This window comes from Achromobacter marplatensis (assembly GCF_002209535.1).
GTDB lineage: Bacteria > Pseudomonadota > Gammaproteobacteria > Burkholderiales > Burkholderiaceae_B > Achromobacter > Achromobacter marplatensis.
This window is the reverse complement of sequence record NZ_NJIG01000015.1, coordinates 55,089-112,759: the sequence shown is the minus strand read 5'-3', so window position 1 is coordinate 112,759 and position 57,671 is coordinate 55,089. Positions and strand designations below refer to the sequence as shown.

Below are 57,671 nucleotides of genomic sequence, written 5' to 3'. Positions count from 1 at the left end.
TCCTGCACCGCTTCGAACAGTTCATCCCATTCCGACAGCACACTGGCCAACGCATAACGATGGCGCACCGCCGTCGCGCCGCGTTCGCCCAACTGCCGGCGCAAGGACAAGTCGACCATCACGCGCTGCAAGGCGTCGCGCAACGCATCGCGGTCGCCTGCCGGCACCAGCAAGGCGTCCTGGCCGTCGCGCGTCATCTCGCGCGGGCCGCTGGGGCAATCGAAGGCCACGCAAGGCAGGCCCAGCGACATGGCTTCCAGGAGAACATTGGGAAAGCCCTCGACCAGCGAACTCAACACGAAGGCTTGCCCGCGCGCCAGCTCGTCCCACGGTGTTTCCGTGCGGCCCGGCAGACTGATCCGCGATTCCAGGCCCAGCCGGGCGATCTGTGCTTCCAGCGCGGCGCGCTCGGGGCCTTCGCCCCAGATCCGCAGGTTCCAATCCGGATTCGACGGCGCCAATTGCGCGAAGACATCGATCAGCAGATCGAATTGCTTGTCAGAGACCAGGCGGCCCATCGCCAACAGTTCACGCGGACCGTCGTCTTCGCGTTGCAACACGCGGGGCGCATCCAGCAAGGGCGCAGGTAAGGGATTCGGGATGACGGCCAAACGCTTGATGCCCGGCACCTGACGCGAAAACGGGCCGGCGGTGTCTTCCGCCTGCACGGTCACCATGTCAGCGCGCGGGTACAGCAGGCGGCGCAGCTTGCGCCACACCGTGCCCGTCGTCGTCTCGGCGACCGGATTCGTGCGCTCGCAAACGATGAGCGGCACGCGCAAGCCTCGCGTGGCGAGGATGGCGGCCACATTGACGTTGGTCAGGAAGGACACCACCACATCGGGTTTGGTGTCGCGGATGTGCTTGCGCAAGGCCATCAAGCGCTTGAACGCGGCCATTGCCCCCGACTCCCGCGTGCCGGCGATATCCGCCAGCCATGCAAGCTCAACCTTGTCAGATAAGGGATAAAAGCACGTGCCCTTGGACGAATAGGTGGGCGTCAAGGTGACGGCGTCCCCGCGTTCGGCCCATGCGCTAACCAGCGTGGCAGCCACCCGTTCGGCGCCGCCCGCATGCATGGAACTGACCAGCATCAATATTCTCATTCGTCAAAGACTCCCAATAGATCCCCCTTGATCCGGTCCTGCGCGATAACGGTCCAGCCAGGCCTGCATCATCAGGACGCCCCACAAATGGCTGTCCCAATTGCGGTGGCCCGACGTGTGTTCACGCCACTTGCGCAGGATGGGTTCCGGTTCGAACCAGCCTTCCTGACGCAGGCGCGTGGGGTCCAGCAATGCGTCCGCCCATTCCCGCAGCGGGCCGCGCAGCCAGGCGGCCAGCGGCACGGCAAAACCGCGCTTGGGGCGGTCTACCAGGGCCTGCGGCACATGGCGATGCAGCACCTGGCGCAACAGCCACTTGCCCGTGTTGCCGCGCACCTTGTACTGGTGCGGCAGACTCCAGGCGAATTCATAGACGCGGTGGTCGATCAGCGGCACCCGCGTTTCCAGGCTGACCGCCATCGCGGCGCGGTCCACCTTGACCAGGATGTCGTCCGGCAGATAGGTGATCGTATCCAGCTTCATCATGGATTCGAAGGTGGAGCCCTGCATGGTCCGCGCAAATTCCGAGACCGGTTCCACGCCGCCCTTGACCACCTTGGTGGGGTCGGCCCAGTACGACACGAAGTGGCGATAGAAATCGCCGCGCGAGTCGGTGCGCAGCAGCTCGCCCAGCTTGCCGACCTTGCCGCGCCAGGCGCCGCGCCCCGGAAGATGGGTGGATGCGGAAAGCAGCGCGCCCGCCGGCTTGCGCAGCAGCGAAGGAAAGCGCTCGCATTGCTGCCACCAGTTGTTCACGCGGAAATAGCGTGAATAGCCGCCGAAGAGTTCGTCGCCGCCATCGCCGGACAGCGCGACGGTAACGTGCTGCCGCGCCATTTTCGTGACGAGCGAGGTCGGGATCTGCGACGAATCGGCAAACGGTTCGTCGTACATGTCCGCCAGCGACGGCACCACGGCCAACGCGTCCTCGGCGGTCACGTAGAGCTCGGTATGGTCCGTGCCCAGGTGCGTGGCCACGGCTTTCGCGTGCTGCGCCTCGTCATAGCCCTTTTCGTGGAAGCCGATCGCGAAGGTGCGCACGGGCTTGGCGCTCTGCGCCTGCATCAGGGCCACGATAGTGGACGAATCGATGCCGCCCGACAGGAAGGCGCCCAGGCTCACATCGGCCAGCATCTGGCCGCCGACCGCCTTGGACAACACCCCTTCCAGCGCTTCGGTGGCCTGCGCGTCGGACTCGAACGTCAGCCGCGACTTGGCGGCGGCGTCCGCGGCGTCGCGCGCCGACCAGTACACGCGAGGCTCCGGCATGCGTCGGCTGCGGGTGTCGTCGGCGGTGAATTCGACCCAGGTCCCCGGCGGCAGCTTGGCAATGCCTTGATAGATGGACTGGGGCGCCGGGATGTAGTTGTGCCGCATGAACGACGCCAACGCATTGCGGTTCAGGTCGCGGCCGAAGCCCGGAATGGGCATGAGGCCCTTCAACTCGGAAGCGAACACCAGTTCGGCGCCGGAGTAGCCGTAGTACAGCGGCTTTTCGCCCATGCGGTCGCGCGCCAGCATCAGCTTGCGCGACGCGCGATCCCACAGCGCGATCGCGAACATGCCGACTGCGGCCTGCAAGGTCGCCTCGATGCCCAGCGCGGTGAAGCCCGCCAGCAGGGTTTCGGTGTCGGAGTGCCCGCGCCAGGACGGCGCCAGCGCGGATTGCTCCAGCTGCTTGCGGATGTCCAGGTGGTTGTAGATCTCGCCGTTAAACACCATGACATAGCGGCCGCAGGCGGACGTCATGGGCTGGTGGCCGGCTTCGGTCAAGTCCAGGATCGCCAGGCGGACGTGCGCCAAGGCCAGTTCAGCTTCGGGGTCTTCCCAGAAACCGTTGCTGTCCGGCCCGCGGTGGCGGATGCGGCGGCAGCTTTCGGCCAGCACGCGCTCCTTGTTTCCGACAGGGCCCCAAATTCCGACTATTCCACACATGATGAAGTTCTCGTGGTCACCGTAGCAACGGCGTGCCGCGCGGGCCTAACGGCCCGATCCGCGCACGCCGTCAAAAAGTTCTTGCCATTGTTGCAGCACGCGCGTGGCCGAAAACCGGTCGCGCACGTCCGTCGCCGCCTGCGCCATGCGCTGGCGCGCGGCGTCATTGCCCATCACGTCGGCCAGCGCCTTGCATAGCGCGGGCACGTCGCCATTGGGGCGGACCAGCACGCCGTCGATACCTTCGCGCACGATCTCGCGCGGGCCGGTATCGCAATCGAACGACACGGCGGCCAAGCCGCTGGCCATCGATTCAAGCAGAGTGTTGGACAGCCCTTCAAAGCGCGACGTCAAGACGTATAGATCGGCACTGTCGTACCAATCGCCCACGTTGCCGGCGCGTCCGGGCATCGAGATGCGCGACGCCAGCCCGGCGTTGCCGACTTGCGCTTCGAGGGCGGCGCGCTCATCGCCTTCGCCCAGAATAACCAGATCCCAGTCCGGATGCGACGGCGCCAGCGTGGCGAACGCCTGGATCAGCAGATCGAACCCCTTGTCCGCATGCAGCCGGCCGACCGCCAGCAAGCGCTTGCGCCCGTCGCCCGACACCGGGGTCAGCAACGGTTCGGCGCGCGGCAAAGGCCAGTGCACGGGGTTGGGAATGACGGCCAGCCGGGAGCCGGGCACGTGCTGTTCGATCCAGTCGGCGGTGCCGCGCGTCAATGCGACGACGCGCTCGGCGCGCGGGTAGGTCAGCCGGCGCAAGCGCAGCCACAGGCCCGACAGGGTCTGCGACGGCGGATGCGTATGTTCGGTCGCGATCACGCGGCAACCCAGGCCGGAACTCGCCAGCACGGACAGCACGGACGCCGTGGTCATCATGCCCAGCACGATGTCGGGGCGGAACGCCTTGATCACCCGGCGCAACGCGCGCACGCGCTGCACATTGCTCCAGATGCCGCGCAAGCCCCCGCCCTCACCTGCCGTGTGCAGGACTTCGCGGCGGACGTTCGGGTGCAGGGCATAGACATCGCCGTCTGCGCTGGCCTGGGTCACCACCATCACCTCGCGCCCCATCTGCGCCCAGTGGGCGCTCAGGTCGGCGGCAACGCGTTCAGCGCCGCCCCCATGCAGCGAGTGGATGAACAGCAGGACGCGCAATGCACGGCCGGATTCGGCTTGGGACATTCAATCGGCCTCCTTGGGTTCGGCCTTGCGCATCGCCACCACCAGGTAGCAGGCGAAGGACAGCACATACATGAGGCTGGTTGCCAGCATGATGCCGGCCGCGCCCATCTTGGGCGCCAGCACGGTATTCAACGCGGCCTTCAGCGCAAAATTGGCTACCGCGATGGCGGCCATGATGCGATAGCGGTTCTGGCTGGCCAGCAGTTGCACCAGGATCAGCACGCCGAAGTAGAACGGCAATTGCAGCAGGCCCCAGCGCAGCACATGCGCGACGGCTTCGGTATTTTCCGCGGTAAAGGCGCCGCGCTGGAACAGCACGGACACGCCCCACGGCGCCAGAACCCAACCGATCGCGACCGCCACGGCGCCCGCCCCCACCATCAGCACCGACCATTTCAGCGCCATGCTGCGTGCGCGGGCGGTATCGCCCCGGGCCTGCACGTCGGCCAGCACCGGCAGCGCGGCGCGGCCCACCGACACGGCGCCGATGCCCAGCAAGAGGGACAGCAGCCGGCTGGCGTAGCCCAGCGTCGCGTTCGCATTGGCGCCCAGGTTGGCGGCGGCGTATTGGTCCATCGGGCCGACGAAGCTCATCGCCACCTGGCCGATCAGCATCACGCCGGCGGCGCCCATCAGTTCGGGCCAATGCGGCGAACGCAGCGTCAGGCGCGGCGCGCCCCAGAACCCGCCGTCCGCCCGCGCCGCCAGCCAGGCCAGCCAGACGGTCTGGATGGCATAGCCCACCAAGGTGCCCCACAGCAGCGGCCCGACGCCATCGGCGCTGACGGCCAGCATCACCCAGGCCAGCGTCGCCACGGCGGGTACGCTATCGAGCAACGTATTGACGTGGCGTTCATGCGCGCGCAGCCGCGCGGCGCTGATGCCGGCGATCAACAGCAAGGCCGACACCGGCGCGAAGGCGATCAGCAGGTCGCCCGTCATGCCGCGTACGCGTTCGGGCAATCCCTTGCCCAGCGCGTCCACCACATACGGCCAGGCGAACCAGGTGGCGATGGCCAGCGCAATGCCCGCCGCAGCCACCCAGCCTTGAAGTTCTTTGATGAATTGGTCGCGCTCGGCGTCTTCCGCGCGGCGCAGCCGCACCAGGACAGGAATCAAGACCACCGACAGCACGCCCACGATCGTGACCGGCAGCCAGGTGGCCATGGTCATCGTGAATTGGTAGGCGTCCACGGCGTCGCTGACGCCGTACCGGTAGGCCACCGCCATCTCTTTGATGGCGCCGGCAGCCTTGCCCAGCAGCAGGAACACGGCCACCCGGAACGCGCCTTTGAAGATGCGCTGATGGTCCGGGTGGATGTTGCCGAGTTTGCGGATGAGTGCTTTCAAATCAACGCAGGAATTGCGTGTACCAGGGCATGGCCACTTCCAGGCCTTGCAGCACCGTGTGCGACGGCGCGTAGCCCAGCAGGCGGCCGGCCTTGCTGACGTCGGCCTGCGAGTGGCGCACGTCGCCCGGGCGGAAGTCGGCGTATACGGGCTTTTTGCCGTAGGCCACGTTCTGGTTGCCCAGGGCCTTGACCAGGAAACCGAACAGGTCGTTCAACGTGCTGCGGCCGCTGACGGCCACGTTGTAGACCTGGTTGCGGCCTTCTGCCGGCGCCATCGCGGCCAGCAGGTTGGCCTGCACCGCGTTTTCCACAAAGCAGAAGTCGCGGCTGGTCTCGCCGTCGCCATTGATGATGACGTCGTCGCCCTTGATCATCGCGGCGGTCCACTTCGGGATCACGGCGGCGTAGGCGCCGTTCGGATCCTGGCGCTTGCCGAACACGTTGAAGTAGCGCAGGCCCACCGTTTCGAACCCGTACGAGCGTGCGAACACGTCCGCATACAGTTCGTTCACGAACTTGGTCACGGCGTACGGCGACAAGGGCTTGCCGATATTCTCTTCCACCTTGGGCAAGGCCGGATGGTCGCCGTACGTGGAACTGGACGCCGCATAGACGAACGACTTCACTTGCGCATCGCGGGCGGCGACCAGCATGTTCAGGAAGCCGCCGATGTTCACCTCGTTGGTGGTGATCGGATCTTTCAGCGAACGCGGCACGGAGCCCAGCGCGGCTTGATGCAGCACGAAGTCCACGCCGTCAACGGCGCGGCGGCAAGCATCCAGGTCGCGGATATCGCCTTCCACGAAGGTAAAGCGCGCCCATTGCTCGGCCGAAACCGAAGCGCGCACTTCATCCAGGTTGCGCTGGTGACCGGTTGCGAAGTTGTCCAGGCCGGTGACGGTCTGATTCAGCTTCAGCAGGGTTTCCAGCAGGTTCGACCCGATGAAGCCGGCGCAGCCGGTCACCAGCCACTTGCGCGGCGCGGCGGTCAATTCCTGCTTGATGGTCTCAAAGCGTGTTGCCATGGCTGAATCCTTACAGGCGCAGATCGGATTCGGCGGGCGACAGCACGTACTTCAAGTCGTACAGCACGTGTTGCTCCTTGCCCAGCTTGCGGATGCCTTCGGCGCCCAAGGCCTTGAACTGGTTGTGCGCCACCGCCAGGATCACGGCGTCGTACTTGCCCTCTTCCAGCTTGGCGACCGGCGTCAGGCCGTACTCGTGCACGGCTTCCTCGGCGTCGACCCACGGGTCGTAGACGTCGACGTCTACGTTGTAGTCGCGCAGTTCATGCACGATGTCCACGATGCGCGTATTGCGCAGGTCGGGGCAGTTTTCCTTGAAGGCCAGGCCCATGACGAGCACGCGCGCGCCTTGCACATGGATGCGCTGCTTGGTCATCGCCTTGACCAGTTGCGACACCACGTAGCCGCCCATCGAGTCGTTCAGGCGGCGGCCCGCCAGGATGATCTCGGGGTGGTAGCCGATCGATTGCGCCTTGTGCGTCAGGTAGTACGGGTCCACGCCGATGCAATGGCCGCCCACCAGGCCCGGACGGAACGGCAGGAAGTTCCACTTGGTGCCGGCGGCTTGCAGCACGGCCTCGGTGTCGATGCCCATCTTGTTGAAGATCAGGGCCAGTTCGTTGATCAGCGCGATGTTCACGTCGCGCTGCGTGTTTTCGATCACCTTGGCGGCTTCCGCCACGCGGATGCTGGACGCCTTGTGCGTGCCGGCGGTGATGATCTGCTTGTACAGCTGATCGACCAGTTCGGCGACTTCAGGGGTGGAACCCGAGGTGACCTTCTTGATGGTGCTGACACGGTGTTCCTTGTCGCCCGGGTTGATGCGCTCGGGGCTGTAGCCCGCATAGAAGTCCACATTGAACTTCAAGCCGGACACGCGCTCCAGCACCGGCACGCAATCTTCTTCCGTGGCGCCCGGATAGACCGTGGATTCATAAATGACGATGTCGCCGCGCTTGAGCACGGCGCCGATGGTTTCGCTGGCCTTGACCAGCGGAGTCAGGTCGGGCTGCTTGTATTCGTCGATGGGGGTCGGCACGGTCACGATGAACACGTTGGCCTCGCCCAGCTCGGCGCGGTCGGCGGTGTAGGTCAATTGAGCGGCTTCGGCCAGCTCTGCATCGCTCACTTCCAGCGTGTGGTCGTGGCCGGCCTTCAGTGCGTCGATGCGGCGCGTATTGATATCGAACCCGATGACCGAGCGCTTCTTGCCGAACTCCACCGCCAGGGGCAGACCGACGTAGCCCAGGCCGACGACAGCAAGTTTCACATCCTGAATTCGCAACATAACTCTCCCTTCACCGTAGAACGATTACGGCATTTTAAATATGGTCGGGTGATAGATAACCGAGCCCCCGACGGCAATCGCCGGGGCACTCAAAACTAATCCGTAGTCTTCAAAACAGATGGCAGCAGCAGCCACCCCGGGCGACGCCAGGACACCAGCCGCGCATACAGCCAGATATAGACGCTGGCGAACACCACGAGGCTGGCGCTAAGCGCCCACGCGTTGTCCCACCAGATCGTGGCCGGCACCAGGCCGATCAGCGCCAGCACCCACATGTAGGGCGACGCCATCGCATTGCACAGCGCCGGCACGGCGTGGCGACGGCCCCGGCTGAACGTCACGCGAACCAGGCGGCGGAACACCAGCTGGTGCAGGTGCAAGGCATCCGGCTGGTCGACCGGCACGCCGCGCTTGAAGCGCCGCCGCCAGATCGAGAAACCGGTTTCGAATACGGGGTAGAACAGCACGGCCAGCGCGTAGAACGGCGACACCGACGGATTACGCACGACCAGCAGCACCGCCAGTTCGGCCAGCATGAAGCCCAGGAAATAGGCCCCGCCGTCGCCCAGGAATACGCGCCCGAATGGGAAGTTCCAGACCAGGAAGCCCAAGGTCGCCGACGCCAAGGCGGCGGAGATCAGGAAGATCGGCACGTCGCCCACTTGCATCGCCACCAGGCTGATCGACACCGACATCAGCGTGGCAACCATGCCGGCCAGGCCGTTCATGCCGTCCACGATGTTCAGCGCATGCGTACAGCCGCCCACCGCAATCATGGTGAACAAGAGCGACACCGGCCAGAACGACAGCACGTAGTCCACCGGCGCCATGCCGACACGGCTGACGCCGCCCAGCAGCCACCAGGCGATCGCCGCCGACAGGAATGCCGCCAGCAAACGCTTGCTGGCGCCGATATCTTTAGTGATGTCTTCCAGCAGGCCAGCAACGAACACCGGCAGCGCGGCGACAAACAGCGCGGGCCACAGCCACGTCAGCGTCATGTTGGCGGGCCCCAGCACCAGCAGGCCCAGCAACGTGCCGGCAAGCACGGCCAAGCCGCCGACACGGGGGGTCGCGCGGGAATGGTTCGCTTGCGGCTTGTTCAGATCGCTGTCGCCGGTAAACCGGCCATGCCAGCGTTCCGACCACACGATGAGCCCGCCCACCATGAACGCGACCACGCAGATATACAGCCAGGTCACAGAATCACCTCTGGTTGGTCTATCGAGACAGGCCCGCCATTATGGGAGGCAGGTGTAACGCCCATATATGGCAGGGATAAGGAAGTGCAATTCAGGGGCACGAAACGTAACACCCGGGACAGGGCCGTTCGTCCGCCGCCAGGCCGCTGGATGGAGGGGGCTGATGCAACAAAACCGCGGACGCGCGGAGATACGGATTTCATGCGCTGATTGTAGAGCTTTCCGCTGGGGAACACGCGAAATATCCCAGGGAAAACGCGGATGCCGCCATAGGGAGGATATGCCGTCGACTAGCCAGGTCGGGCGAACCTCGCCAAAAAATAGGGACGCATTAATTCGGCATAAAAAAAAGCCCGAGATCGTAAGATCTCGGGCTAAATCCACCAAAGGAGGAGGGTGGAGGAGACAACCGTGGCATGTTGGGAGCTTGCCTTCTGCTCGCTACGCGTTCGGGGTTTTGCACCGCGCCGACTGCGTTTCAACATCCGATGAGTGAATAGTACCGAGGTTTTTTGTGCGATGCAAGAATTTTTTTAATCTCTTTTGAAGGCCGGTTTTCGCGTTGCGTTTTCGCCGCAAAATTCCCTTGCGCCCCCTGGAGACCCGCATCAACACATGGCTTGGCCAAAAAAAGGGTTTTTGCCGAACGGGTAAACCCATTGCGGACTAACCCTAGACGACACCGGGTAATCCCACCCTGTAATTTGCACTGAAATGGTGCGTCCTGCACCAGCATGCGGCCGAATTTGCGCACTGCAACATTTCAGCCGCAAGCGGTTCTCAGACCCAATAAGCCGTCGTCGTCATGACCTTGGACATTGCCCGCATCGCCGCTTTTACCGGGCCAGGAAGGGGTACGCCCCCAGCCCGCTCGGCGCTGGCGCGATGCTCGGCTTCGTCGTCCTTCATCTTGCGGACAATCTCGCGCGAGCGCTCATCCTGCACCGGCAAGGTGCGTAGATGCTCTTCCAGATGTGCCTCCACCTGCCGCTCGGTCTCGGCCATGAAACCAAGGTTGCGTGGCACTCCCGCATAACTGGCCAGCACGCCCAATGCGAACGATCCGGCGTACCAGACCGGGTTCAAGAGGCTGGGCCGGCTGCCCAGTTCGGTCAGGCGCTCATTGCACCAGACCAGGTGATCGACTTCTTCTGAAGCCGCATTCAGCAGCAGCGCGCGGGGCGCGGGTTCGCGGCAGACCGACGCCTGCCCCCGGTACAACGCCTGCGCGCAGACCTCGCCCACATGGTTCACGCGCATCAGGCCCGCCGCGTGCCGTTTTTCCTGCGCGGACATCGCATTTGGCGCCTCTTCGGACTTGGCCGGATAGGGACGGCCGGCGGTCGCGCTGTTGGACAGCACCCGCAATGCGCGGTCCGCTTCAGCCAGCAACGCATCCAGCGGACTGGTGCGGCGCAGGAAGGAAAGGGGGCCGGATTGTGACAGGGCGGTGGACATGGACAACTCCTTGGCAAAACTGGCGCACACACCCCTGATGCGGGGCGGGGCTCTCGTGCCTGGAATTGTACGCAACAGGTATCATCAACCATTGACTGCGCTCAAAGCTCAAGGACACACGACATGGAATGCACGATCGACTGGGGCGGCCCCAACGGCATGCTCTTTACCGCCAGCACCGGCAGCGGCCACGTGGCCGTGATGGACGGCGCCGTGGACGGCGGCGGCCACAATCTGGCGCCGCGCCCGATGGAAATGCTGCTGGCCGGCACGGGTGGCTGCACCGCCTATGACGTGGTGCTGATTCTGAAGCGCGGCCGCCACGCGGTCACCGGTTGCAGCGTCAAGCTCCATGCCGACCGCGCGGATGCCGACCCGAAGGTCTTCACCCGCATCCATTTCGCCTTCACGGTCACAGGTCGCAACCTGCCGCAAGCCGCGGTGGAGCGCGCCGTGCAGCTATCGCACGAAAAGTACTGCTCGGCCTCGGCCATGCTGGAGAAGACCGCGGCGCTGACGTTTTCGGTCGAAATCGTCGACACGCAGGAAGCGCCGGCCGCCGCCTGAGGCACGCCCGCGTGGTGTAATTCGCCCTATCCCTTCTTCCCTATCTAGATCAAGCGCCGCCGCGTCGCACGCGGCGGCCAATTTGCGTCACCCGCGGGGCGGGCGAACACAAGGACCGCCATGAAACAATACCTGGACCTCGTTCAATCCATCCTGGACACCGGCGCGTGGCAGGAGAACCGGACGGGCATACGCACGCTCAGCATGCCGGGCGCGTCGTTGCGGTTCGACCTGCAAAAGGGCTTTCCCGCCGTCACCACCAAGAAGCTGGCGTTCAAGTCCGCCATCGGCGAAATGGTGGGTTTCATGCGCGCCTCGCGCAGCGCCGCGGAGTTCCGCGAACTGGGCTGCAAGGTCTGGGACCAGAACGCCAACGAAAACAGCCAGTGGCTGGCCAACCCGTACCGCGAAGGCCCGGATGACCTGGGCCCCGTCTACGGCGTCCAATGGCGCCAGTGGCCGGCCTACAAGGTGCTGGACGCCAACCGAACCGCGCAGGTCGAAGACGCGCTGGCCCGTGGCTACGCCAAGGTGGCCGATCTGGAAGAAGCCGGCGTGCCGAAAGTCCTGCTGTACAAGGCGGTGGACCAATTGCGCCAATGCCTGGACACCATCCACGAGCGCCCGGGCGATCGCCGCATCCTGTTCCACGGCTGGAACTGGGCTCAGATCGAAGAGATGGCCCTGCCGCCCTGCCATCTGCTCTACCAGTTCCTGCCCAACGCAACCACCCGCGAAATCTCGCTCTGCTTGTATATCCGGTCCAACGACGTCGGCCTGGGCACGCCCTTCAATCTGACGGAAGGCGCCGCGCTGCTGCACCTGGTGGGCCGCCTGACCGGCTACACCCCGCGCTGGTTCACGTATTTCATCGGCGACGCGCATATCTACGAAAACCACCTGCCGATGCTGCGCGAGCAACTCGCCCGCGAGCCCTACGAATCGCCCAAGCTGATCCTGTCCGACCGCATCCCCGATTTCGCCGTGACAGGCCGCTATGAACCGGAATGGCTGGAAAAGGTGGAACCGGGCGATTTTTCGCTGTCCGGCTACACCCATCACGCGCCGCTCACCGCGCCCATGGCCGTGTAAGATCGCGCCCGGCACGCCGAGTCCGGCGGCCCCGGGAAGCACGCGGGCAGCCGCCGTGGGCGCTTGCCCTCGGGCTGGCAAACCGCGCCTGGCAGCATAAGTGAAGATTGGTGAGCTTCTGGAAGCGCGATTTCGGTATAACCCATCCCTTAGCCTCGGGCGTGCATCCAGAATGCGCTGCGCGCCACGGCTTCCGCAGGCGCTTGCCGCTCCGCGCGTATCGCTTGTCGCGAGACTGCGCTGCCCCATCCGGCAGCGCCGACCGCAGGCAGCGCCCTCCGCATCCCCCTTCCCTACAAGAGAGTATGTAAATCGCCAGCGTCGACAGCCGGAATTGTCTTGCGACCCAATTGCAACTGTTGACTACTAATTGATTTGATTTGAGGCCGGCGCGATCGCAGTAAGCGCTCAGGACAGGACCCCACAAATGCTCGTTGGAACTTATAACCCTTCGCTCGTCCTCGTATCCCTAGGGGTCGCCATCCTGGCGTCATATACGGCGTTGGGCATGGCCAATCGCGTACGGGCCTCGAACGGGCTGCCAGCCGCGCGCTACTGGCTGGCGGGCGGTGCGCTCGCCATGGGCATCGGCATCTGGTCCATGCACTTTGTCGGCATGCTGGCCTTCAACCTGCCCATTCCCATGGGCTACGACCTGCCCCTGACCGTCCTGTCGCTGGGCATCGCCATCGGCTGCTCGGCATTCGCCCTGTGGATCGTGTGCAAGGACGAGCTGCCCTGGCGCAGGCTGATTGCCGGTGCCCTGCTGATGGGCGCAGGCATCGCCGCCATGCACTATCTGGGCATGGCCGCGATGCGCATGGCGCCCGGCATCGTCTACGACACCAAATGGTTTGCGCTATCCATCGTGATCGCCGTGGCCGCCTCCGGCGCCGCGCTATGGATCACCTATCGGTTGCGCCACGACGGGCCGCGCGTGGCCCTGTCCCGACCGCTGGCGTCGGTCGTCATGGGCATCGCCATCGTCGGCATGCACTATTCCGGCATGGAAGCCGCGGGGTTTCCGGCAGGCAGCATCTGCATGGCCGCCGACGGCGGCATTTCGGCCGGCTGGCTGGCCATCGCGGTGACGGCGGTCACGCTCAGCGTGCTGGCCATCGCCCTGGTGGTCGCCGTGCTGGACAACCGGCTTGAGGCGCGCACGTCCGCGCTGGCCTCATCGCTGGCCGAGGCCAACGAAGAGCTGGTGCAGCTGGCGCTGCACGACACGCTCACCAAATTGCCCAACCGCATCCTGCTGGAAGACCGGATGGAGCAGGCCATCGAAAGCGCCAGCCGCCGCAAGGGCTACTTCGCCGTGCTGTTCTTCGACCTGGACGGCTTCAAGGCGGTCAACGACGCCTACGGCCACCACACCGGCGACGCCTTGCTGATCGATCTGGCCCAGCGCATCCGGCAGACCCTGCGCACGCAGGACACGGTGGCGCGCCTGGGCGGCGACGAATTCATCGTGCTGAGCGAAGTGATCGAACCGACCGATGCCGCCAACGTGGCGGACCGGCTGATTGAAGCGATCGCCCGCCCCGTCATGGTCTATGGGCACGAGGTGCTGGTGACGTCCAGCGTGGGCATCGCGATCTACCCGAATGATGGCGAAGACACCCACAGTCTGCTGACCAACGCCGACGCCGCCATGTACCACGCCAAGCGCCTGGGCGGCACCGGCTACAGCTTCTTCGAGCCGTCCATGAACGCGGACGCGCACGAACAGATCGAACTGCTGCACGACCTGCGCCTGGCGCAGGAGCGCGACCAGTTTGTGCTGCACTACCAGCCCAAATATGAAGCGCCCGCAGGCCCCATCATGGGCGCCGAAGCGCTGCTGCGCTGGAACCACCCGACACGCGGCCTGGTCGGTCCGGACCAGTTCATCCCCATCGCCGAAAAGACCGGCCTGATCCTGTCCATCGGAGAATGGGTCATCAACGAGGCCTGCCGCCAGATGCGGGAATGGATCAACGCCGGCCAAGGCCACTGGACCATCGCCGTCAACATTTCGGCCTTGCAGTTCGCGCACGCCAGCCTGGTTGAAACCGTGCGTGCGGCGCTGGCGCGGCACGACGTGCCGCCCGCGTGCCTGACGCTGGAAGTGACGGAATCCACCGCCATGCGCGACGCCGAGGCCAGCCTGGCCGTGCTCAAGCGCCTGTCCGGGCTGGGCGTGACCATCTCCATCGACGACTTCGGCACCGGCTATTCCAGCCTGCTGTATCTGAAGCGCCTGCCCGCGACCGAGTTGAAGATCGACCGGGGCTTTGTGAACCAGCTGGAAAACGACAACGAAGACGCCGCCATTGTGTCGGCCATCGTCGCGCTGGCGCAGCAGCTGAACCTGCGAATCGTCGCCGAAGGCGTCGAAACGGCAGCCCAGCAGAAATTCCTGACCGGCCTGGGCTGCGATTCCTTGCAGGGCTTCCTGCTAGGCCGCCCGATGCCCGCGACGGAGTTCCTGGAACACGCGACCGGTTAGGTGCGGCCGGCTAGGCGCGGCCGGCTGGCCCCAGCGGAATTTGCTACGCTTACGCCGTCTGATCGGCCGACTCCCGGCCGTCCCCACCATTGCCCGCCCGCATGCCCGCCAGCCTTACCCTGATCGTTGCCTATTCCGACAACCGCGTCATCGGACGCGACAACACCCTGCCCTGGAAGCTGCCGGGAGATCTGGCGCACTTCAAACGCAGCACGCTGGGCCATCCCATCATCATGGGCCGCAAGACCTGGGATTCGCTGGGCCGGCCGCTGCCCGGCCGCGCCAACATCGTGATCAGCCGCAATCCCGATTTCGCCGCCCCCGGGGCCACCGTCGTGCCCACGCTGGAAGCCGCTATCGCCGCCTGCGGCGAGGTGGAACAGGCTTTCGTGATCGGCGGCGCTCAGATCTACGCGCAGGCGCTGCCGCAGGCGCAACGCGTGCTGGCCACCGAAGTCCACGCCCAGGTCGACGGCGACGCCTTCTTCCCGCTGCTGCCCGCCTTCCAATGGAAGGAAACCGCGCGCGAAACCCAGCCCGCCGAAAACGGCTACGAGTACGACTTCGTTACCTACGAACGCTGAATTTTTGAAAAGCGCGACGGACGCGTGACGAGTTGCGCGCGTTGAATGGAGCGTTTCCCCATCGTAGGATGGGTGAAGCGCGAGATTTCCGCGGCAAGCCTCCGATCAGCCCAGCGCGCGCAACCCATCAAGCCGCCCCCGCATTCCTCATGAACCGCCACAACGCCGGCGCCTCTGAATACGCCACGTTGAATCGCACCCACGGCGTATCCGCCTCATCCACTTCAAAGTAAGACCCCGGCGCCAGCCAAATGCCGTCTTTCAGCGCCAGTTCCGCCAAACCGTTGGCGCCCCGTTCGCGCCACTGCCCGGCCACCTTGGCCCACAGGAACAGACCGCCCTGCGGCCGTCCATGGATTTCGAACCCGTGCTGTTGCATCTGGCCGGCCACCGCGGTGTGCGCCTCGGCCAGCCGCTCGCGGGTGCGGGCGATGTGCGCGCGGTAGCGCCCCTCGCGGATGACCTGGTGCACGATGCGCTCCATGATTTCCGGCGAAGTCAGGCCCACCGCCATCTTGGTGCGCGCGATGTCGCGGGCCAGGTCGCGATGCGCCACCACATAGCCCACCCGCACCGACGGGCTGATGACCTTGGAGTAGCCGCCCAGGTAGATCACCCGCCGCGCCCCGTCCAGCGCGGCCAGCATCGGCGTCACGCCGGGCGCCAGGTCGCGGGAGATGTCGTCCTCGATCACCCACAGGCCGTGCCGTTCGGCCACCTGCAAGATGCGGAAGGCATTGGCCATCCCGATGCTGGCGCCTGACGGATTCTGCAGCGCCGTATTGATGTACAGCGCGCGCGGCTGGTGCTGGGCCACCACGCGCTCTAGCGCCTCGCAGTCCAGCCCGTCGGCCGTGCGCGGCACCGCCACCACCCGCAGGCCCACCAAGCGCAGCAGCTGCAACAAGTTGGCATAGGCGGGCTGCTCCACCACGACGGTGTCGCCCGGCCGCAGCAGCGTGCGGGTCACCATGTCCAGGCCGTGCGACACGCCCTGGGTCAGCAGCACCTGGGACACTTCCACTTCCATGCCCTGGGCGCTGAGGCTGGCCGCGATGGTTTCGCGCAGCGGCGCATAGCCATAGGGGTGCCCGTAATTGGCGATGCGCATCGCCGGCACGCGCCCCATGTGGCGCAGCGCCAGATGCATGCCCTCTTCGTTCAGCCATTCCCCCGGCAGCCAGCCGCATCCCGATTTGATCGGGATGGAATGGTCGGCAAAGATGTCCGACAGTAGCCAGCCCGCGTTCAGGCGCGGCGGCTCCCAGGACAGGGGTTCGCCCCGCCGCGCAGGCGCGTCCGGCGAGGCTACCCGGTAGCCCGCCCCGGGCCGCGCGGCCAGCCAGCCCTGCGACACCAGCCGGCTGTAGGCGCTGGCCACCGTGAACGTACTGACACCGTACTGGCGGGCGAACTCGCGCACCGAGGGTAGGGACATACCCGGACGCAGTGTCTGTTCTTCAATGGCGCGCAAGATGGCCGCCACCAGTTGTTCGACCAGGGTCGGCGCAAGTCCACGGGCGCGGTTGGGCTGGAAATCGATCACGGAGAAAACTGTACAGTTAGACCACCTGCAACTATACAGTTAGCGGCATTTGCGCAGATCGTATATTTTCATTCCCCGCGGGACGTACCAGAATCATTCGAATCCCGGCTGCGCCCTTTTCTTGCAGGCCCGCCGGTTGTCCTTCCCCTGGAGCCGCCATGAACGCCCCCGCCGAGTTGCCCGACCTGTCCCATCTCTGGATGCCCTTCACTGCCAACAAGCAGTTCAAGGCGCACCCGCGCATGCTGGCAACGGCCAAAGGCATGTACTACACCTCGGCCGACGGCCGCCAGATCCTGGACGGCACCGCCGGCCTGTGGTGCGTCAACGCCGGCCACGGCCGCCAGGAAATCGTCGACGCGATTTCCCGCCAGGCCGGCATCATGGATTACGCGCCCGGCTTCCAGCTGGGCCACCCGCTGGCCTTCGAAGCAGCCACGGCTGTCGCCGGCTTCATGCCCCAGGGCCTGGACCGCGTCTTCTTCACGAACTCCGGCTCCGAGTCCGTCGATACGTCCCTGAAAATTGCCCTGGCTTACCACCGCGCCCGCGGCGAAGGCCAGCGCACCCGCCTGATCGGCCGCGAACGCGGCTATCACGGCGTGGGTTTCGGCGGCATCTCGGTCGGCGGCATCTCAACCAACCGCAAGACGTTCTCCGGCGCCCTGCTGCCCGCCGTGGACCACTTGCCGCATACCCATAACCTGGAAAAGAACGCCTACTCCAAGGGCCAGCCCGCCTGGGGCGCCAACCTGGCCGACGAGCTGGAACGCATCGTCGCGCTGCATGACGCCTCCACCATCGCCGCCGTCATCGTCGAACCGATGGCCGGCTCCACGGGCGTGCTGATCCCGCCCAAGGGCTACCTGGAAAAACTGCGCGAGATCACGTCCAAGCACGGCATCCTGCTGATTTTCGACGAAGTCATCACCGCCTACGGCCGCCTGGGCGCCGCCACGGCCTCCGAATTCTTCGGCGTGACGCCGGACATCATTGCCATGGCCAAGGGCGTGAGCAACGCCGCGGTGCCGGCCGGTGCGGTCGCGGTCAAACGCGAAGTGCACGACGCCATCGTCAACGGCCCGGCAGGCGGCATCGAGTTCTTCCACGGATACACCTATTCGGCGCACCCGCTGGCGGCCGCGGCCATCCTGGCGACGCTGGACATCTACCGCCGCGACGACCTGTTCGCCCGCGCCCGCAAGCTTTCCGGCGCTTTCGAGGAAGCCGTGCACAGCCTGAAGGGCGCGCCGCACGTCATCGACGTGCGCAACCTGGGTCTGGTCGCCGGCATTGAACTCTCGCCGCGCGCCGGCGCGCCGGGCGCCCGCGCCGCCGAAGTCTTCCAGAAGTGCTTCGACAGCGGCCTGATGGTGCGCTACACGGGCGACATCATCGCCATCTCGCCTCCGCTGATCATCGAAGAGGCTCAGATCGGCCAGATCTTCGAACAGATCGGCAAGGTCCTGAAAGAGATCGCTTGAGGAACATGGCGAGCCCCCTGCCGCGGCGCCGCCGCGCAACCTGACCCTGTCCCGCGGGCGGCCGATGGCCGCCCTCGGACGTTTTTACGAATCCCGATTTCCGGTCCCACACCATGAAGAAGATCTCCCATTTCATCAACGGCCAGCACTATGACGGCCGCAGCAGCCGCTACGCCGACGGCTTCAACCCCGCCACCGGCGAGATCTGCTCGTCGGTTCCGCTGGCCTCCACTGAAGACGTCGCGACGGCTGTGGCCGCCGCCAAGGCCGCCTTCCCCGCCTGGTCCGAGACGCCGGCGCTCAAGCGCGCCCGCATCCTGTTCAACTTCAAGGCGCTGCTGGACAAGCACCAGGACGAACTGGCCGAACTGATCACCCGCGAACATGGCAAGGTCTTCTCCGACGCCAAGGGCGAGGTCATGCGCGGCATCGAAATCGTCGAATTCGCCTGCGGCATCCCGCAACTGCTCAAGGGCCAGTATTCCGACCAGATCGGCGGCGGCATCGACAACTGGAGCATGCGCCAGCCCCTGGGCGTGGTGGCCGGCGTCACGCCGTTCAACTTCCCCATGATGGTGCCGTGCTGGATGTTCCCGGTGGCCATCGCCTGCGGCAACACCTTCGTGCTCAAGCCGTCGGAACGCGATCCGTCGGCCTCGCTGCGCCTGGCTGAATTGCTGACCGAAGCCGGCCTGCCCGGTGGCGTCTTCAACGTCGTGCATGGCGACAAGCAGGCCGTGGACGCGCTGATCGCGCATCCCGACGTCGAAGCGCTGTCCTTCGTCGGGTCGACGCCGATCGCCGAATACATCTATTCCGAAGGCACCAAGCGCGGCAAGCGCGTACAAGCCCTGGGCGGCGCCAAGAACCACCTGGTGGTCATGCCCGACGCCGACCTGGACCAGGTCACCGACGCGCTGATGGGCGCGGCCTATGGCTCGGCCGGCGAACGCTGCATGGCGATCTCGGTCGCCGTCGTCGTCGGCGACGTGGCCGACAAGGTCGTCGAACGCCTGATCCCGCGCGTCAAGGCGCTGATCGTCAAGGACGGCATGCAGGCGGATGCAGAAATGGGCCCGCTGGTCACCGCGCAGCATCGCAACAAGGTTATCGGCTACATCGAAGACGGCATCGCGTCTGGCGCCGACATGGTCGTGGACGGACGCGGCCTGACCGTGGCCGGCAACGAGCGCGGCTTCTTCCTGGGCGGCACGCTGTTCGACAACGTCAAGCCCGCCATGAACATCTACCGCGAAGAGATCTTCGGCCCCGTGCTGTGCATCGTGCGCGTGCCCGACTTCGCCAGCGCGGTCGAACTGATCAACGCGCATGAATTCGGCAACGGCGTGGCGTGCTTCACGTCCGACGGCGGCGTGGCCCGCGCCTTTGCACGCCAGATCAAGGTGGGCATGGTCGGCATCAATGTGCCGATTCCCGTGCCCATGGCGTGGCATTCGTTCGGCGGATGGAAGCGTTCGCTGTTCGGCGACCATCACGCTTACGGCGAAGAAGGCATCCGCTTCTATTCCCGCTACAAGAGCGTGATGCAGCGCTGGCCGGACAGCATCGCCAAGGGCGCGGAATTCACCATGCCCGTGGCGAAGTGAACCCACCCCCGAGGCGCTGCGCGCTCCCCCCTGAGGCGGGCCCCCTCAAGGGGGCGCCATGGGAGTACTGACTTAGGCGTGGCGTCGTTCCCGCGCCTTCCGAACATCAAGACGACAAGGGGATGCCAGATGCGCATCGGGATTGGCGGTTTTCAGCACGAGACCAATACGTTCGCGCCCTCGCGCGCCACGTGGGAAGACTTTGCCGAGAAGGGCGGAGGCTGGCCCCGCCTTGTCAGCGGGCCCGCGATGTTCGCCGCCGTCGCCGGCGCGAACATTCCTGTGGCGGGCTTCATCGAAGCCATGGGGCAGCACACGCTGGTGCCCACCACCTGGGCCGCCGCCAGCCCGTCGGGGCCGGTCACCCGGGACGCGTTCGAACGCATCAGCGCGATGATCCTTCAAGGCTTGTCGGCGGCGATGCCGCTGGACGGCGTATACCTGGACCTGCACGGCGCCATGGTCACCGAACACCTGGACGACGGCGAAGGCGAACTGCTCAAGCGCGTGCGGGAACTCGTCGGGCCCCACGTGCCTGTGGTCGCCAGCCTGGACCTGCACGCCAACGTGACCCGCGCCATGGTGCGCCACGCCGACGCGCTGGTCTGCTACCGCACCTATCCCCACATCGACATGGCCGAGACTGGGCAGCGCGCGGCAGCGCTGCTGTCATTGCGGCTGGCCGGCGTGCCGCGGCCCTATGCATCGCTGCGCACCCTGCCCTACCTGATTTCGCTGTGCTGGCAGTCCACCGATATCGAACCCTCGCGCAGCCTGTACGAACTGGTGGGCGAGATCGAATCGCGCGGCGCGACGAGCCTGTCGTTCGCCACGGGCTTTCCCGCCGCAGACTTCCCCGAATGCGCGCCGACGGTATGGGCCTACGGCACTACGCAGGCCGACGCCGACGCGGCAGCCGCGGAAATGGCGCGCGCCGTGCTGAACGCCGAACGCGACTTCGGCGGCAGGCTCTACACCCCCGACGAAGCCGTGCAGGAAGCCATGCGGCTGGCGCAAGACGCCCGCAAGCCCGTCGTTATCGCCGACGCGCAGGACAACCCCGGCGCGGGCGGCAGTTCCGACACCACCGGCGTGCTGCGCGCGCTGATCCGGCACGATGCGCGCGATGCTTCCATCGGTCTGATCGTGGACCCGGCCGCCGCGCTCGCCGCGCACCGCGCGGGCGTCGGCAATAAAGTCCGGATTGCACTGGGTGGACACTCGGGTATTCCCGACGACGAACCGCTGGACAGCGAATTCATTGTCGAGAAAACTTCAGACGGGCGCTTCGATACGCACGGCGCGTTCTACCGCGGATTCCACATGGACCTGGGCCCCAGCGCCTGCCTGCGTGTGGGCGGGGTGCGCATCATCGTCGCCTCAAACAAGGTGCAGATGGCGGACCAGGAGATGTTCCGGTTCGCGGGCGTCGAACCCTCGCGCGCCGCGATTCTGGTGGTGAAGAGTTCGGCGCACTTCCGTGCGGATTTCACGTCCATCGCGCAGACGATCCTGGTGTGCGCCGCCCCCGGCTCCATGCTGATGGATGCGGCAAAACAACCATGGACACGGTTGCGTCCCGGCATCAGAATGGCGCCTTGCGGACCGGTGTTTTCGGGCCGGCCCGCGACAGCCTGACCCTCGCACGCCGCCATCGCGCGGCGCGTTAACGACGTAGCGGCCGACAGTGCCGCTCACTACGCTTCAAGGGGAATCTCCATGCTCAAGTTTGTCCGAGCGGCCGCGCTGGCCGGTGCAACGCTGATGATGGCTCACGGCGCTTACGCCGAAACCGTCATCAAGTCCGTCATGCACTCGCCATTGCGGTTGACCGATCCGCACGCCACTACCGCGTACATCACGACGTGGCACGGCTACATGATCTACGACACCTTGCTGGCCACCGACGCCGACAACAAGATCCAGCCCCAGATGCTGGAAAAGTGGGAGGTCTCGCCCGACGGCAAGACCTACACGATGACGTTGCGCGCGGGCCAGAAATGGCATGACGGCAAGCCCGTGACCTCCGAAGACTGCGTGGCGTCGATCAAGCGCTGGGCGGCGGGCGACGGCATGGGCCGCACGCTGCTGAAGTTCACCGACAAGATCGAAGTCATTGACGACAATAGCTTTCGCATCGTCATGAAGGAACCCACGGACCTGGCGCTGCGCGCCCTGTCCAAGCCCACCGGCACCGCGCCGTTCATGATGCCCAAGCGCATCGCCGAACAGGCCATCGGCCAGCCGATCACCGACATGACCGGTTCGGGCCCGTTCAAGGTCATCGAATTCAAGCCGGGCGTGAAGACCGTCTACGCCAAGTACGCCGACTACGTGCCGCGCAAAGAGCCCGCAAGCGGCCTGGCGGGCGGCAAGGTCGTGAACGTGGACAAGGTCGAATGGGACGTCATGCCTGACGCCCTGACCACCGCCAACGCGCTGTTGGGCGGCGAAATCGATTTCGTCGAGCAATTCCCTTACGACCTGCTGCCGATGATCGAAGGCAACAAGGACCTGAAGGAAGAGTCGCTCAGCCCGGTCGGCTACTTCACGATGTACCGCTTCAATTTCAAGTACCCGCCCTTCAACAACAAGAAGATCCGCCAGGCCGCGATGTACGCCATCGGCCAGGAAGACGTGATGAAGGCGCTGGTCGGCAATCCGAAATACTGGAAGACGTGCGCCTCGCTGTGGGGTTGCGGCACGCCGATGGAATCCGATATCGGCAAGGACGTGGTCGTCCCGTCGAACATCGAAAAGGCCAAGGCGCTGCTGAAGGAAGCGGGCTACGACAACACGCCCATCCTCGTCATGCACGCAACCGACGTGGGCACGCTGTCCGCCCAGCCGGTGGTGATGGCCCAGGCGCTGCGCAAGGCCGGCTTCAACGTCAACCTGGCCGCGATGGACTGGCAAAGTGTGGCCACCCGCCGTGCGTCCAAGGCCGCACCGGCTGAAGGCGGCTGGAACATCCACAACACCAACTGGTATGCCACCGACGTGATGGACCCGGTCCGCTCCGCGCCCGCCGCCGCCAACGGCGACAACGCGTGGTTTGGCTGGCCCGACTTCCCGCAGGTGGAAGAACTGCGCACCAAGTTCGCCCTGACGTCCGACCCTGCCGAGCAGAAGAAGATCGCCGACGAACTGCAGCGCATCGGCATCGACGAAGGCCTGTACGTGCCGCTGGGCCAGATGTCCGTGCCGACCGTCTACTCGACCAAGCTCTCCGGCCTGGTGCATGCACCGGTCTTCGCGTTCTGGAACGTCAAAAAAGCCCCTTAAAGGGCAAGTAGTTCAGGGGGAAATACATGCTGGCATTCGTCTCACGCCGGCTCCTCGCGACCATCCCCGTTCTGGTGATGGTCGCGGTGGTGGTCTTCGCGATATTGCGTTTCAGCCCGGGAGATCCGGCCATCATCATGGCGGGCGACGGCGCCACGCCTGAACGTATCGCTCAGATACAACAGACGATGGGCCTGGACCAACCGGTCATCAAGCAGTTCTTCATCTGGGGCGGCAAGCTCCTGCAAGGCGACTTGGGCACTTCGCTCATGTCCGGCGTACCGGTCACCAAACTGATCGCGCAACGCCTCGAACCCTCGCTGAGCCTGGCGGTGCTGACCCTGCTGTTCACCCTCGTCGTCGCCATTCCGCTGGGCATCCTGGCGGCGTGGCGGCAGGGCAAGCTGCTGGACCGCGCCGTGATGGGCTTTTCGGTGCTGGGCTTCTCGGTGCCGGTGTTCGTCACGGGCTACCTGCTGATATGGCTCTTCGCCATCAAGCTGGGCTGGTTCAACGTGCAGGGCTACGTGCCGCTGGAAAAGGGCTTCTGGCTCTATCTGCACCGGCTCATCCTGCCGTCGCTCGCCCTGTCCACGGTCTACGTGGCGCTGATCGCGCGCATCACGCGCACCAGCGTCATCGAGGTCATGGGCGAAGACTTCATCCGCACCGCCCGCTCCAAGGGCCTGGGTGAAACCGGCGTGCTGCTTGGCCACGCGTTGCGTAACGCCGCCGTGCCCATCGCCACGGTGGTGGGCCTGGGCATCGCGCTTCTGATCAGCGGCGTGGTGGTGACCGAATCGGTATTCAACATCCCCGGCCTGGGTCGGCTGGTGGTGGAAGCCGTGCTGGCACGCGACTATCCCGTCATTCAGGGGCTGACGCTGTTCTTCGCGTTCGTCTACGTGTTCATCAATCTGGTTGTCGATTGCGCCTACACGGTGTTCGACCCGCGTATCCGATACTGAGGCCGCCCCATGCAAACGCCAACCGACGCCGCCGTGCAAGCGGCCGCCGACCTTCCCGGAGGCGGCAACCCTCAAGTCACCGCCTGGCGGCAAATCCGCCAGGGCTTAAAGAGCTGGCCGGTCATGCTGGCGCTGGTGGTGCTGGTCACCATCGTCGCCATCGCGCTGTTCGCCCCGCTCCTGGGCACGGTGGACCCCACCTTCATCAACCCGGGCGCGCGGCTCAAGCAGCCCTTCACCGACTATCTGCTTGGCACCGACGCCTTCGGCCGCGACGTCTGGTCGCGCGTGGCCTACGGCGCCCGCATCTCGCTGATCGCGGGCCTGGGCGCCGCCGTCGTCAGCGTCGCCATCGGACTGGTCATCGGTGTGATCGCCGGCTGGTTCCGGACGCTGGACGGGTTCATCATGCGCACGATGGACGCCATCATGGCGATCCCCGGCATCCTGCTGGCGATCGCCCTGGTCTCGGTCACCGGCGCCAGCATCACCACCGTGCTGGTCGCCATCACCATCCCCGAGATCCCGCGGGTAGTGCGGTTGGTGCGCGGCCAGATCCTGACGGTGCGCGGCGAACCCTATGTCGAAGCCGCGCTGGCGCTGGGCACGCCGCTGCCGCTGCTGCTGTGGCGCCACATGGTGCCCAGCACCATCGCGCCGCTGACCGTGCAGGGCACCTACGTGTTCGCCTCCGCCATGCTGACCGAAGCCATCCTGAGCTTCCTGGGCGCGGGCATTCCGCCTGAAATCGCCTCCTGGGGCAACATCATGTCCGAAGGCCGCATGTACTTCCGCATGCTGCCCGGCCTGATTCTCTTTCCCGGACTGTTCCTGTCGCTGACGGTGCTTAGCGTGAACATCCTGGGCGACGCCCTGCGCGATGCGCTGGACCCCAAAATGGTGCGCAGGATCTGATGCCGATGACTTATTCCCCCACTCCCCCCGCGGGCGATACCTCGTCCGCCATCCTGGCCATCCGCAACCTGTCGGTGGAAGTCGGCGGCGCGGGCAACCGCGTCGTTCGCAACCTGAGCCTGGACGTGCATGCCGGCGAAACCGTGTGCGTGGTCGGCGAGTCCGGTTCGGGCAAGTCCGTCACGTCGCTGGCCGTGATGGGCCTGCTGCCCCCGGGCATCCTGTCCATCAGCGCCGGATCCATCCGCGTCGAAGGCGAAGACGTGGCCACGGCCTCGCAACGCCGGCTGCGCGAAATGCGCGCCACCCGCATGGCGATGGTGTTCCAGGAACCCATGACCGCGCTGAACCCCGTGCATACGGTGGGCAAGCAGGTCGATGAAGTGCTGCGCCTGCACCGCAAGAACATGAGTGCGGCCGAGCGCCGCGCCAAGGTGCTGGACATGTTCCGATCGGTGCACCTGCCGGACGTCGAACGCATCTTTGACGCCTATCCCCACCAGTTGTCCGGCGGCCAGCGCCAACGCATCGTGATCGCAATGGCGCTGATCCTGGAACCCAAGCTGCTGATCGCCGACGAACCCACGACCGCCCTGGACGTGACGACGCAAAAGCAGATCCTGGCGCTGATCAAGGAACTGCAGGTCAAGCACCAGACCGCCGTGCTGTTCATCACGCACGACTTCGGTGTGGTCGCCGAGATCGCGGACCGCATCGTGGTGATGAACCGCGGGGACCTGATCGAAAGCGGCACCCGCAACGAGATTCTGGCCGAACCCAAGCAGTCCTATACCCGGCGCCTGGTGTCGTCCGTGCCCAGCCTGGTGCCCACTCGCCGCGACGCGCCCGATGGGCAACTGGTCCTGCACGTCAAAGGACTGGGCCGCACCTACGCCGGCAAGCATTCCCTGTTTTCCCGCAAGGCGGCGCAAAACGTCATCGCCGCCACCGATGTGAACCTGACGCTGCGCAAAGGCGAGATCCTGGGCATCGTCGGAGAATCCGGCTCGGGCAAGTCCACGGTGGCGCGCTGCATCGTGCGCCTGATCGAACCCACCGCCGGCCACATGATGATGGGCGGCGAAGACCTGAGCACGCTGTCGGGGTCGGCGCTGCGCCCCGTGCGCCGCCGCATCCAGATCGTGTTCCAGGACCCCTACCGCTCGCTCAACCCGCGCCGCACGGTAGGCGAATCCATCATCGAAGGCCTGCTCAACTTCGGCATGCCGCGCGAACAGGCGCTCAAGCGCGCGGGCGAAACGCTGACCGTCGTGGGCCTGAGCCCGGACGCGATGCAGCGCTATCCGCACCAGTTCTCCGGCGGCCAGCGCCAGCGCATCTGCATCGCGCGCGCGCTTGTCATGGACCCGGAGATCCTGGTGGCCGACGAAGCCGTATCGGCGCTGGACGTATCGGTGCAGGCGCAGGTGCTGGAACTGCTGGAGCAAGTACGCCAGCGCACCGGCGTCGGCGTGCTGTTCATCACGCACGACCTGCGCGTAGCCGCGCAGATCTGCGACACCATCATGGTCATGCAGCGCGGCAAGGTGGTCGAGACCGGCTCCGCCGAAACCGTGCTGACCGAGCCGCGCCACGAATACACCCGCGCCCTGATCGACGCGGCGCCCGGACGCGACTGGGACTTCCGCAATTTCCGGCCCGTCGCGGCCACCCTGGCGCACGCGCCTGCGCCCTGATGCCCTGACTGCTTTCCTCCGCACACTGGAACCGAGATGCCACAACCGCATGAATTGTCTGCCCAGGAACTGCTGCACGCCTACCGCAACAAGACGCTGTCGCCCGTTGAAGCCACGCGCTCCGTGCTGGAGCATATCGAACGCTGGGAACCGCACCTGAAGGCTACCTACGCACTGGACCCGGAAGGCGCGCTGGCGATGGCCCGGGCGTCCGAAGCCCGCTGGATGAAAGGCGAACCGCAATCCGCAGGCGGCTACACGCTGGACGGCGTGCCCGCCACCATCAAAGAGAACATCGCCACACGCGGCACGCCCATTCCGCTGGGCACAGCTGCGACCGACCTGACCCCGGCTACCGCCGACGCGCCCCCGGCCGCCCGCATGCGCGAAGCCGGCGCGGTGCTGCTGGGCAAGACCACCATGCCCGACTACGGCATGCTGTCCTCGGGTCTGTCCAGCTTCCATGAATTGACGCGCAACCCCTGGGACCTGTCCAAGAACCCCGGCGGCTCCAGCGCGGGAGCCGGCGCCGCTGCCGCCGCCGGCTATGGCCCGCTGCACATCGGCACCGACATCGGGGGCTCGGTCCGCCTGCCGGCCGCCTGGTGCGGCATCGCCACGCTCAAGCCCAGCCTGGGCCGCATCCCGATCGATCCGCCGTTCATGGGCCGCTGCGCGGGCCCCATGACCCGCACCATTACGGATACCGCGCTGATGATGGGCGTGCTGTCGCAACCTGACGCGCGCGACCACATGAGCCTGCCATTCCAGGACTTCGACTGGCTGAACCTGGCGCAGGACGTGCGCGGCCTGCGCATCGGCCTCTTGATGGACGCCGGCTGCGGCCTGCCGTTAGACCCGGAAGTGCGCGACGCGGTGCAAGCCGCCGCGCACGCCTTCGAGGCCGCCGGCGCCATCGTCACCCCCATGCTGCCGTGGATGACGCCCGACATGCTGGACGGCGTGGACCGCTTCTGGCGCACGCGCTCGGCGATTGACCTGGCCGCGCTGCCCGAGGCGCGCCGCGCGAAGATCCTGCCGTTCATCCGGGCCTGGGCGGAAAGCGGCGGCGGCCAGTCCGGCGAAGCCGTGTTCCGCAGCTACTACGAAACGCTGAACGTGCGCGCCAAGACGGTCGCGGCCTGCGCCCCGTTCGACTACGTGCTGTCGCCCGTCGCGCCCGTGGTGGCCTACAACGCCGAATGGCCGTCGCCCACCAATGAAGTCGCCACCACCATGCACCACATCGGCTTCACGCTGCCCTTCAACATGAGCGAACAGCCCGCCGCGTCGGTCAATTGCGGCTACACGCGGGCCGGCCTGCCCATCGGGCTGCAGATCGCCGGCACGCGATTCGACGACCTGGGCGTGCTGCGCGTGGCGCGCGCCTGGGAACAGATGCGCCCCGCGCAGCACCCGTGGCCCCAGCCGCCCCAAGCAAACTGACTTTCCACAGCAACCCACAGGAATTCCCATGCGTTGGCTTTTGGCAATGATCAAGCACGAGACGAATACGTATTCGCCCGTGCCGACCCCGCTTGAACGCTTTTTTCGCGGCAACCCCGAAATCCTGGAGGGCGAGCGCGCCATCAAGGCTTACGAGAACACCGACAGCGGATTGGGCGGCTATATCGAAGTGGCCCGCCGCGAAGGCGCCGAAATCGTCGTGCCCGTGGCGGCCGAGTCCTGGCCCAGCGGCCCCGCCAGCGCCGACACGCATGAACGGCTGTGCAAGCTGGTCCTGGACCAGGTCAAGCTGGGCGGCTTCGACGCAATCCTGCTGGACCTGCACGGCGCCATGGTCGCCGAGGGCGTGGAAGACGCCGAAGGCGACCTGCTGCGCCGCCTGCGCGAGATCGATCCCAAGACGCCGGTGGCCGTCACGCTGGACATGCATGCCAACATCTATGACGACATCGTCGACAACGCCACCGTCATCAGCGGCTTCCACACCTATCCGCACGTGGATATCCGCGAGGCCGGCGTCCGCGCTGCCAACGTGATCGTGCGCACGCTCAAGGGCGAGATCAACCCCGTCATGAGCTGGGCCAACAAGCCGATGCTGCCGCACATCATGTGCCAGGGCACCCATGCCGCGCCCAACAAGCCCCTGCAGGAACGCTGCAAGGAACTGGAGGCCAACGGCGTGCTGGCGGCGTCCGTCTTCGTGGGGTTCCCGCATGCCGACATCCGCGAAGCCGGCCTGAGCGCCGTCGTCTGTACGGACGGCAAGCCCGACGAAGCGCGGCAGTACCGCGACGAACTGCTGGAACGCGCTTGGGCCGGCCGCGCGGACTGGGTGTTCCACCCCGAACCGCTCTCGCCCACCATCGCGCGCGCAAAATCGATTGAACAGGGCCCCGTTGTCTTGCTGGACCACTTCGACAACACCGGCTCCGGCGGCACCATGGACACCACCGCGGTGCTGGCCGAGGTGTTGCGCCAGGAACTGGACAACGTCGTCTTCTACGCCATCTGCGACCCGGAGGCCGCGCAACAGGCCGCGGCTGCCGGCGTGGGCAACACCATCACGCTGAAACTGGGCGGCAAACTGCCCATGCCCGCCATCAAGGAAGCCAGTGAACCGCTGCTGGTGACTGGCCGGGTGAAACTGGTGTTCGATGGCGTCTACCTGAACCGCGGCCCCATGTACCGTGGCGTGCGCAACGACACCGGGCTGACCGTCGTCATCGACACGGGCCGCGTCGAGATCGTGGTGGTGTCGCGCCACCAGGAGCCCTTCGACATCAATTGCCTGCTGTCGGCCGGCATCGACCCGCTGCAAAAGCGCTATGTCGTGCTCAAGAGCCGCGTGCACTGGCGCGCGGGCTTCTCGGACATGGCGACGGAAGTGATCGAATGCACGGGCGTCGGCGTGACTACGTCTGACTACAGCCAGCTGGATTTCAAGCACGTGCGGCGACCGATTTATCCGTTGGACCCGCTGTAATCCCTCTCGCCCAATAGTTGTCGACAAAACGGCCGGAGCCCGAGCTCCGGCCCTTTCATTTTGAAATCTTCAGTAACTGCGCGCACGGTTACATGACGGTGCGCCTCGGTATACTCGCCGCCGGGCCCTTACAGGCCGATGAATACGTGTATGCCGGCAGCAGCCCCCTGGCCGCCAGAGCGCGATGGCCACAAGCGCCTCGCCTGCCGGATATGACTCGATAATCAACGAAAAAAGCAGAACGATGAAAAAGAGCGTAGCGATCACCCTCGGTGTGGTCATAGTGGGAGCGGGAAGCTGGGTAGGCGCCACGTGGTACACCGGCAAGCGCATCGAGGAAAGCTCGCAGCGCCATCTGGCCGAAGCGAACGAAAAACTGGCCAAGCTGACGCCGCTGTTCGGCCTGCGCATCGACCAGCTGAAGTACGAACGCGGCCTGTTCTCGACCCAGGCGCGCTATGGCCTGTCGCTCGTCAAGAACGACAAGAGCCCGGAAGCCATGCCCGCCGGCATGATCGAATTCGACGCGGTCGTGGAACACGGCCCCTTCCCCAAGAGCGCACTCGCGCGCGGCGCCATTGCGCCCAAGCTGGCGTACGTCCATGCCGAAATGGCCAAGACGGACAACATCAAGGAAGTGTTCGAACTGACCAAGGGTGTATCGCCCCTGATCAGCGACGCCACCATCAGCTACAGCGGCACCACCAGCTCCACGTCCAAGATCGCCCCGGTCAAGATCACGCACGAAGGCAACGTCGTTGACTTCAGCGGCATGACCGTGACCGGCGAGTTCGACCGCGCCCTGCAAGGCCTGACCGCGCACGGCGTGATGGACATGCTGTCCATCGACGGCATGAAGAGCAACGACCCCGTCAAGGTCGCCATCGCCGGCCTGACCATCGACGCCAACAGCCGCGTGGGCAAGTTCGGCCTGTCGATGGGCGACTCCGACCTGAAGATCAAGCGCATCGACGCCACCCGCCCCGGCGACGACTTGAAGGTGTCGCTGGACAACTTCGGCTACGGCGTGAAGCTGTCGGAAGACGACAAGTCGATCAACGTGCAGGCCGCCTACCAGACTGGCGACATCACCGTGAACGACGTGGCGCTGGGCAACGGCCAGGCCGTGATCAAGCTGGCCAAGCTTGACGGCCAGGCCGTCAAGCAGTTGTCGGACACCTACAACCAATTGATGCGCCAGTACATGGCGAACGCCGAAGACGAAGGCCTGAAGGACGAGCAGGTCCAGGTGCTGCTGGATAACGCCGGCAAGCTGCTGGCGGGCAACCCGTCGTTCAGCATCGATCCGCTCAGCTGGAAGACCGGCAAGGGCGAAAGCAAGCTGACCTTCACGCTGGATCTGGCCAACCCGCCCGACGTCAAGAACCTGACGCCCCAGGAAATCGCCGTCCAGGCCATCAAGCGCATCGACGCCACGCTGATCATCTCCAAGCCGATGGTCCAGGACCTGATGACGCAATACGCCGTCAAGAAGGACGGCATGGCCGCCGACAAGGCTGCTGAGGAAGCCGAACAGAACGTGCGCCAGATGTCCGGCATGGCCGAGATGTTCAACGTGGGCAAGAATGAAGGCGACAACATCGTCGGCAAGTTCACCTTCGCTGAAGGCATGGGCGATCTGAACGGCAAGAAAATCCCGGCCGACGAACTCTTCTCCGGCCTGCTGGGCGCAGCCGGCATGGGTTCCATGGACGACGAAGACGAAGAAGAGCAGATGCCCGGCATGAGCCAGGAAGAACCGGCCGTGTCCGACACGCCGGTGGCCGGCCTGATGCAGGACTTCAGCCTGGATACGGTCAGCAGCATGCTGGACGACATGGGCTACACGGTGAAGAAGAGCGACGGTGACGAAGGCCCCGTGCTGGTGCTGGATACCGGCACCACGGGCGCCAGCGACCTGCGCCTGGAATTCCTGTGCAACGACTTCACCGAGAAGTGCCTGGACCTGGTCGTGACGGCCACGTACAAGACCAAGAAGCCGATGTCCCTGAAGGCCATCAACACGTGGAACCAGGAATACCGCTGGACCCGCGCCTACCTGGACGACAAGAACCAGGCCGTGCTGCAGATGGACATGAACGCGGAAGGCGGCATCGGCAAGGAAAACCTGCAGATCCTGCTGAACACCTTCATCAGCATCGCCGAAGACTTCGGCACCCTGAGCAAGGGCGCGGCCACCAAGTAAGCCGCTGCCACGAAGGCCCAAAGAAAAACCCCCATCGAAAGATGGGGGTTTTTTATTGCCGGATCGGGGTCAACCCGATCTCGTGCCCGGCTCGCGCCGGGCACGTTGCTCACGCCATCAGGCGTACGCTTCGATCGGCAGGCACGCGCACACCAGGTTGCGGTCGCCGTAGGCGTTGTCCACACGGCCCACCGGCGGCCAGTACTTGGCCTCGCGCAGCGACGCCACCGGATAGGCGGCCTGCTGGCGCGGGTAGTCGTGCAGCCATTCTTCGGCCAGCAGCATCTGCGCGGTATGCGGCGCGTTCTTCAGGACGTTGTCTTCGCGGTCGCGTTCGCCGCGCTCGACCTGGGCGATTTCCTCGCGGATCGAGATCATCGCGTCGATGAAGCGGTCCAGCTCGGCCACGCCTTCGGATTCCGTCGGCTCGACCATCAGCGTGCCGGCCACCGGGAAGCTCATGGTCGGCGCATGGAAACCGTAGTCCATCAGGCGCTTGGCGATGTCTTCGGCGCTGATGCCGCTGACTTCCTTCAGCGGACGCACGTCCAGGATGCATTCATGCGCCACGCGGCCGTTGCGGCCCGCGTACAGGACCGGGTAGTGGTCGCGCAGGCGGGTGGCGATGTAGTTGGCGTTCAGGATGGCCACTTCGGTAGCGCGGCGCAGGCCGTCGGCGCCCATCAGCGAGATGTACACGAACGGAATCGGCAGGATGCCGGCGGAACCGAACGGCGCAGCCGACACGGGGCCGACCTTCGCGTCGCCGGGCAGCTTGCCCTGCTCGTTCACCACGCCCGGCAGGTACGGCGCCAGATGGGCGCGCACCGCCACGGGACCCACGCCGGGGCCGCCGCCGCCGTGCGGAATGCAGAACGTCTTGTGCAGGTTGAGGTGGGACACGTCCGAACCGAACTTGCCCGGCTGGGCCACGCCGACCATCGCGTTCATGTTGGCACCGTCCAGGTAGACCTGGCCGCCCGCCTGGTGGACCAGATCGCAGATCTCGGTCACGGCTTCTTCGAACACGCCGTGCGTGGACGGGTAGGTGATCATCAGCGCGGCCAGCTTGTCGCCGACCTGTTCGATCTTGGCGCGCAGGTCACCCAAGTCGACGTTGCCGTTGGAGTCGGAGGCCACCACTACCACGTCCATGCCGGCCAACTGCGCCGAGGCGGGGTTGGTGCCGTGCGCCGACGACGGGATCAGGCAGACGTTGCGCTGATGCTGGCCGTTGGCCTGGTGGTAGCCGCGGATCGCCAGCAGGCCGGCGTATTCGCCCTGCGCGCCCGAGTTGGGCTGCAGGCTGATGTTGTCGTAGCCGGTGATCTCGCACAGCGCGGCCGACAGGCGATCGATCAGCTCGTTGTAGCCCTGGCTTTGCGAAGCGGGTGCGAACGGGTGGATCAGCGCGAACTCGGGCCAAGTGATCGGGATCATCTCGGCGGTGGCGTTCAGCTTCATGGTGCACGAGCCCAGCGGGATCATCGTGCGGTCCAGGGCCAGATCCTTGTCGGCCAGGCGGCGCAGGTAGCGCAGCATGTCGGTTTCGGACTGCACGCTGGAGAAGACCGGGTGCGTCAGGATGGCGCTTTCGCGGGCCACCGAAGCGGGGATGCCGCCCGCGGCTGCGGCGTCCAGCGCGTCGATGTCCAGTTCGACATCATCGCGCTCCAGGCCGGCGGCAAACACGTTGACCAGCGCTTGCAGGTCGGCCGTGGTGACGGTCTCGTCCAGCGACACCGCCAGGCGGGCGCCGTCGACGCGGCGCAGGTTGATGTGCTCGCACTCGGCTGCCGTCAGGATGGCCGGGGTCGCGGGGCCGGTTTCCAGCAACAGCGTGTCGAAGAACGTGTCGTTCACGACCTTCACACCCAGCTTCACGAGTTCGGCGCGCAGGATGGCGGTGCTGCGCTGCACACGGCAAGCGATGCGACGGATGCCAACCGGGCCGTGCCACACGGCGTACATGCCGGCCATCACGGCCAGCAGCACCTGCGCGGTGCAGATGTTTGACGTCGCCTTTTCGCGGCGGATGTGCTGTTCGCGCGTTTGCAGCGCAAGACGCATCGCCGGATTGCCTTGCGAGTCCTTGGACACGCCGACCAGGCGGCCAGCCATGTTGCGCTTGAACGAATCCTTGCAGGCCATGAAGCCGGCGTGCGGGCCGCCGAAGCCGAACGGCACGCCGAAGCGTTGCGCCGAACCGATGGCGATGTCCGCGCCCCACTCGCCCGGGGCGGCCAGCACGGCCAGCGCCAGCAGGTCGGTGGCGCACGCCACCACGGCGCCTTGCGCGTGGGCGGTTTCGGTCAGCTTGCGGTAGTCGGCGACGGAGCCGGTGCTGTGCGGGTACTGCAGCAGTACGCCGAAGCACTCGGGCAGGCCTTCGGCCTCGTCGCCCACCGCGATTTCAAGTCCCAGGCCTTCGGCGCGCGTGCGCACGACTTCAATGGTCTGGGGATGCACATGGCGCGAGATGAAGAACACCGGGCTTTGCGACTTGGCGCCGCGGCGGGCCAGCGTCATGGCTTCGGCGGCAGCGGTGCTTTCATCCAGCAGCGAGGCGTTGGAAATGTCCAGCCCGGTCAGGTCCGCGACCATGGTCTGGTAGTTCAGCAGGGCTTCAAGACGGCCCTGCGAGATCTCCGGCTGGTAAGGCGTGTAGGCCGTGTACCAGGCGGGGTTCTCAAGAATATTGCGCAGCACGACGTTGGGCGTCTGCGTGCCGTAGTAACCCTGGCCGATGTAGTTGCGGTAGACCTTGTTGCGGCCCGCGATCTGCTTCAGTTCGGCCAGCACGTCGGTTTCGCTGCGCGAGGGCGGCAGCGCCAACGGGGCCTGGCTGCGGATCTTGGCGGGCACGACTTCTTCGATCAAGGCGTCCAGGCTGGGGCTGCCAATCACGCTCAGCATGGTGGCCTGGTCGGCATCGGAGGGGCCGATGTGGCGGGGAATGAAGTCGGTATGGGTGTCTAGGGCGCGCGACATGGGGGATCTCGGGGTGGTGGTGCGTCAGGGCGGGCGCGGCACAGGGGCCGTGCCCGCCTCGGGCCAGCTTTAGCCGTTGGCGACGGCTTCGTAGCCGGCAGCGTCAAGCAGCTTGTCGGCATCGGCGGCGTTGACCGGCTTGATCTTGAAGATCCAGGCGGTGAAGGCCGATTCGTTGATCAGGTTGGGGTTGTTTTCCAGCTCGTCGTTGAACGCGACGATTTCGCCGGCCACGGGTGCGTAGATGTCGGAGGCGGCCTTGACCGACTCGACCACGCCGGCGGTTTCGCCCGCGTTCAGCTTGGCGCCGACCTTCACGTCGCCAACGAAAACCAGATCGCCCAATTGATCCTGGGCGGTGTCGGTGATGCCGACGACGAACACGTCGCCTTCAGCTTTGACCCATTCGTGGGACTGGGTGTACTTGCGATCGGTGGGCAGACTCATGGGAACTCCTGAGGGAATGCGGGTAGATGAATGGTGTTGCGCGCCTCGCGCGGGCGACGCTTGCCCTGGCCGGGCCGGCGCTCGCGCGAAGCTTCGAGTTTACGAGTGTTCGACGGCTTTGCCGTTACGGACAAACGGCAGTTTGCAGACCAGGGCGGGCACCCATTTGCCGCGGATGTCGACCTCGACCGTGTCGCCCGGACGCACGCCTTGCGGCAGGCGGGCAAAGCCGACCGACACGCCCAGGGTGGGCGACATCGTGCCGCTGGTGAGTTCACCCGTGCCGGCCGGCGTACGCACGGCCATGTGGGCACGCATCACGCCGCGCTCTTGCAGCTTCAGGCCGATGAAGGCGGCGGGGGTGGCGAACTGCTCCAGCGCGTCGCGGCCGATGAACCGGCGCTCAGCGTCTTTCAGGGAGACGGTCCAGGTCAGGCCGGCCTGGTCGGGGTGGGTCAGCTCGTCCATATCCTGGCCGTACAGGTTCATGCCGGCCTCCAGGCGCAGCGTGTCGCGCGCGCCCAGGCCCGCGGGGCGCACGCCCTGGGCGACCAGATCGCGCCACAGCTGCACGACTTCGGTGGCGGGCAGGACGATTTCAAAGCCGTCTTCACCGGTGTAGCCGGTACGGGCGACGAGCGTGTCGTCGCCCACGATGGCGGCGACGAAGGGGGTCAGCGCTTCGGTCGCGGCCTGCCAGGCCGGGCGGGCAGCCCAGACCTTGGCGCGGGCGTTCGGGCCCTGCACGGCCACCATGGCCAGATCGCGGCGCGGGGTGATGGTGACGTCGAAATTGCCGGCCTGCTTCACGCGCTGCATCCAGGCCATGTCTTTGTCTGCCGTGCCGGCGTTGACCACCACGCGCCATTCGTCGGCGGCGAAAAAGTAGATGATCAGGTCGTCGATGACACCGCCTTGCGGGTTCAGCATGCAGGAGTACAGCGCCTTGCCCGGCACCGTCAGCTTGGCCACGTCATTGGCGACCAGGCGCTGCAGGAAGGCAAAGGCGTCCGGGCCGACGACGTCGGCGTTCAGCATATGCGACACGTCGAACATGCCGGCGTCCTGGCGCACCGCATGGTGTTCTTCCAGCTGCGAGCCGTAGGCCAAGGGCATGTCCCATCCGCCGAAATCGACCATTCGGGCGCCGGAGGCGATATGTTCTTCGGCCAGCGGGGTGCGTTTGAGGGTTGCGGACATGCGCGGAAACTCCGGGACGGCAGGGCTCTGCCAGGGTTACGGAATGCCGGTCGCGGCAGGCGGACTACGCCCGCGCGGCTACGGCTGAATCTTCCGCCCCTCTGTCCTTTTGCCTGAGAGTTGCCCCGCGCATGACGGGTTTGCACCTTCGGCGCCTGGGCTGCTCGTTGTGTCCCTTGTTCAGGGCCGGCGCCAGGTCTCTCCAGAGTACTGTTTTGCCGCGTCCGCACGGTAAAAAACCGGAACAGGGCAAGCATGTGCGGTATCGGTTACCTGAGCGATTCTGGGCGAATTGCGCCTTCGGCGGCGGCCCGAAATGAAAGGCCGCTCTCTCCCGCAAACATGCGTGACAGCGGCGCCAAGCATACAACGAAAAGAAGCCCTCCGGAAAGGCCCCCACGCCGCGCACGCTACGCATGCTTGCTGCCCCCCAAGGGGGCTTTTTCCCCTTGGGACGGCCCGGCGGGGAAAATGCCCCCACGCCGCGCACGCTACGCATGCTTGCTGCCCCCCAAGGGGGCTTTTTCCCCTTGGGACGGCCCGGCGGGGAAAACCGGTCCTTCTGGCGCCGAGCCCGGTCAGGCCAGCGCCGTATCCAGCAACATCATCAGCACGAAGCCGATCATCAACCCGCAGGTGGCATAAACCTCGTGGCCCTTGCGGTGCGACTCCGGGATGATCTCGTGGCTGATGACGAACAGCATGGCGCCGGCCGCAAAACCCAGGCCCCACGGCAGCATGGGCGCCGAGAATCCGACGATGGCGGTGCCGATCACCGCGCCCAGCGGTTCAACGAGCCCGGACAGCATGCCCAACGCCACGGCGAAGGAGCGCTTGTAGCCGGCGGCCAGCAGCGCCACCGCCACGACCAGCCCTTCCGGGATGTCCTGGATGGCAATGCCGGTGGCCAATGCGGTGCCCCGAACGGGGTCGCTGCCCGCATAGCCCACGCCGATGGCCAGGCCTTCGGGCAGGTTGTGCAAGGTGATGGCGAACACGAACAGCCAGGTGCGCCGCAGGCGGTGCGCCTCGATGCCCTCGCGGCCCTTGATGAAATGCTCATGCGGCAAGGTGCGGTCCATCACCAGCAGGACCGCCGCGCCCAGCAGGATGGCCGCGCCGACGGTCAGGCCTGCGCCCCACGGCCCCATGCCCTGGGTCTTGGCGGCCTCGATGCCGGGCGCCACCAGCGAAAAGGCGCTGGCGGCCAGCATCACCCCGGCGCCAAAGCCGAACATGCTGTCCTGCACCTTCTGCGGGATGGTGCGGGCGAAGAGAATGGGAAGCGTGCCCAGCGCGGTGGCGGCAGCCGCCACCAAGCCGCCCAGCAGCGCGTCGGCCACGTGCGGCGCGCGCACGTCCAGGTAGGCCCAGAGCTGATGCAGCGCCAGGCAGGACACCATGACGGCAAGCGTCCACACGCTGATGCTGGTGGCCGCGGGCCGCACGCGATGACGGCTGAAGGTGTTCATAGGGCCGCTCCCCTCCTTGAGAGAGATGCGCTCAGCCCTTCGCGGCCGCATAGCGGCGAGCCACTTCGGGCCAGTTCACGACATTGTAGAAGGCGCCGATATATTCGGGACGGCGGTTCTGATACTTCAGATAGTAGGCGTGTTCCCAGACGTCCAGACCCAGGATCGGGGTATTGCCCTGCATCAGCGGGCTGTCCTGGTTGGCGCTGCTTTCCACCACCAGCTTGCCGGCCGGCGTCACCGACAGCCAGGCCCAACCGCTGCCGAAGCGCGTCAGCGCCGCCTTGGTGAAGGCCTCGCGGAAGGCGGCCAAACCGCCCAGTTCGGATTCGATGGCGGCCGCCAGCGCCCCCTCGGGTTCGCCGCCGCCTTCGGGCGACATCACCGACCAGAACAGGCTGTGGTTGGCGTGGCCGCCGCCGTGGTTGCGTACGGCGCCACGGATGGCCTCGGGCAACTGGTCCAGGCGGGCCACCAGGGCTTCGACGGGTTCATCGGTGCTGATCCCGGCGCCGTCCAGGGCCGCGTTCAGACTGGTGACATAGGTTTGATGATGCTTGCTGTAGTGGATCTCCATCGTCATCGCGTCGATGTGAGGCTCCAGGGCGTCATAGGCGTACGGCAGGGTCGGAAGGGTGTAGGCCATGCATGTCTCCGGTGGACCCGCCTTCCCGATGGAAGGCGCAAGTCAATAGCGAAAACATAAATGATATGTATTTTTATTTGATATCACAATGGTATTGTTGCAATTCGTGCCATAGCGCCCGGCTATGCGCCGGGCGCCTTCCCTACAACGCCTTGCCGCAAGCCACGCCCGACGCCCAAGCCCACTGGAAGTTGTAGCCGCCCAGCCAGCCGGTGACGTCCACGGCTTCGCCGATGAAATACAGCCCCGGCGTGGTCTTGGCCTGCATGGACTTCTGGTCCAGCCCGCGCGTGTCCACACCGCCGCGCATCACTTCGGCCTTCTTGTAGCCGGCGGTGCCGCTGGGCACCAGCGACCATTGATGGATGTCCTGCGCCAGCGCGCGCAGCGTCTTGTCCGGCGCGTCGGCGAGACGCAGCGCGGCCAGGCCGGGTTTGCCGCCCTGCTCGGCCAGATGCAGCCAGCGGTCAGCCAGCCGTTTGGGCCAAAGCCCCGCCAGCACGGTATGCAGCTGCTGCCGGTTGCCGGATTTGGCGGCCAGCAGCTCCTGGGCCAGATCGCGGCCCGGCGCCAGGTCGATCACGATGGGCTCGCCGGGCTTCCAATAGCTGGAGATCTGCAGGATCGCCGGGCCCGACAGGCCCCGGTGGGTGAACAGCAGGTCTTCCAGAAATTCGCCCCGCGCCTTGCCCTGCCCCGTGTGCAGGCCGACTTCCAGCGCCACGCCCGACAGCTCAGACAACGCCTGCCATTGCGCGGGGTCGAAAGTCAGCGGCACCAGCGCCGGCCGGGGCTCGACGACTTTCAGGCCGAACTGCCGCGCGATCTTCAAGCCGAAGTCAGTGGCGCCCAGCTGCGGGATCGCCATGCCGCCGGTGGCCACGACCAGCTTGGCCGCGCGGATCACGCCCTGGGCGGTGCGCAGCTCAAAGCCCGCTTCACCGTGGCCGATCTCGGATACCGAACAGCCCATGCGCCATTGCACCTTGCCGGCGTCGCACTCGGCGCGCAGCATGTCGATGATGGATTCGCTGGAATCGTCGCAGAACAGCTGGCCGCGATGCTTCTCGTGCCAGGCGATATGGTGGCGCTTCATCAGCGCCAGAAAATCCTGCGGCGTGTAGGCCGACAACGCCGAACGACAGAAATGCGGGTTGTCGGACAGGAAATTGGCGGGTCCGGCCCCGATGTTGGTGAAATTGCAGCGGCCGCCGCCGGAAATGCGGATCTTCTCCGCCAGGCGTTCGGCATGGTCGACCAGCACCACGCGCAAGCCGCGCTGGCCGGCCACCGCTGCACACATCATGCCAGCGGCGCCGGCGCCGAGTACGGCTACATCAAACATCAGGACTCCAGACCCGCAGGCCTTACTCTTCGATCAGGCAATCAACGTAGTAGCGCTTTTCGCCATTCGGACCCACTTCGTCGGCCAGGCCGTGGATGTAGGTTTCGAAGCCGGGGAAGCGCTCATTGAACTCGCGCGCGAATTGCAGGTACTGCACGATCGTGCGGTTGAAGCGTTCGCCCGGGATCAGCAGCGGGATGCCCGGGGGATACGGCGTCAGCAGCACGCCGGTCACGCGGCCTTCCAGCTTGTCGATGTCGACGCGTTCGACCTCGCGGTGCGCCATGCGGGCAAAAGCGTCCGACGGCTTCAGCGCCGGCACCATGTCGCTCAGGTACATCTCGGTGGTCAAGCGGGCGACGTCGCGCGCGCGGTAGGCCTCGTGGATCTCCTGGCAAAGATCGCGCAGGCCCATGCGCTCGTAGCGGCGATGGACCTTGCAGAAGTCCGGCAGGATGCGCCACAGCGGCTGGTTGCGGTCGTAGTCGTCCTTGAACTGCTGCAAGGCGGTCAGCAGCGTGTTCCAGCGGCCCTTGGTGATGCCGATGGTGAACAAGATGAAGAACGAATACAGGCCCGTCTTCTCGACCACCACGCCGTGCTCGGTCAGGTACTTGGAGACCAGGGCGGCAGGGATGCCCGTTTCGCCGAAGCTGCCCGACATGTCCAGCCCCGGGGTGATGACCGTGGCCTTGATCGGATCCAGCATGTTGAAGCCTTCGGCCATTTCGCCGAAGCCGTGCCAATGGTCGTTGGCTTCCAGGATCCATTCGTCACGGTTGCCGATGCCTTCGGACACCAGGCGGTTCGGGCCCCAGACCTTGAACCACCAGTCGTTCTTGCCGAACTCGGACTCCACCTTGCGCATGGCGCGGCGGAAATCCAGCGCTTCGCGGATGCTTTCCTCGACCAGCGCGGTGCCTCCCGGCGGCTCCATCATGGCGGCCGCCACGTCGCACGACGCGATGATCGCGTACTGCGGGGACGTCGACGTGTGCATCAGGTACGCCTCGTTGAAGACGTTGCGGTCCAGCTTGCGGGTTTCGGACTCCTGCACGATGATTTGCGAGGCCTGCGAGATGCCGGCCAGCAGCTTGTGCGTGGAGTGCGTAGCGAAGACCATCGCGTCATGGCTGCGCGGACGATCCTGGCCGATGGCGTGCATGTCCTTGTAGAACTCGTGGAACGAGGCGTGCGGCAGCCAGGCTTCGTCGAAGTGGAGCGTATCGACATAGCTGCCGAGCTGCTCCTTGATCATTTCCACGTTGTAGATGACGCCGTCGTACGTGCTTTGCGTCAGGGTCAGGATGCGCGGGTTCTTGTTCACCGCTTCGCGCGCGAAGGGGTTGGCTTCGATCTTCTTGCGGATATTGTCCGGGTGGAACTCTTCCAGCGGGATCGGGCCGATGATGCCCAGGTGGTTGCGCGTGGGGCGCAGGAACACCGGGATCGCGCCCGTCATCGTGATGGCGTGCAGGATCGACTTGTGGCAGTTGCGGTCCACCACCACCACGTCGCCCGCGGCCACGTTGGCATGCCACACGACCTTGTTCGAGGTCGAGGTGCCGTTGGTGACGAAGAAGCAATGGTCAGCATGGAAGATGCGCGCGGCGTTCAGCTCGGACTCGGCAACGGGGCCGGTGTGGTCCAGCAGCTGGCCCAGTTCGTCCACGGCGTTGCAGACGTCGGCGCGCAACATGTTCTCGCCGAAGAACTGGTGGAACATGCGTCCGACCGGGCTCTTCAGGAACGCCACGCCGCCCGAGTGGCCGGGACAGTGCCAGGAGTACGAACCGTCCTGCGCGTACTTCACCAGCTCGCGGAAGAACGGCGGCGGCAGCGAATCCACGTAGCTGCGGGCCTCGCGGATGATGTGGCGCGCCACGAATTCGGGGGTGTCCTCGAACATGTGGATGAAGCCGTGCAGTTCGCGCAGGATGTCGTTCGGAATGTGTTCCGACGTGCGCGTCTCGCCATACAGATAGATGGGAATGTCGGCGTTGCGGAAGCGCAGTTCGCCGATGAACATGCGCAGGTTCTTGATCGCGCTGGCCACGTCCTCGGGCGAATCCACGTCGAACTCTTCATCGTCGATCGACAGGATGAAGGCGCTGGCGCGGCTTTGCTGTTGCGCAAACGAACTCAGGTCGCCATAACTGGTCACCCCGATCACCTCGACGCCCTCGGCCTCGATCGCTTCAGATAAGGCACGGATACCCAAACCGGACGCGTTCTCGGAACGGTAGTCCTCGTCGATGATGAAGATGGGGAAGCGGAATTTCATGCAGGCGCTCCTGGGGCAAGGCGGGATCGGACGCTTATCGCGGCGCGAGTGTACTTCTAGTAAAAATCCGCCTGATGACAGACGGCGCGAGCACCCACCGGGGAGGCGGGAATGGCGGAATTGTAGGGCTGTTTTTCTTACAGTCCTAAGGGAAATCCCCAGAAGGCCTGCACGGCCGTTGTCATCGCGCCAAAAGCGGGCGCTTTCAGTGCGGCGACAACGGCACCGGCCTAGCGGATCGTGTGGGCTTCGCCCTTCTGCAAGGCGGCTGTGAAGAGCTCGAAGTAGGCGGGGATCGCCTCGGCGGCGCCGTAGCGGATGCGCCGTTCGACCTTGGCAATGGCGCCAAAACAGACTTCGGAGCCAGGGTCACCGCAGACCAGCACGACGGGGTCTTCGTCGTCGCAGACCTCGTAGAGGCCGCCGTGGGCCCGGCGCCCGATCTCGTAGAGGTAGGCGGCGGCGCCGACGGTCTGCATGGGGGTAAGAGGCAAGATCCCGACGTGGGCGGCCTCCAGCGCGTCATCGAGCGCATGGACGCTGGACAGGGAGTAGTCCAACACTGCGCCAGTGGAACTGGCGGCTTGTACAAAGTCTTGCGCAGCATCCGCCACACGGGCGACGAACTCTTCCTGCACTTCGTCGCGCTTGGCGTCCTGGTTTATCTTGAGGAAACCGAACATCATTGGCTCCTTTGTGAAAACCGCAAGCGGCAATGAACCCATTATAGGCAAGCTGCCCGCCTATACTGCCCAAACGCCCCCAACCGTTCCGTATTCCCAACACTTCGCAGCCATGCCCTCACCGCTTGTCAGACGTCTGACCGCCCCGGATGCCCCGTCCCTGCGTCAATTGCGACTGGACGCCCTGGTGGAAACCCCGGAATCTTTTGGATCAAGTTACGAAGAGGAACACACGCTGACACTGGAAGACATCCGGGGGTGGATCACGCCGCTGGATGACGGCGCGATGTTTGGCGTGTTCGCGGACGACGCCCTTGCCGGCATGGTGGGCGTGGGCCGCCAGCGCAAATTGAAGATGCGCCACAAGGCGCATATCTGGAGCATGTACGTCGCCCCCGCGCAGCGCGGGCGCGGCCTGGGACGGCTGCTGATGCATGCGGCGATCGCGCACGCCCAGACCATGCGCGGCATCCGGCAGGTGCAGTTGAGCGTGACCGCCAACAACACGGCCGCGTCGACGCTTTACGCCAGCCTGGGCTTCGCTGAATACGGCAGGGAACGCGAGGCGCTGTGCGTGAACGGCGCGCTCTACGACGAAACCCTGATGGCGCTGGCGCTGACCGGCAAGTAGGCCGGCGGCTCAGGCGCTTGCCCTGCGCCGGACGCCGTACGCGCACACCTGGTTGCGACCGCCGTCCTTGGCCTTGTACAGCGCCTGATCCGCCGCCTTGATCACCGCGTCCGGCGCCCGCAAGGCGTCGCTGCGCTCGGCCACGCCGATGCTGACCGTCACCCGCAACGGACGCGAACCGCGTCCGCCTCGACCGCCCCGTCTGCGCTGGCCGACCTGGTCCGCCTTGGGACGGGCAGGCTTGTCCCGCAGGCGCATCTGATAGGCCTCGATGGCCCGCCGGACGGTTTCCAGGTGGGGCATGCTTTCCGCCGCCGTCTTGCCCGGGAACACCAACGTGAACTCTTCGCCGCCGTACCGGTAGGCCTGGCCGCCGCCGGGCACGCGCCGCAGTTGCGACGCCACCATGCGCAGCACCTGGTCACCCACGTCGTGCCCGTGCGTATCGTTGAATATCTTGAAGTGGTCCACGTCGGCCATCGCAAGCGTGTAGACGCGGCCCATGCGCTGCAGGCGTTCGTTCAACGCCCGGCGGCCCGGCAAACCGGTCAGCTCGTCGCGAAACGCCATATGGAAGCCTTCGTGCGCCAACGAAATCGAAAGCGCCGTGAGCGCTGCCGCCGACATGAGGGCCAGTTCGATAGGATGCTGCGCGCCGCGCGGCAAGGCCCACGCCATACAGACAAAGCCCAGCCATTGCCCCGCCTGCTGTGGACGCCCGTAGCGCAGCAACAGCAAAGTCAGCGTCAGGCCCGTCAAGAGCAGCCCCACCAGCGCCTCGACCGGCACGCCCAGGCGCGCCAGCTTGCCCTGCACCGCCAACGTCCCGAAGACATCGGCCAGGCCATCCTTGCCGACCAGCGCGATCGCCGCCACGCCCACAGCCATCAACCCGATGCGCGCCACCATGTCCAGCAGCATGCTTGACCGCTCCGACCACAGCGCATTGATCGTATAGGCCATCGACCACCAGGCCAGCACCGGCCCCAGCGCCCACGGCGCTTCGCGGGCCAGCGTCGGCCAGACGGCGGTGGCGGCCAGTACACACAGCATCAACGCCATGGTTTGCGAGCGCTGGTACATCAGGCAGATCGCCGCGCCGATCAGCGCCATCACCCACGGCACGAAGGGCACGATCAGCGTCAGCGCCGGCGGCCACTCGCGCCACAACATCAGGCCGACCGCGGCGGCCACTGGCAGCGCAGGATAGAACAACAGGGGCAGCCAGGGGATATGGGGGTAACGCACGGGTCGGGGCCTTGCTCAGCTTGCAGAGATGACGTCGCCAAATCGGCAAACACATATATCCTTTTTACGGCCACGCCAGCGGTTTTCTTTAGCGCGCGGCGTGCACGCTGCCGGCCGCACGCCGCGTCGGACCCGTGATATGGTTTCCAGGCCCATTCAAAGGAAAAGCCCTATGCACATCCTGGTCAATATCGATGTCCCCGATCTTGAACACGCCATCGACTTCTATCGGCGTGCCTTCGGATTGAGCCTGCATCGACGACTGGGACCGAAAGCAGCGGAAATGCTGGGCGCCAATGCACCCATCTATCTGTTGGAGAAGGCGGCTGGAACCCCCGCGGCCAGCGCGGCGCGCCAGACTCGCGACTACGCACGGCACTGGACGCCCGTGCATCTGGACGTGGTGGTCGAAGACGTGGACCGCGCCGTCGATCAGGCCGTTGCGGCCGGCGCCCATCTGGAAGATCCGGCTGCCTCGCACGCCTGGGGCCGCATCGCGCACCTGAGCGACCCTTACGGTCACGGCATTTGCATCCTGCAATTCCTGGGCCGCGGCTATGACGAACTGTCAGACGGTAACGTCCAGTACCGGCCGGTGTCGGCAGCGGATTTCGACGCGCTGGCCACCCTGCGCATCGACGCCATGCGCGACAGCCTTGAACGCTTGGGCCGCTTCGACCCGGAACGGGCGCGCAGCCGGCTGCGCAATACCTTCCAGCCGGAACACACGTGGGCGATCCAGCACAACGGGCAATGGGTGGGGTTCTACGCCCTGCGTCCGGAAGGCGCGGGCTTGCGGCTGGACCACCTGTATGTGGTGCCCGCCGCGCAGGGGCAAGGCCTGGGCAGCCAGGTGATGCGCAAGATCCTGCAGGAGGCCGACAGCCGCGGGCTGCCGGTCGCCGTGGGCGCGTTGCGCGGCAGCGATTCCAACCGCTTCTATCGCCGTCATGGATTTGTCCAGACGGCGGAAAGCGAATGGGATATCGACTACCTGCGCCCCGTGCCCGGGCAGGACGACTGACGGATCAGGTACGCGGCAGCGTGACGCCGCGCTGGCCCTGATACTTGCCGCCGCGGTCGGCGTACGAGGTCTCGCACACTTCGTCGCTTTCCAGGAACAGCATCTGCGCGCAGCCTTCGCCGGCGTAGATCTTGGCCGGCAGCGGCGTGGTGTTCGAGAATTCCAGCGTGACGTGGCCTTCCCATTCGGGTTCCAGCGGCGTCACGTTGACGATGATGCCGCAGCGCGCATAGGTGCTCTTGCCCAGGCAGATCGTCAGGACGCTGCGCGGGATGCGGAAGTACTCGACCGTGCGGGCCAGGGCGAACGAGTTGGGCGGGATGATGCAGACGTCGCCCTTGAAGTCCACGAAAGAGCCTTCGTCGAAGTTCTTCGGATCGACGATGGTGGAATTGATGTTGGTGAAGATCTTGAATTCGTCGGCGCACCGCACGTCGTAGCCGTAGCTGCTGGTGCCGTAACTGACGATGCGCCCGCCATTGGCCGTGCGGACCTGACCCGCTTCAAAGGGTTCGATCATGCCGGCTTCGGCCTGGCGGCGGATCCAGCGGTCGCTTTTGATGCTCATGGTGGGATGGGTGCTAAGGGTAAGGAATGGGCCTCATTTTATCCCGAGCGCGCCCGAGCTGCCTGCGGGCGGGGCGGGACGCCTTGATCCCGCCCCGCCAGCCGCCGTTCAGTTGCCCCAGAAGGTCCGATAGACCAGCGCGATGCCGTTGACCGAACCGCCCTTCAAGTCCACGGACAGGCCGCGCGCCAGGCGGTAACTGGCCCGGCCGACCGTGTCGCTGCCCGCCAGCGCCTGCTCGACGCTGAGCGTGATGCCGTTGGCGAACGACTTGCTGGCCACCAGGAACTGGGTCGCCAGCTGGCTGTCGCTGTCCCGGTTGACATCGCCGGCCACTGTGCGGTCCGGCAGGATGCTGCCGGAACTGCCGATGTTGCCGGTGCGCACGCTGACGTCGTCCAGGCCGAATTGCTTGTAGAACGGCTGCCCGCCCCCCAGCAGCGCCGTACCGACCGACACCAGCAAGGCCGCGTCGCTGCCGCTTTCATCCGGGCCCCGGCCCAGCAGCAGCCAGGAAAGCTTTTCCACGTCGCTGACGTCGGGATAGGACACGAGGTCGATCCGGGGACGTTGCGCCGTGCCGACGACCTTCACGCCCGCCTCGACCTGTTCGCCGGTGCGTAGCGCCTCGATGTCCAGCAAGGGATTGTCCAGCCGGCCCTGGAAGGTCAGCGTGCCGCGGCTTAGCCGCAGCTTCTGGCCGTAGGCCTCGATGCCGCCGCCCCGCGTGCGCAACTGCCCCACGCCGGACAGCCGGCCATCGTTCAGCAGGATCTGGATGGAACCGAGCAAGCCCGCGTCCAGGCCCATCCCGGTAATGTAGAAGCGCGGCCCCATGTCGAACTTCAGGTTCATGCTGGTCTGCAACGGCGTCGATACCGCGGTCGGGTCCTGCCCGGCCCGGATCACTTTCACATCGTCGTCCAGGGAAGGCACGCCTTGCAGGATCTCCAGGCTGAACCAGCCTGCATCCGCCTTCAGGTCGCCCACGATCTCGATCCGGGGCATGGCCGCCTTCAGGTCAATGACGCCGGACACCATGGCGTAGCGATCCGAGCGCTGCAGCGCCGGGAACCGGTACAGGGTCAGCTTGATGTCGCCGCCGCCGTCCATGATGTTCCACTGGCCGCGCGCCTCGGCATAACCGCCCTTGGACTCGGGGTTGGTCGTGATCCATTCCTTGGTGCGCCATTCCGCCGGCATGACTCGCAGCGATGCCGGGAAACGCAGGCTGTCCAGCACCAACCGGTCGCCGTCCAGGCGTGCCGACAAGGTGCCGTCGATCAGGCGCACCCCGTCGTCGATGCGCACCACGCGCAGCTTCTCGCCACGGATCGTGCCGGTGGCGGACCACTTGCCGGCCAGGGTGCCCTGGGCTTCCAGGTTGGCCTTGACCGCGCCGCCGACTTCCATCGAATCGCCGACGAACAGGCCGATCCAGGCCAGATCGGCAATATCGGCGTCCAGCTTGGCGCGCAGGGGCTGGCGCTCGTCCAGCGCCATGCCGCCCTTGGCGTCGACGACCAGCACGGCCGAACCGGTGCCGTTGACGGTGCCCATCTTGGCGGTCGCGAGGTTGATCTTGGCATCCAGGCGGCTGGCGTTCGCGGACGTGGGGGTAGCGGTCACGTCCAGCACCAGCGCCTTCACGCCCAGCGGAATGGGCGGGTCGCCCGGAATCAGCAGGTCGCCATCGCGGCGCGCGATGCGAGCCTTGCCACCCAGCCGTCCGTCGAATTTCAGGTCCCACAACAGGTCCAGGGCAATGCGGCGCTGGCCTTCGGGGATCATCGCATTCACGCGGCTAGGCCCTTTGCCCAGCTTGGAAGCCGCCTCGGGGTCGACGGCGCCGATCACCTGGCGGGCCATGGCGGCCGTGATGACCAGATTGTCGCCCTGGCCAGCGGTTTCCCAGCGCTTGCCGCCGCCGCGCGAGCCCTGATGCGCCAGGGTCAGGCGTTCCTTGCCGGGCAGCGTCAGGCTCAAGGCGGTCTGTCCGACCTGCCATTGCCACTGCGGCGCCACGGCGGACGGCAGATAGGCCAACGTGACCGGCCGGTCCGCCGTCACGGTAAAGCCGGCCGTATCGGCCGTCAGCTTGGAAAACGCGCCGCGCCATCCCAGCAATGCGGCATCCGGCTGGCCCGCGGCGCCCTTGCCCCAGGCGCCGGTGAATACGATATTGGCCTTGGCGGGCGCTTGCCCCAACACGCCGGGACGCGGCTTGGCAGGCGTGTAGCCGGCCGTGACCTCGCCGCGATGCGCCGCCACGGTGCCCGCGAACTTGCCCTTCAATTCCGCGCCGCCCGGAATGCCCGGCCAGAACGCATCCAATTGGGGCGCCTGGGCGTCCAGCGTCAGCGCACCGTCCTTGGCGTCCAGTTCACCCTTGGCCTGGACCCGGTTGCGGCCCAGCTTCAGGTCCACGTCCAGGCCGTGGATGCGCAGCCCGGCCAGCGGATCCAAAGACGGATCGGCGGGCGTTGCTGCGGTGCCCGGCGTCGCGGCGTCCGGCGCGGCAATGTCCACCTGCGCCTTCAGCGCCCCCGTCAAGGGCTGCTTGTTCCAGCGGGTGCCGTCTTCGAATCGCAGATCGACGGCCGCATGCCGCAACTGGCTCAAGTTCTCGATATCAGCTTGCACGTCGCCGCGCACGGTCAGCACAGCGGGCGGAATTGTTTCGCCCAGCCACGGCGCCAGATCCAGGCGCTGGGCGCTGACGGTGCCCACGATACGGTCCCGGCCCGCGCCTTGCGCGGTGTCGGACTGCAAATCGAATTGCGCGGAAAGCGTTGATTTATCGGGCAATTGCGCATTCGCGCGGGCGCTGCGCAACACCAGCGCCGTGCGCGGCGCCAGATCGGCCACCACGTCCATCAACAGCCCGGAACCCGAGCCGTCCAGCTTGGCCTGGATGCCGTCCATCGACCCCGCGGCGTCCGCGCGCAACACCACCTGGCAGGCGGGCGCCGGCGGGCCGGCCAGTTCGGCGGGCTTGGTGTCGGCCGCGGCTTTAGGCGCCGGCTTGGCTTTGGGATCAACCTTGGCCTTAGGGTCGGGCTTGGCTGCGGCGCCGGCCTTGACCGGACGCGTATCGAACACGCCGCTCAGCTTGTCCGCCTGGCACAGCGGGGAATCCGGACCCGAGCCGCGTGCGGTCACGTCCAGCCGCGCGGCGAACGGCCAGGGGTCGGCCATGCCCTGCAATTCGGCCTGGCCCGACACGTCCGCCTGCCCCACCGCGTGACCCACGCGCAGGCTGGCGATGCGCAACTGCGCGCCCTGCTTGCCCGCCGCGAAGGTGGCGCTCAGGTCGCCCAGCGTCACAGGCAACGGCTGGCCATCCTGATCCAGCTGGAAATCGCCCAGGGCCACGCGATCCACGGCGATGTCCACCGGCAGTGACGGCAGCGTGAACGGGGCGCCGTCGTCTTCCTTGGGCGCCGCGTCGGGCGACGAGGTCAAGGCCACGCGCACCGATCCCGCCGACACGTCGCGCACATGCAGCAGGCGGTCGCCCAGGGCGCGCCAATGCACGTCCAGGTGCAGGTCGCTGATGTCGATCCGGGTGCCGCCCAGGTCCAGGTCCAGCTTGCCCACCGACACGCCGCGCAAGAGCGAACCGTTCACGTCCAGCGCCTGCCCGTTCAATTGCTGGGCAGCCGTGGTCAGCAGCAGCCGCGTGCCGTTCTGCGAACCCACGAGCCAAAACAGGAATCCGCTGGCCAGCAAGGCCAGCATCGCCAGGCCCGGCAACCACCACACCAGGATTTGGCGCAGGATTTTGCGCAACACCGTCAAAACGCGATCCCCAACGAAAAGTGCAGGCGCAAGTCGCGTTCGCGCTGACCGTAGGCCAGGTCCAGGAACAGCGGGCCCGCCGGCGTGCGCACCCGGGCGCCCACGCCATAGCCCACCGCCATCGACATGTCGCCGAACGATTCGGCCGCGTCACCCGCGTCCACGAACACGCCCATGCCCCAACGCTCATTGAAATAGTGGTCGTATTCGATGCTGCCGACCACCAGGGTGGGCGCGCCCACGACGGCGTTGTCGCGCTGCAAACCGATGCTCTGGTACTTGTAGCCGCGGATCGACCGCGCGCCGCCCGTGCGGAAGCCGAAATCGTCCGGCACCTGCACCTTGCTGCTGGACCAGACGCGGCCGACTTCGCCGCGCACCGTCAGCACGTCCAGCTTGCCGATCGGCCACCATTTCTGGGCGCGAAGCCGGGCGCGCGTGTAGGGCTCGCCCGTATCCAGCGTGACGCCGACGCCGCCGCCCACGGCGATCAGGTTGCCTTCGCGCGGGTCGTACTTGTTGTCCACATCGCGGCGCAGCCACTCGGCCGTCGCGGTCAACGTCGGCAAGGTGTATTCGTCGCCGCCGTCGATCTTCACGTGATCCTGCGCCAGCAGCAGGCCCCAGCGGGTTTCGTATTCCACGCGGCTGTCGCCCGCGCCCTTGCGTTCCTGCAGGCGCGTCGCGCCCAACGCGTAGCGCGTCACATCCAGGCCCTGGATATCGGAATGGTCCGCCAGGATGCCGAAGGAATCCTTGTAGCCGCGCTCGGTGGGCGGGAGCAGGAAGTCGGCATAGGCGCGTTGGCGCAGCCGGTCCACGCTGAAGCCCGTCTCCATGGTGAGCGGCTGGCCGAACACCACGTTCTGCCGGTACAGCGACTCCACCCGCAGGCCGGCCTCATCGTCCACGCCCAGCGAGGCCGTGAAACGCTTGGGCGGCGCTTCGACCACCCTCACCTGCACGGGCAGCGTCACTTCGCCATCGGAGTCATAGGCGGCCGGCGGCGGCGGGACCGCGCCAGAGACGGACGGGTCACCCGCCGGCGTGGCCGCGGCCAGGTCGGTCGACCCCGGCGCGCGGGCGCGGTCCGATTTCGCCTCTTGAGCCTGTTGCTGCTGTTGCGTGGCGCCCGGCTGCTCCAGCGAGACGAAGGCGCCCCGGAAGAACGCGGTGGACTGCAAGTCCTGCTGCCAGGTATCCAGCCGGTTCTGGTCGTAGGCCGAGCCCACCGAATAGCGCACGTAGCGCTGCACCAGTTTGTCCGGCACCCGTTTCAGGCCTTCGGTATTCAGTTCGCCCATGCGGACCTGGGGTCCGCTGTCGATGGTGACGCGCAGCACGGCCGTCGCCGTATCCGCCTCGATATCGGCCTGCGACGCCGTCATGCGCGCCAACATGAAGTCGCGCGTGGAGACCTGGTCCAGCAGGCTCGATTTGGCCTTGTTCCAGTCGCTGTTGATGAACGGCTGCCCCGCTTTCAACTGCCAGTCGTCGCGCAGCTTCTGCACCCGCTGCGCATATTCGGGGCGGGTGATGCGGCCCGTGAATTTCAGGTCCACTTCCGACACGGTCGTGCGCTTGCCGGACACGATGCCGATATCCCAGGTTTCCCCGCCGATATCGGTGCCAGCTTCAAGCGTCACCGTGGGCGAGAAATAGCCCTGGGTGGCCAGGGCGGCCAGCGTCGCGTCGCGTGCGCGCCGGCGCAAGCGGTTGATTTCACCGCCGTCCTGGTCCTCGGCCAGCCGCGCAATCGCGTCCACCGCCTCGGTGATCGCCTGCAGCGCGGCCGGCGGCACGCCGCCGGGGTCCACGATGATCTCCGGGCGTTTGGCCAGCGCCTCGCCCGATACTACGCAAAGTCCAGCCAAGAAGGCTCGGGCTGCCCACCGCATGCGTCAGGTCGGCTGCTGCACGACGATGGACGGAAATTTTCCGGCCATGTCGCGCGGTAACGCCGCCACGCCCGCTGCCAGCTTCCGTGCAATGCCCCGATACAGCGAAGCGGCTTCGCTGCCGGCGTCCGACACCACGGTCGGCGTGCCGGCATCCGTCTGTTCCCGAATCGCCAGCGTGAGCGGCAGGCTGCCCAGCCAGGGCGTCTGGTATTGCTCGGCCATGCGCTGGCCGCCGCCTTCGCCGAAGATGTGTTCGGCGTGCCCGCATTGCGAGCAGATATGGATGGCCATGTTCTCGACGACGCCCAGGATCGGCACTTCCACCTTCTGAAACATGCGCAAACCCTTGCGCGCGTCCAGCAGCGCCACGTCTTGCGGCGTGGTGACGATGACAGCACCCACCACCGGCACTTTCTGCGCCAGGGTCAGCGCCACGTCGCCCGTGCCCGGAGGCATGTCGACGATCAGGTAGTCCAGGTCGCGCCAGTTGGTCTGGCGCAGCAATTGCTCCAGCGCCTGCGTCACCATGGGGCCGCGCCAGATGGCGGGCGAATCGGCGTCGATCAGGAATCCGATGGAATTGGCTTGCAGGCCGTGGCCCGTCAGCGGTTCCATGCTTTTGTTGTCCAGGCTCTCGGGACGGCCGGAAATGCCCAGCATCGTGGGCACGCTGGGGCCGTAGATATCGGCGTCCAGCAGGCCGACCTTGGCGCCTTCGGCGGACAGGGCCAGCGCCAGGTTCACGGCGGTGGTGCTTTTGCCCACGCCGCCCTTGCCCGAGGCCACTGCAATAATGTTGCGCACGTTCGGCAGGGGCTTCAGGCCCTTCTGCACCGCGTGGGAAGCAACCTTCCAAGTAACGGTGACTTGCGCGTCCGGCGCGCCGGCTGCCGCCAGGGCCGCCACGGCAATATCGCGGATCTGGTCGCGGACGCCGTCGGCCGGATAACCCAGTTCCAACGTCAGGGCGACACGCGGCCCCGTTAATTGAATGTCACGATCTTTTACAGAAACGCCCAGGTCCAATCCGGTGTTCGGGTCGTGCGCGGCGCGCAAAGCGGCGCGGATGTGTTCTATCGTTATACTCATGTCACTATGGTTCCGTAGGCAGCGCGGCTTCTGCGGGCCGCCATCCCCTAAAGGATAGCGGATACACGGGAACCTTTCGCTGCGTTTTGCATCCGACCTTCATGACCAACACACTTATCCGCTTCTTCCGTGCCGTCCTATTCGCCGCCCTGGCCTTGATCGGCATGGCGATGGCGCTGGTCTTCATGCTGTCCACGGCGATCGCCGTGGCGATCCTGTACGTGGTCGCCAAGGTGCGCGGCAAACCTTTCGGCGTTCGCGCCTATTGGAGCCAGCGCCAAGGCGCCCGCCCGGGTCCGTTCCAGTCCGCCACCGCCCCCTTCGCCACGCAACCGCGCGGCGATGTGATCGACGTCGAAGCCCGCGAAATCCGCTAACGGCGGCTTTCCCGTAAGCGCTTGCGCCGCCCTGCGGCGCACGCCGGCCGATGCTTTTGGCAGGCCACCCCGGCGCCTTCGCGTGGGTCGCCCGCATTCGGCGTTTGGCCGCCTCCCTCAACCCGCCTCGTTCGCTGCATTGCGATAGGCGGGTTGCGTCATTCCCGGGCACCGGCGCCCCTGCGGCGGCCAAGTCTGCGCCGTTGCCCTAAAATGGCCGGCCAATCCCCTTTTTCCCCTCAACCTCTACTGACAACCATGTCTCGCACCCTATTTGTCACCACTGCGCTGCCCTACGCCAACGGATCTTTCCACATCGGCCACATCATGGAGTACATCCAGGCCGATATCTGGGTTCGTTCGATGCGAATGGCGGGCCACACGGTGCACTTCGTAGGGGCGGATGACGCGCACGGCGCGCCCATCATGTTGAAGGCTGAAAAGGAAGGCATCACGCCGCAGGCGCTGGTCGCCCGCTACGCCGCTGAGCGCCCGCAATACCTGAACGGCTTCCACATCCGTTTCGACCACTGGCATTCCACGGATTCCGCCGAGAACGTCGCGCTGTCGCACGACATCTATCGCGCGCTGAAAGCCCAGGACCTGATCGAAACGCGCTCGATCGAGCAGTTCTACGACCCCGTCAAGGGCATGTTCCTGGCCGACCGCTACATCAAGGGCGAGTGCCCCAAGTGCCACGCCAAGGACCAGTACGGCGATTCCTGCGAGGTCTGTGGCGCGGTGTATGCGCCCACCGAGCTGATCAACCCGTACTCGGCGCTGACCGGCGCCACGCCCGTGCTGAAGTCGTCGGACCACTTCTTCTTCAAGCTGTCCGACCCGCGCTGCGTGGAATTTCTGCAGCAATGGACCACGGGTTCGAACGCCAATGGCGGCAAGCACCTGCAGCCGGAAATGCTGGCCAAGACCCGCGAATGGCTGGGCGCCGAAGACGGCGAAGCCAAGCTGGGCGACTGGGACATTTCGCGCGATGCGCCCTACTTCGGCATCGAGATCCCCGATGCGCCGGGCAAGTACTTCTACGTGTGGCTGGACGCGCCGGTCGGCTATCTGGCGTCCTTGAAGTCGTACTGCGAAGTCAAGGGCCTGGATTTCGACGCCCTGCTCGATCCCAATGGCACCACCGAACAAGTTCACTTCATCGGCAAGGACATCGTGTATTTCCACGCGCTGTTCTGGCCCGCGATGCTGAAGTTCGCCGGCCGCAAGACGCCGGACGCGGTGAATGTTCACGGTTTCATCACCGTCAGCGGTGAAAAGATGTCCAAGAGCCGCGGCACCGGCATCTCGCCGCTGCGCTATCTGGAAATCGGCATGAACGCCGAGTGGATGCGCTACTACATTGCCGCCAAGCTGAACGCCCGCGTCGAAGACATGGACTTCAACCCCGAAGACTTCATCGCCCGCGTCAATAGCGACCTGGTCGGCAAGTACGTCAACATCGCCAGCCGCGCCGCCAGCTTCATCACGAAGCACTTCGACGGCGCCCTGGGCTATTCGGGCGACACCGCCGCACTGTCGGCGGAATACGCCCAACAGGCCGAATCCATCCGCGCCGCGTTCGAAGCCCGCGAATACAACCGCGCCATCCGCGAAATCATGGCCTACGCCGACGGCATCAACCAGGCGTTCGACACGGCCCAGCCGTGGGTGCTGGCCAAGGGCATCGGCACGGCGGACGACGCGCAAAAGGCCGCGCTGCAGGACATCTGCTCGCGTTCGCTGGCAGGCTTCAAGGCCCTGTCCGTGATGCTGGCCCCCGTGCTGCCGTCGCTGGCCGAGCGCGTGGCGTTGGAACTCTTCGGCGCCCAGGCGCCGTTCACGTGGGCCGATGCCGCTGTCCTGCCGCAGCGCGTCGCGCCGTTCAAGCACCTGATGCAGCGTGTCGAACCGCAAATGCTGGAAGACCTGTTCGAACCGCCCGCCGCGCCGGTCGTGGTGCCCGGTGGCGAGCCGCTGGCCGAAACGATCTCGATCGACGACTTCGCCCGCGTCGACCTGCGTATCGCGCAGATCGTCAATTGCGAACACGTCGAAGGTTCGACCAAGCTGCTGCGCCTGACGCTTGACGTGGGCGAAGGCCGCCACCGCAACGTGTTCTCGGGCATCAAGTCGGCCTACAAGCCCGAAGACCTGATCGGCAAGCTGACCGTCATGGTTGCCAACCTGGCCCCGCGCAAGATGAAGTTCGGCGTCTCCGAAGGCATGGTGCTGGCCGCCAGCCACGCGGACGAAGCCGTGGACGCCGGCATCTACGTGCTGGAACCGTTCCCCGGCGCGAAACCCGGCATGCGCGTGCGCTGATCGCGCTGCCTGCACTCGGAATGCAAAGAGCCCGCCAACATTGGCGGGCTCTTTTTATTACATGACGGGATTTACGCCTTGCTAGGCGCGAGCTCCGGGTCCAGCGAGTGCCGTTCGTCGAAAACGAAGCACTTGCCCTCGTAGCCCGGGCCGCCGGTTTCCTCGAAGTACTTGAGGATGCCGCCGTCCAGTTGATACACGTTCTGGATGCCGGCCTCGTTCATGTAGATGGCGGCCTTCTCGCAGCGGATGCCGCCCGTGCAGAAGCTGACCACGGTCTTGCCTTCGAGTTCGGCGCGGTGCGCCTGCACGGCGGCGGGGAATTGCGTGAAGCGGTCGATGCGCCAGTCGATGGCGTTCTTGAACGTGCCTTCGTCCACCTCGAACGCGTTGCGGGTATCCAGCATCACCACGGGCCGTCCGGCGTCGTCCGCGCCCTGCGCGAGCCAGCGCGCCAGCGTCTGCGCATCCACGCCGGGCGCGCGCCCGGCCTCGGGGCGGATGGTGGGGTGATCCATGCGGATGATCTCGCGCTTGATCTTCACCAGCAGCTTGCGGAATGGCACGCCTTCACTGTGGCTGAACTTGACTTCCAGGTCGGCAAAGCGCGCGTCCGCGCGCAAAGTCTGCAGGAAGGCGTCGATGCCCTCGGCGGACCCGGCGAGGAACAGGTTGATGCCCTCTTCGGCCAGCAGGATGGTGCCCTTGAGCGCCGCGTCGCCGGCCCGGGCCAGCAGATGGGCGCGCAGGTCCGGCAGGGCATCCAGCGAAACGAATTTGTAGGCAGCGATATTGACGACGGAAGTCATGGCAAAGCGAAGGAAAACGGACGGCGAAGCCCATAATAGTAATCGCTGGGCGGGTTGCCCCGCCCCCCCCCCCCGCCTTGATCCTGCTCAACGAGTGACGATTTCCTGCTCGATCACGGCGTCCAGCACCCAGCGCATGGACGAGCCGCCTGCCGGCGGATTCGGGTCGGGGACTTCGACCACGCGCAGGCGGTAGCGGATGCCCGGCTGGAAGTTGAAGCCGGTGATGTCGCCATACCAGAACTGCCAGGGCTGGGAATCGCTGTCGCGCACCTGATAGCACTGGGTGCGCCCCGCGCCGGCGTTGCAGGGCACGCGTTCGGAATTCACATAGACCAGCTTGGTCGGCCCCGCCTGGCCACCCGCCACCGGGTCGACACGGCGGCCGAAGTCCAGGGTATCCCCGGTGCTCAGTACCCACGTCATGCGCTGTGGATTGTTGGTGTTGTCCAGCGACGTCGCGGTGATGCGGGTCAGGCCCGCCAGAAAGTCCTGCTCCAGCGACATGTTCTGCGGGGCGCAGGCCATCATCGTCGCCACCGGATTCGCCTGCACGATCAGTTGCCCGTTAGCGACGGTATAGGGCGCGTTGAACTGGTTGCAACCCGCAAAGCCGGACATGCGCGGCGCACCGCGGTCATGGATGAAGGTGACGGTTAGCGGACGGGAATTCGTGGACGGATGCGGAATGGTGCGTAAACCGCCGCCCGGCTGGGTCCAGCGTGCGAGGTCCCAACTGGTCTGCGCCAGGATGTCCGACGCCGAGGCCGGCTGGTAGCGAGGATCCTGCCCGTCTGCGGCCCGCTGGGGAGGCGATGCGCAAGCGGCCAGGCCGACGGATAGGACGCACGGGGCAAGCCAGCGCAAGGAAGCGGTAACGGACA

General features: G+C 65.9%; 42 protein-coding genes and 2 riboswitches (2 of these 44 cut by a window edge). Of the genes, 18 read left to right on the top strand and 24 right to left on the bottom strand.

What is annotated here, in order from left to right; translation table 11 throughout:
• The 8 genes from CEY09_RS25450 to coq7 form a co-directional block, all read right to left on the bottom strand.
• Window positions 1-1,106, bottom strand: partial view of a glycosyltransferase family 4 protein gene (locus CEY09_RS25450; RefSeq protein ID WP_088590735.1) — the 5' portion only. Its footprint begins 10 nt before the window's first position; 1,106 of the gene's 1,116 nt are visible here — the first part of the coding sequence; it begins with the start codon at window positions 1,104-1,106; its stop codon lies beyond the left edge, outside the window.
• 3 nt (window positions 1,107-1,109) lie between these two features.
• The gene (gene asnB, locus CEY09_RS25445; protein WP_088590734.1) at window positions 1,110-3,041 is read right to left on the bottom strand and encodes an asparagine synthase (glutamine-hydrolyzing); all 1,932 of its coding nucleotides are present in this window, start codon (window positions 3,039-3,041) and stop codon (window positions 1,110-1,112) included.
• A 45-nt stretch (window positions 3,042-3,086) separates the two neighbouring features.
• Window positions 3,087-4,229, bottom strand: a complete 1,143-nt coding sequence (locus CEY09_RS25440; protein WP_088590733.1) for a glycosyltransferase family 4 protein — start codon at window positions 4,227-4,229, stop codon at window positions 3,087-3,089.
• The gene (gene murJ / locus CEY09_RS25435) at window positions 4,230-5,579 is read right to left on the bottom strand and encodes a murein biosynthesis integral membrane protein MurJ (RefSeq protein WP_088590732.1); all 1,350 of its coding nucleotides are present in this window, start codon (window positions 5,577-5,579) and stop codon (window positions 4,230-4,232) included.
• A gap of 1 nt (window position 5,580) precedes the next feature.
• A complete protein-coding gene (locus tag CEY09_RS25430) occupies window positions 5,581-6,606 on the bottom strand; it encodes an SDR family oxidoreductase (protein WP_006226217.1) in 1,026 nt (341 codons plus the stop codon).
• A gap of 10 nt (window positions 6,607-6,616) precedes the next feature.
• The gene (tviB, locus tag CEY09_RS25425; RefSeq protein WP_085946959.1) at window positions 6,617-7,894 is read right to left on the bottom strand and encodes a Vi polysaccharide biosynthesis UDP-N-acetylglucosamine C-6 dehydrogenase TviB; all 1,278 of its coding nucleotides are present in this window, start codon (window positions 7,892-7,894) and stop codon (window positions 6,617-6,619) included.
• A gap of 95 nt (window positions 7,895-7,989) precedes the next feature.
• The gene (locus CEY09_RS25420; RefSeq protein WP_006226215.1) at window positions 7,990-9,096 is read right to left on the bottom strand and encodes an MraY family glycosyltransferase; all 1,107 of its coding nucleotides are present in this window, start codon (window positions 9,094-9,096) and stop codon (window positions 7,990-7,992) included.
• Window positions 9,097-9,876: 780 nt separating this feature from the next.
• Entirely contained in the window at window positions 9,877-10,554 is a 678-nt protein-coding gene (coq7, locus tag CEY09_RS25415; RefSeq protein ID WP_088590731.1) for a 2-polyprenyl-3-methyl-6-methoxy-1,4-benzoquinone monooxygenase, read from the bottom strand.
• Between the two features lie 123 nt (window positions 10,555-10,677).
• On the opposite strand from coq7, the gene CEY09_RS25410 reads away from it, so the two are divergent.
• The 4 genes from CEY09_RS25410 (at window position 10,678) to CEY09_RS25395 (ending at window position 15,288) form a co-directional block, all read left to right on the top strand.
• Window positions 10,678-11,121, top strand: coding sequence for an OsmC family protein (locus CEY09_RS25410; protein ID WP_006226212.1), 444 nt, complete (start codon window positions 10,678-10,680; stop codon window positions 11,119-11,121).
• Between the two features lie 120 nt (window positions 11,122-11,241).
• Complete coding sequence (locus CEY09_RS25405; RefSeq protein ID WP_088590730.1) at window positions 11,242-12,213, top strand: thymidylate synthase; 972 nt, start codon at window positions 11,242-11,244, stop codon at window positions 12,211-12,213.
• A 427-nt stretch (window positions 12,214-12,640) separates the two neighbouring features.
• Entirely contained in the window at window positions 12,641-14,704 is a 2,064-nt protein-coding gene (locus CEY09_RS25400; protein WP_088590729.1) for a putative bifunctional diguanylate cyclase/phosphodiesterase, read from the top strand.
• Between the two features lie 101 nt (window positions 14,705-14,805).
• Window positions 14,806-15,288 carry a dihydrofolate reductase gene (locus CEY09_RS25395; protein ID WP_088590751.1) on the top strand — a complete coding sequence of 161 codons (483 nt, stop codon included), beginning with the start codon at window positions 14,806-14,808 and terminating at the stop codon, window positions 15,286-15,288.
• A gap of 127 nt (window positions 15,289-15,415) precedes the next feature.
• Here the strand turns inward: CEY09_RS25395 and CEY09_RS25390 are convergent, their stop codons facing one another.
• Window positions 15,416-16,834, bottom strand: coding sequence for an aminotransferase-like domain-containing protein (locus tag CEY09_RS25390; protein ID WP_006226208.1), 1,419 nt, complete (start codon window positions 16,832-16,834; stop codon window positions 15,416-15,418).
• 158 nt (window positions 16,835-16,992) lie between these two features.
• Here CEY09_RS25390 and aptA point away from each other — a divergent pair, with 158 nt between their 5' ends.
• From aptA to CEY09_RS25340, 10 genes are all read left to right on the top strand, one after another.
• Window positions 16,993-18,318, top strand: coding sequence for an omega-aminotransferase AptA (gene aptA / locus CEY09_RS25385; RefSeq protein ID WP_167390161.1), 1,326 nt, complete (start codon window positions 16,993-16,995; stop codon window positions 18,316-18,318).
• Between the two features lie 113 nt (window positions 18,319-18,431).
• The gene (locus CEY09_RS25380) at window positions 18,432-19,925 is read left to right on the top strand and encodes a CoA-acylating methylmalonate-semialdehyde dehydrogenase (protein WP_006226206.1); all 1,494 of its coding nucleotides are present in this window, start codon (window positions 18,432-18,434) and stop codon (window positions 19,923-19,925) included.
• A gap of 129 nt (window positions 19,926-20,054) precedes the next feature.
• The gene (locus CEY09_RS25375; RefSeq protein ID WP_088590728.1) at window positions 20,055-21,563 is read left to right on the top strand and encodes a M81 family metallopeptidase; all 1,509 of its coding nucleotides are present in this window, start codon (window positions 20,055-20,057) and stop codon (window positions 21,561-21,563) included.
• 81 nt (window positions 21,564-21,644) lie between these two features.
• On the top strand, window positions 21,645-23,210 hold the full coding sequence (locus CEY09_RS25370) for an ABC transporter substrate-binding protein (protein WP_006226204.1): 1,566 nt from the start codon (window positions 21,645-21,647) through the stop codon (window positions 23,208-23,210).
• 26 nt (window positions 23,211-23,236) lie between these two features.
• Entirely contained in the window at window positions 23,237-24,178 is a 942-nt protein-coding gene (locus CEY09_RS25365; protein WP_006226203.1) for an ABC transporter permease, read from the top strand.
• A gap of 9 nt (window positions 24,179-24,187) precedes the next feature.
• The gene (locus tag CEY09_RS25360) at window positions 24,188-25,093 is read left to right on the top strand and encodes an ABC transporter permease (RefSeq protein ID WP_006226202.1); all 906 of its coding nucleotides are present in this window, start codon (window positions 24,188-24,190) and stop codon (window positions 25,091-25,093) included.
• A gap of 5 nt (window positions 25,094-25,098) precedes the next feature.
• Window positions 25,099-26,790 carry an ABC transporter ATP-binding protein gene (locus CEY09_RS25355; RefSeq protein WP_052017913.1) on the top strand — a complete coding sequence of 564 codons (1,692 nt, stop codon included), beginning with the start codon at window positions 25,099-25,101 and terminating at the stop codon, window positions 26,788-26,790.
• Between the two features lie 36 nt (window positions 26,791-26,826).
• Complete coding sequence (locus CEY09_RS25350) at window positions 26,827-28,236, top strand: amidase (RefSeq protein ID WP_088590727.1); 1,410 nt, start codon at window positions 26,827-26,829, stop codon at window positions 28,234-28,236.
• A gap of 28 nt (window positions 28,237-28,264) precedes the next feature.
• Entirely contained in the window at window positions 28,265-29,740 is a 1,476-nt protein-coding gene (locus CEY09_RS25345; RefSeq protein ID WP_088590726.1) for a M81 family metallopeptidase, read from the top strand.
• A gap of 244 nt (window positions 29,741-29,984) precedes the next feature.
• Complete coding sequence (locus tag CEY09_RS25340) at window positions 29,985-31,946, top strand: DUF945 family protein (RefSeq protein ID WP_088590725.1); 1,962 nt, start codon at window positions 29,985-29,987, stop codon at window positions 31,944-31,946.
• A gap of 117 nt (window positions 31,947-32,063) precedes the next feature.
• Here CEY09_RS25340 and gcvP read toward each other — a convergent pair whose 3' ends face one another.
• The 8 genes from gcvP to CEY09_RS25300 form a co-directional block, all read right to left on the bottom strand.
• On the bottom strand, window positions 32,064-34,937 hold the full coding sequence (gene gcvP, locus CEY09_RS25335) for an aminomethyl-transferring glycine dehydrogenase (RefSeq protein WP_088590724.1): 2,874 nt from the start codon (window positions 34,935-34,937) through the stop codon (window positions 32,064-32,066).
• Window positions 34,938-35,006: 69 nt separating this feature from the next.
• On the bottom strand, window positions 35,007-35,384 hold the full coding sequence (gene gcvH / locus CEY09_RS25330) for a glycine cleavage system protein GcvH (RefSeq protein WP_006226196.1): 378 nt from the start codon (window positions 35,382-35,384) through the stop codon (window positions 35,007-35,009).
• Between the two features lie 99 nt (window positions 35,385-35,483).
• The gene (gene gcvT, locus CEY09_RS25325) at window positions 35,484-36,584 is read right to left on the bottom strand and encodes a glycine cleavage system aminomethyltransferase GcvT (RefSeq protein WP_088590723.1); all 1,101 of its coding nucleotides are present in this window, start codon (window positions 36,582-36,584) and stop codon (window positions 35,484-35,486) included.
• A 91-nt stretch (window positions 36,585-36,675) separates the two neighbouring features.
• A riboswitch (glycine riboswitch) is annotated at window positions 36,676-36,800 on the bottom strand.
• Between the two features lie 34 nt (window positions 36,801-36,834).
• Window positions 36,835-36,931, bottom strand: a riboswitch (glycine riboswitch).
• A 231-nt stretch (window positions 36,932-37,162) separates the two neighbouring features.
• Window positions 37,163-38,056 (bottom strand): ZIP family metal transporter, encoded by an 894-nt coding sequence (locus tag CEY09_RS25320; RefSeq protein WP_088590722.1) that lies wholly within the window; start codon window positions 38,054-38,056, stop codon window positions 37,163-37,165.
• A gap of 31 nt (window positions 38,057-38,087) precedes the next feature.
• Window positions 38,088-38,702, bottom strand: coding sequence for a superoxide dismutase (locus CEY09_RS25315; protein ID WP_088590721.1), 615 nt, complete (start codon window positions 38,700-38,702; stop codon window positions 38,088-38,090).
• 142 nt (window positions 38,703-38,844) lie between these two features.
• Window positions 38,845-40,047 (bottom strand): BaiN/RdsA family NAD(P)/FAD-dependent oxidoreductase, encoded by a 1,203-nt coding sequence (locus CEY09_RS25310; protein ID WP_088590720.1) that lies wholly within the window; start codon window positions 40,045-40,047, stop codon window positions 38,845-38,847.
• A gap of 22 nt (window positions 40,048-40,069) precedes the next feature.
• Window positions 40,070-42,331, bottom strand: a complete 2,262-nt coding sequence (locus CEY09_RS25305) for an arginine/lysine/ornithine decarboxylase (protein ID WP_006226191.1) — start codon at window positions 42,329-42,331, stop codon at window positions 40,070-40,072.
• Window positions 42,332-42,561: 230 nt separating this feature from the next.
• The gene (locus CEY09_RS25300; RefSeq protein ID WP_035213748.1) at window positions 42,562-43,014 is read right to left on the bottom strand and encodes a hypothetical protein; all 453 of its coding nucleotides are present in this window, start codon (window positions 43,012-43,014) and stop codon (window positions 42,562-42,564) included.
• Window positions 43,015-43,126: 112 nt separating this feature from the next.
• On the opposite strand from CEY09_RS25300, the gene CEY09_RS25295 reads away from it, so the two are divergent.
• On the top strand, window positions 43,127-43,645 hold the full coding sequence (locus CEY09_RS25295) for a GNAT family N-acetyltransferase (protein ID WP_088590749.1): 519 nt from the start codon (window positions 43,127-43,129) through the stop codon (window positions 43,643-43,645).
• A gap of 9 nt (window positions 43,646-43,654) precedes the next feature.
• Here the strand turns inward: CEY09_RS25295 and CEY09_RS25290 are convergent, their stop codons facing one another.
• Window positions 43,655-44,893: a GGDEF domain-containing protein gene (locus CEY09_RS25290; protein ID WP_088590719.1), complete on the bottom strand. Its 1,239-nt coding sequence runs from the start codon at window positions 44,891-44,893 to the stop codon at window positions 43,655-43,657.
• A 172-nt stretch (window positions 44,894-45,065) separates the two neighbouring features.
• Between CEY09_RS25290 and CEY09_RS25285 the strand changes: the two genes are divergently transcribed.
• Entirely contained in the window at window positions 45,066-45,917 is an 852-nt protein-coding gene (locus tag CEY09_RS25285; protein ID WP_088590718.1) for a GNAT family N-acetyltransferase, read from the top strand.
• Between the two features lie 4 nt (window positions 45,918-45,921).
• On the opposite strand, the gene dcd is transcribed toward CEY09_RS25285, so the two are convergent.
• From dcd to apbC, 4 genes are all read right to left on the bottom strand, one after another.
• Complete coding sequence (gene dcd, locus CEY09_RS25280; protein WP_006226186.1) at window positions 45,922-46,485, bottom strand: dCTP deaminase; 564 nt, start codon at window positions 46,483-46,485, stop codon at window positions 45,922-45,924.
• Window positions 46,486-46,593: 108 nt separating this feature from the next.
• Window positions 46,594-50,286, bottom strand: coding sequence for a translocation/assembly module TamB domain-containing protein (locus tag CEY09_RS25275; RefSeq protein ID WP_088590717.1), 3,693 nt, complete (start codon window positions 50,284-50,286; stop codon window positions 46,594-46,596).
• Window positions 50,283-52,184 (bottom strand): autotransporter assembly complex protein TamA, encoded by a 1,902-nt coding sequence (locus CEY09_RS25270; RefSeq protein WP_088590716.1) that lies wholly within the window; start codon window positions 52,182-52,184, stop codon window positions 50,283-50,285. The genes CEY09_RS25275 and CEY09_RS25270 overlap by 4 nt, the downstream gene beginning before the upstream one ends.
• A gap of 3 nt (window positions 52,185-52,187) precedes the next feature.
• Window positions 52,188-53,276 (bottom strand): iron-sulfur cluster carrier protein ApbC, encoded by a 1,089-nt coding sequence (gene apbC / locus CEY09_RS25265; protein ID WP_088590715.1) that lies wholly within the window; start codon window positions 53,274-53,276, stop codon window positions 52,188-52,190.
• Between the two features lie 101 nt (window positions 53,277-53,377).
• On the opposite strand from apbC, the gene CEY09_RS25260 reads away from it, so the two are divergent.
• A complete protein-coding gene (locus CEY09_RS25260; protein WP_006226181.1) occupies window positions 53,378-53,653 on the top strand; it encodes a hypothetical protein in 276 nt (91 codons plus the stop codon).
• A gap of 258 nt (window positions 53,654-53,911) precedes the next feature.
• A complete protein-coding gene (gene metG / locus CEY09_RS25255) occupies window positions 53,912-55,978 on the top strand; it encodes a methionine--tRNA ligase (protein WP_088590714.1) in 2,067 nt (688 codons plus the stop codon).
• Between the two features lie 71 nt (window positions 55,979-56,049).
• On the opposite strand, the gene CEY09_RS25250 is transcribed toward metG, so the two are convergent.
• Together CEY09_RS25250 and CEY09_RS25245 are read right to left on the bottom strand one after the other, a co-directional pair.
• Window positions 56,050-56,787 (bottom strand): sulfurtransferase, encoded by a 738-nt coding sequence (locus tag CEY09_RS25250; RefSeq protein ID WP_088590713.1) that lies wholly within the window; start codon window positions 56,785-56,787, stop codon window positions 56,050-56,052.
• A gap of 87 nt (window positions 56,788-56,874) precedes the next feature.
• Window positions 56,875-57,671: the 3' portion of an META and DUF4377 domain-containing protein gene (locus CEY09_RS25245; protein ID WP_088590712.1), read on the bottom strand. 1 nt of this gene lie beyond the right edge of the window; 797 of the gene's 798 nt are visible here — the last part of the coding sequence; its start codon straddles the right edge of the window (only 2 of its three bases are visible, at window positions 57,670-57,671); it ends in the stop codon at window positions 56,875-56,877.

Bases quoted from the DNA above. Each gene is read 5' to 3' on its own strand.
- gcvP (WP_088590724.1), bottom strand. From the start codon at position 34,937: ATGTCGCGCGCCCTAGACACCCATACCGACTTCATTCCCCGCCACATC.
- CEY09_RS25375 (WP_088590728.1), top strand. From the start codon at position 20,055: ATGCGCATCGGGATTGGCGGTTTTCAGCACGAGACCAATACGTTCGCG.
- CEY09_RS25355 (WP_052017913.1), top strand. From the start codon at position 25,099: ATGACTTATTCCCCCACTCCCCCCGCGGGCGATACCTCGTCCGCCATC.
- CEY09_RS25440 (WP_088590733.1), bottom strand. From the start codon at position 4,229: ATGTCCCAAGCCGAATCCGGCCGTGCATTGCGCGTCCTGCTGTTCATC.
- CEY09_RS25400 (WP_088590729.1), top strand. From the start codon at position 12,641: ATGCTCGTTGGAACTTATAACCCTTCGCTCGTCCTCGTATCCCTAGGG.
- dcd (WP_006226186.1), bottom strand. From the start codon at position 46,485: ATGAGCATCAAAAGCGACCGCTGGATCCGCCGCCAGGCCGAAGCCGGC.
- CEY09_RS25250 (WP_088590713.1), bottom strand. From the start codon at position 56,787: ATGACTTCCGTCGTCAATATCGCTGCCTACAAATTCGTTTCGCTGGAT.
- CEY09_RS25270 (WP_088590716.1), bottom strand. From the start codon at position 52,184: ATGCGGTGGGCAGCCCGAGCCTTCTTGGCTGGACTTTGCGTAGTATCG.
- CEY09_RS25345 (WP_088590726.1), top strand. From the start codon at position 28,265: ATGCGTTGGCTTTTGGCAATGATCAAGCACGAGACGAATACGTATTCG.
- CEY09_RS25320 (WP_088590722.1), bottom strand. From the start codon at position 38,056: ATGAACACCTTCAGCCGTCATCGCGTGCGGCCCGCGGCCACCAGCATC.
- CEY09_RS25340 (WP_088590725.1), top strand. From the start codon at position 29,985: ATGAAAAAGAGCGTAGCGATCACCCTCGGTGTGGTCATAGTGGGAGCG.
- gcvH (WP_006226196.1), bottom strand. From the start codon at position 35,384: ATGAGTCTGCCCACCGATCGCAAGTACACCCAGTCCCACGAATGGGTC.
- asnB (WP_088590734.1), bottom strand. From the start codon at position 3,041: ATGTGTGGAATAGTCGGAATTTGGGGCCCTGTCGGAAACAAGGAGCGC.
- CEY09_RS25405 (WP_088590730.1), top strand. From the start codon at position 11,242: ATGAAACAATACCTGGACCTCGTTCAATCCATCCTGGACACCGGCGCG.
- CEY09_RS25350 (WP_088590727.1), top strand. From the start codon at position 26,827: ATGCCACAACCGCATGAATTGTCTGCCCAGGAACTGCTGCACGCCTAC.
- CEY09_RS25380 (WP_006226206.1), top strand. From the start codon at position 18,432: ATGAAGAAGATCTCCCATTTCATCAACGGCCAGCACTATGACGGCCGC.
- gcvT (WP_088590723.1), bottom strand. From the start codon at position 36,584: ATGTCCGCAACCCTCAAACGCACCCCGCTGGCCGAAGAACATATCGCC.
- CEY09_RS25310 (WP_088590720.1), bottom strand. From the start codon at position 40,047: ATGTTTGATGTAGCCGTACTCGGCGCCGGCGCCGCTGGCATGATGTGT.
- CEY09_RS25365 (WP_006226203.1), top strand. From the start codon at position 23,237: ATGCTGGCATTCGTCTCACGCCGGCTCCTCGCGACCATCCCCGTTCTG.
- CEY09_RS25300 (WP_035213748.1), bottom strand. From the start codon at position 43,014: ATGTTCGGTTTCCTCAAGATAAACCAGGACGCCAAGCGCGACGAAGTG.
- apbC (WP_088590715.1), bottom strand. From the start codon at position 53,276: ATGAGTATAACGATAGAACACATCCGCGCCGCTTTGCGCGCCGCGCAC.
- CEY09_RS25410 (WP_006226212.1), top strand. From the start codon at position 10,678: ATGGAATGCACGATCGACTGGGGCGGCCCCAACGGCATGCTCTTTACC.
- CEY09_RS25315 (WP_088590721.1), bottom strand. From the start codon at position 38,702: ATGGCCTACACCCTTCCGACCCTGCCGTACGCCTATGACGCCCTGGAG.
- CEY09_RS25430 (WP_006226217.1), bottom strand. From the start codon at position 6,606: ATGGCAACACGCTTTGAGACCATCAAGCAGGAATTGACCGCCGCGCCG.
- tviB (WP_085946959.1), bottom strand. From the start codon at position 7,894: ATGTTGCGAATTCAGGATGTGAAACTTGCTGTCGTCGGCCTGGGCTAC.
- aptA (WP_167390161.1), top strand. From the start codon at position 16,993: ATGAACGCCCCCGCCGAGTTGCCCGACCTGTCCCATCTCTGGATGCCC.
- CEY09_RS25395 (WP_088590751.1), top strand. From the start codon at position 14,806: ATGCCCGCCAGCCTTACCCTGATCGTTGCCTATTCCGACAACCGCGTC.
- CEY09_RS25360 (WP_006226202.1), top strand. From the start codon at position 24,188: ATGCAAACGCCAACCGACGCCGCCGTGCAAGCGGCCGCCGACCTTCCC.
- CEY09_RS25370 (WP_006226204.1), top strand. From the start codon at position 21,645: ATGCTCAAGTTTGTCCGAGCGGCCGCGCTGGCCGGTGCAACGCTGATG.
- CEY09_RS25295 (WP_088590749.1), top strand. From the start codon at position 43,127: ATGCCCTCACCGCTTGTCAGACGTCTGACCGCCCCGGATGCCCCGTCC.
- metG (WP_088590714.1), top strand. From the start codon at position 53,912: ATGTCTCGCACCCTATTTGTCACCACTGCGCTGCCCTACGCCAACGGA.
- CEY09_RS25260 (WP_006226181.1), top strand. From the start codon at position 53,378: ATGACCAACACACTTATCCGCTTCTTCCGTGCCGTCCTATTCGCCGCC.
- CEY09_RS25305 (WP_006226191.1), bottom strand. From the start codon at position 42,331: ATGAAATTCCGCTTCCCCATCTTCATCATCGACGAGGACTACCGTTCC.
- coq7 (WP_088590731.1), bottom strand. From the start codon at position 10,554: ATGTCCACCGCCCTGTCACAATCCGGCCCCCTTTCCTTCCTGCGCCGC.
- CEY09_RS25285 (WP_088590718.1), top strand. From the start codon at position 45,066: ATGCACATCCTGGTCAATATCGATGTCCCCGATCTTGAACACGCCATC.